Below are 44,506 nucleotides of genomic sequence, written 5' to 3'. Positions count from 1 at the left end.
CGGCCAGCCGCTGGCGGCCGGGCGCGGCCAGCGGCGCCAGCGCGCACGGACCATCCAGATGGTGTTCCAGGATCCCACCAGTTCACTCAACCCGCGCCGCAAGGTCGGTGATATCGTGGCGCAGGGCCCGCTGGAGCAAGGCGTGCCGCGCAGCCAGGTGCGGTCCCAGGTGCAGGCCTTGTTCGAACTGGTGGGGCTGGACCCGGATTCGCTGCATCGCTATGCGCACGAGTTTTCCGGTGGCCAGCGCCAGCGCATCGGACTGGCGCGCGCCCTGGCGCTGCAGCCGCAGATCCTGCTGGCCGACGAACCGGTGTCGGCGCTGGACGTGTCGGTCCAGGCGCAGGTGTTGCAATTGCTGGCGCGCCTGCGCGAGCAACTGGGCCTGTCGATCCTGTTCATCACCCATGACCTGCGGGTGGCCGCGCAGGTGTGCGACCGCATCGCGGTCATGAAAGACGGGCGCGTGGTCGAGCAGGCCAGCACCGGTGACCTGTTCGCGGGCCCGACCCATCCCTATACCCAGGCGCTGCTGTCGGCAGTGCCGGGGCGGCACTGGCAACATGTTGACAGCGAGCAGGCCGCCTGAACCGCTTTACCAAGGAGACAGACCATGACAGAACGCGTCGACCATGTGGTCATCCACGTCGAGGACCAGCTCGACCAGGCCGCAGAACAATACGCCAAGCTGGGCTTTACGCTCACCGCACGCGGTCACCATTCGAAAGGCACCAGCAACCACCTGGCCATCTTCGGCGACGATTACCTGGAACTGCTGGGCGTGGAGCCGCGTAACGCCGGCCTGCGCTGGGGCCACCCGGCCGGACTGGCCGGGCTGGTGTTCAAGACCCCGGACGCCGACCAGACCTGGCAACGGCTGCGCCAGCGCGACGTGCCGCTGGAAGGCGAAGCGCCGCAGGCCTTCCATCGTCCGGTGGAGGTCGACGGCGTGGCGCTGGGCGACGCCCGTTTTCGTACGCTGCGCATCGCCGCCGACCGCATTCCGAACGGCCGCGTGTTCTTCTGCGAACACGGCACGCCCGAACTGGTATGGCGCAGCCAATGGCAGAACCATCCCAACGGTGCGCGCGGGCTGGCCGAGTACGTCTACCTGGCGCTCGATCCTGACGCCGCCTGCGGCATCCTGGCGCAGGCCTTTGGCCGTGGCGACATCAGCCGCCATGCGCAAGGGGTGCGGTTCCAGGCCGGGCCGGTGGCGATCCGGTACCTGACCCGCGACGGCGTGGCGGCGCACTACGGTATCGACCCGGACCAGGTTCCGCAGGGTATCGAGCGCGCCGTCGGCCTGACCATCAAGGTCGAGTCGCTCGACCTGGCCGAGCAGGTGCTGGCGGCCAATGCGGTGACCGGCGCCCGGCGCCACGGCGACAAGCTGGTGGTCACGCCGGACCAGGCCAACGGGGTGATCCTGGCATTCACCTGAGGCAAGCTGGGAGCGCTGCGCCAGATGCGGTAGCATAGTCGACCACGGACCGGTGTTTCGCCGGTCCGATCTTTTTGACTAACGGAAAAATACCGACCATGGACAATGACGCGCGCAGCCGCAATAACCAGGACCGCCGTATCGCCTTGCTGATCGATGCCGACAATGTCTCGCACAGCAAGATCGCGGCCATGCTGGGCGAGCTCTCGCGCTACGGCAGCGCCAATATCCGCCGTGCCTATGGCGACTGGGGCAGCACCAGCCTCAAGGGCTGGAAGGACAAGCTGCACGAGTTCGCGATCCGCCCAGTGCAGCAATTCAGTTATTCCAGCGGCAAGAACGCCACCGACATCGCGCTGGTGATCGACGCCATGGAACTGCTCTACACCCAGAAGCCCGACGCCTTCTGCCTGGCCTCCAGCGATGCCGATTTCACGCCGCTGGTCATGCAGCTCAAGGCCAACGGTCACGACGTCTACGGCTTCGGCGAGCGCAAGACCCCCAAACCCTTCGTCAACGCCTGTACCACCTTCCTCTACCTGGACAACCTGGGCGACGTCCAGGCGCCCCTGGCCGAGGCCGTCGAGGTGGTCAAGCCCAAGGGCCGCGGCACGCGCGGTGCCAAGACCCGCGCGACAGAGGCGGTGGCCGACAAACCGGCCGACAAGGGTAGTGCCAAGGCCGCCGGCGGCAAGTCGCTGGCGCAGGACGCCACGCTGGTGACGCTGCTGCGCGGCGCCGTCGAGGCCGCCGCCCACGAGGACGGCTGGGCGCAGATGTCGGCCGCCGGCAGCGCCGCCAAGCGCCAGGCCCCCATCGATCCGCGCAACTATGGCGTCAAGAACTTCCCGGCGCTGTTTGCCGCCACCGGGCTGTTCGAGATCGTCAAGGGCGACAACGGCCATTCCTACGTGGCCGACAAGCGCAACAAGGACCGCGCCGCCAAGCCGATGCTGTGAGCGAGACGAAAAAGCACGAAAGAAAAGCATGGGAAGCAGGAACCAGGCCACCCTGATTGGCCTGTCGGCCGTATTGCTGTGGAGTTTCATCGTCGGCCTGATCCGCGCAGTGGCCGATCATTGGGGACCGGTGACGGGGGCGGCGATGATCTATACGCTGGCCTCGGTGCTATTGCTGGCCACGCTGGGCGTGCCACGCCCGCGGCAATTTCCGCGCGCCTACCTGGTGTGGGGCAGCCTGCTGTTCGTGCTCTACGAACTGTGCCTGTCGCTGTCCATCGGCTACGCCAGCAATGCCCGCCAGGCCATCGAGGTGGGGATGGTCAACTACCTGTGGCCGACCTTCACGCTGGTGGCAGCGATCGTGTTCAACCGGCAGCGGGCCAATGTGCTGGTGATCCCCGGATTCGTCCTGTCGATGCTGGGGATCTGCTGGGTACTGGGTGGCGAACAGGGCCTGGACCTGGCGGGCATGCTCGCCAACCTGCGCCAAAATCCGCTCAGCTACGCACTGGCCCTGGCCGGCGCCCTGGTCTGGGCCGCCTATTGCACCGTGACCGCCCGCATCGCCCAAGGCACCAATGGCGTCACGCTGTTCTTCCTGCTGGTGTCGCTGGCCCTGTGGGGCAAGGTGCTTGTGCAGGGCCAGGGGCTGGGCGCGGTGGACGTCACCTGGCCGGCGCTGGTCACGCTGTTGCTGGCCGCGGCTGCCATGGGCCTGGGCTACGCGGCCTGGAACGTCGGCATCCTGCGGGGCAATGTGGCGGTATTGGCCGGGGCGTCCTATTTCATCCCGGTGCTGTCGTCGGCGTTATCGGCATGGCTGCTGCATGCGCCGCTGACGCTGGCATTCTGGCAGGGCGCGGCCATGGTATGCGGCGGGGCGCTGCTGTGCCGGGCCGCCACCCGGTCGCGCACATAGAACTTGCCGCCCCTTTGCGAGTCGATAACGGTGGTCCATGACCATCTTTGCCACTCAAGACAGGGGAAACGGTGAAAGTACTCAGTGTATTCGGAACCCGGCCGGAAGCCATCAAGATGGCGCCCGTAGTACGGCAATTGAAGGCAGATCCCCGGATCGAGGCCAGCGTATGCGTCACCGGCCAGCAACGGCAGATGCTCGACCAGGTGTTGCAGGCCTTCGATATCGTGCCCGAGTTCGATCTCGATATCATGCAGCCCGGTCAAAGCCTGACCGACATCACCACCCGCATCATGCAGGCGATGGCGCCGGTGCTCGAACGGCACCGGCCCGACCTGGTGCTGGTGCATGGCGACACCTCCACCACCTTTGCCACCAGCCTGGCGGCGTATTACCAGCGCATCCCCGTGGGCCACGTCGAAGCCGGACTGCGCACCGGCAATATCTATTCGCCCTGGCCGGAAGAGATCAACCGCCGGCTGACCGGCGTGATCGCCACCCATCACTTCGCGCCGACCACGGCGGCGGCCGCCAACCTGCAGGCCGAAGGGGTGGCGGCCGATACCATCTTCGTGACCGGCAACACGGTGGTCGATGCACTGCTGCTGATGGTCGGCAAGATCGACGCCGACGCAGCGCTGGTACGGCGCCTGGACGATCAATTCTCGTTTCTCGATAGGCGGCGCAAGCTGGTCCTGGTGACCGGACACCGGCGCGAGAGCTTCGGCCAGGGCTTCGAAAACATCTGCCTGGCGTTGCGCGAGCTGGCCGGGCGCGACGACGTCGAGGTGGTCTATCCGGTACACCTCAATCCCAATGTGCAGCAACCGGTGCGGCGCATCCTGGGCGACTGCCCGCGGGTACACCTGATCGCGCCGCTGGACTACATTGCCTTCATCCACCTGATGCAGCGCTGCCACCTGATCCTGACCGATTCGGGCGGCATCCAGGAAGAAGCGCCGTCGCTGGGCAAGCCGGTGCTGCTGATGCGCGACACCACCGAACGCCCGGAAGGCATCGACGCCGGAGCCGTGCGACTGGTCGGCACCGACGTGGCCGGCATCGTCGCGGCCACCCGGCAGCTATTGGACGATCCGGCGCACTACCAGGCCATGGCGCAGGCCGGCAACCCCTACGGCGACGGCCAGGCCGCGCAGCGCATCGTGGAACGTATCCAGCGCGTGCTTGACTAGCTACCTACTAGAAGGTAGGATGGCGACATGACACCTGCAACCGGAACCGCCGACCTGATTCTTGCCTGCGCCCAGACGCTGATCGTGGCGGGTGGCTACAACGGTTTCAGTTATGCCGACATCGCGAAGGTGGTGGGCATTCGCAACGCCAGCATCCACCATCACTTTCCGGCCAAGGCCGATCTGGTGCGGGCGCTGGTAGCGCGCTATCGCATGGACGCCGCCGACGGCATTGCCGGGCTGGAGCGCCATGTGACCGGCCCGGTGGCCCAATTGCAGGCCTACACCGCGTACTGGAAAGCCTGCATCGCCGAAGTCCATTCGTCGATCTGCGTGTGTGCCTTGCTGGCCGCCGAGATCCCGGTGCTACCCGACGAAGTGGCATGGGAGGTGAAGGCGCATTTTCGTGAGTTGTCGGCCTGGCTGGCATCGGTACTGGAACGTGGCGAACGGGACGGCAGCCTGAAACTGGGCGCGCCGGCCAAGGTCGAGGCCGAGATCTTCCTGGCCACCGTCCACGGCGCCATGTTGTCGGCCCGGGCCTATCGCGACGGCAAGATCTTCGGCAGCATCGTCGATCCGATCGTGGCACGACTGGTGCGTTGAAAGAGGGCGCTTGCGAGCGCCCATTTATTTATCCCCCATACCTACATACTAGTAGGTAGGATCATTGAATGAGGACATGACATGTTCGGTATCTCCCCCCTGGGCTGGTTGCACACGCTGGGCAGCTTGCCTGCCATCCCGCTGGCGCTTTACATGCTGGTCCGCCACGGTCGGATCGTGCCCCGTTCCGGCGCCGGCGTGGCGTATTTCCTGTCGATGCTGGTCGGTGCGCTGACGGTATTCCTGGTGGCGCGCCAGCCGGTCAGTGTCGGCATCGGACTGGCGACACTGCTGTTGCTGCTGGCGGGCTATGCGCTGGCGTTGCTGCGTCGACGGCCACCCCTGGTCGACTATGTCGAGACGGTGCTGTTGAGCCTGACCGTATTCTTGTTGATGGTGCCCACCGTCAGCGAGACCTTGCGCCGGGTACCCGACGGCCATCCGCTGGTCACCGACCTGGGCTCGCCAGTGTTGCTGGGCGCGCAGGCCTTGTTGCTGCTGATGCTGCTTGCCGGGGTGGGGTGGCAGCTCACCCGGTTGCGCAGGCAAGCCAGGTCGGCCATCCGCTAGCGATAATCGAAGCACTTGTGGAGGAGCATCACATGGCACGCAATCCCGTGCGGCCGGTCGAGCCGGTCGATGCAGTCGGCGCCGTCAGGCGGGTCGACAGCGGGTCGACCTATTACCGGCACCTGGAACTGTGGCAGATCTATTCCGAGGTCTATGCAGCCCAGCGGCGCGCGCGCGAACGGCGCGCCCGGAAGGCCGCCGCGCTCGCGGCAGACCAGGGACCCGAGGACTAGGCGAGGTGGCCCCTATTTGAGGTAAGAGCGCAAGGTCTTCATCAGCGTATCGATCTCGGCATCGGGGTCGAGCGCCGCCGTCGGTGGCCGGCCTTCGATGGGAGCGCCGAACAGTTCGCGCAGGTGGCTCTCAAGCACCTCGGCCATCAAGCCATTGGCCGCGCCCCGCAGGGCCGCGATCTGCTGCAGCAAGGCCTTGCAATCGACGCCGTCGAGCACGGCGCGCTCGAGCGCCTCGGCCTGTCCCTTGATGCGACGCAAGCGGGTGACCGCGCTTTTCTTGTCTTCGGCGGAGTAGGGCATGGGGCGACGACCTCTGGGTAGGTGGCACCGTGGCGCCATGGCGCCACGGTCATGCCATCAGGCGAAATGCACCACGCTGCGAATCGACTTGCCCTCATGCATCAGGTCGAAGGCGTCGTTGATCTGCTCCAGGCCCATGGTGTGGGTGACGAACGGCGCCAGTTCGATCTTGCCGCTCATCGCATCCTCGACCATGCCGGGCAGCTGGCTGCGGCCCTTGACGCCGCCGAAGGCCGAGCCCTTCCAGACACGCCCGGTGACCAGCTGGAACGGACGGGTCGAGATTTCCTGGCCGGCGCCGGCCACGCCGATGACGATCGACTGGCCCCAGCCGCGATGGGCCGATTCCAGCGCCGCGCGCATGACATTGACATTGCCGATGCACTCGAAGGTGTGGTCGATGCCCCAGCCGGTCATCTCGATCAAGACCTGCTGGATCGGCTTGTCGTGATCCTTGGGGTTGATGCACTCGGTGGCGCCGAACGAACGCGCCAGGTCGAACTTGGCCGGGTTGGTGTCGATGGCGATGATGCGGCCGGCCTTGGCCTGGCGCGCGCCCTGGATCACGGCCAGGCCGATGCCGCCCAGGCCGAACACCGCCACCGAGTCGCCGGGCTGCACCTTGGCCGTGTTGTGCACCGCGCCGATGCCGGTGGTGACGCCACAGCCCAGCAGGCAGACGTGCTCGGGGTTGGCTTGCGGGTTGATCTTGGCCAGCGAGACCTCGGCCACCACAGTGTACTCGCTGAAGGTGGAACAGCCCATGTAGTGATAGATCGGCTGGCCGTTGTACGAGAACCGGGTGGTGCCGTCGGGCATGACGCCCTTGCCCTGGGTAGCGCGCACCGCGATGCACAGGTTGGTCTTGCCCGAGCGGCAGAAATCGCATTGGCCGCATTCGGCGGTGTAGAGCGGAATGACATGGTCGCCCGGCTTGACGCTGGTGACGCCTTCACCTACCTCGACCACGATGCCGGCGCCTTCGTGGCCCAGCACCACCGGGAACAGGCCTTCCGGATCTTCGCCCGACAGCGTGAAGGCATCGGTGTGGCAGACACCGGTGTTGGTGATCTTGATCAGCACTTCACCCTTCTGCGGCGGGGCGACGTCGATCTCGACGATCTGCAACGGTTGTCCGGCGGCGAAGGCGACTGCGGCGCGTGATTTCATGGTGGGATCCTTTAGGTGACGGGGTGACCGGGCGCTGCCACCGGAGCGGACGGCGCTTCGCCCGGGCGAAGCGGGTGCGACATTATGCGATACTGGGTGGGAGTATGCAAGCTGATCCTGCGGCGGCAGTCCTGACGCCGCACCGCGCTGCGAATTCCCGATCGATGGGAATGCGCCGCGCCAGTCATGAAGCATCCGGCCACGATCCGCATATCGACGTCGATCCGGCGGTGTCATTGTCGGGGAACGCAGGTATCCTGTCGCCGGTCCTTATCTCCACTTGCCAACTGACGACTACAGTCATGACTTCGAACAACCCATTGGCGGCGCACAGCCGCGCCGAGCTTGAACACGAAGTGGCCATGAGCGAGGTACGGCGACTGGCACTGTTGGAGGCGATCGACGACGGCTTCTGCATCATCGAGTTCATCGACGGTCCGCACGGGCCATTGAGCGACTATGTGCACATCGAAGCCAACTCGGGCTACGAGCGCCATACCGGAATCGCCAACATCATCGGCCAACGGCTGCGCCAGATCGAACCCCACGGCGCCGAGGCCTGGCTGGAGATCTACCGCAACGTCTTGCTGTCGGGCCAGCCGGTACGCTTCGAGCAGGAGTTCGTGGCCGCGGGCCGCCATATCGAAGTCTCGGCGCGACGCGTGGGGCCGGTCGAGATGCGCCAGGTGTCGGTGCTGTTTCGTGATATCACGGTGCGCAAGCAGACCGAAACGGCGCTGCGCGAAAACGTCGAGCGGGTGCAATTGGCGCTGGCCGCCGGTGCCATCATCGGTACCTGGTTCTGGGACATTCCTTCCGACCGCTTCAGCGTCGACGAAGGTTTTGCCGCCGCGTTCGGCTTCGACCCGGCCAAGGGCCGATCCGGCCTGAGCCTGGAGGAAGTGGTCGAGACCGTCCATCCGGACGACCGCCAGGCGCTCATCGACGCCATCCGCGCAGTGCTCGCCCGCGGCGGCAGCTATGCCCACCAATACCGGACCCGCCGCCTGGACGGCAATTACTACTGGCTGGAAGCCAACGGCCGGGTCGAGCTCGACGCCGATGGCATGGCCACCAAGTTTCCCGGGGTGCTGATCGACATCGAAGGCCGGCGTGCGGTGGAAGCCGAGCGCGATCGCGCCCTGGCGGCACTGCGCGGGCTCAACGATACCCTCGAGCAGCGGGTCGAGCAGCGCACCACTGCGTTGCTCAAGGCCGAGGAGGCCTTGCGCCAGGCGCAGAAGATGGAAGCGGTCGGCCAATTGACGGGTGGCCTGGCGCACGACTTCAATAACATCCTGGCGGGCATCGGCGGCAGCCTGGAACTGATGAAGATACGGCTGGCGCAGGGCCGCATCGGCGACATCGACCGCCATCTCAACGGTGCCCAGTCAGCCGTCAAGCGTGCCGCCGCGCTCACCCAGCGCCTGCTGGCGTTTTCCCGGCGCCAGACGCTGGACCCCAAGCCGTCCAACCTCAATCGCATCGTCGCCGGCATGCACGAATTGATCGGTCGCAGCGTGGGCCCGGCCATTGCCGTGGAAACGGTGGCCGCCGGCGGCCTGTGGAGCACCTTCGTCGACGTCGGCCAGCTCGAGAATGCATTGCTCAACCTGTGCATCAATGCGCGCGATGCGATGCCCGACGGCGGCAAGCTCACCATCGAGACCGCCAATCGCTGGATGGACGAGCGCGCCGCCGTGCAACGCGGCCTGCCGCCTGGCCAGTACGTGTCGCTATGCGTGAGCGACACCGGCACCGGCATGTCGCCCGACGTGGTGGCGCGCGCGTTCGATCCGTTCTTCACCACCAAGCCCACCGGGCAGGGCACCGGGCTGGGCCTGTCGATGGTCTATGGCTTTGCCGGCCAGTCCGAAGGCACGGTGCGCATCTATTCGGAGCTGGGTCACGGGGCCATGGTCTGCATCTACCTGCCGCGGTATGTGGGCGACGACATCGAGGAAGATCCCGGCCTGTCGGATGAACCGGTGCCGGCCGCGGCCGGGCGCAAGACCATCCTGGTGGTCGACGACGAACCCCTGGTGCGCATGGTGGCCGTGGAAGTGCTGGAAGACCTGGGTTATTTCGTGGTCGAGGCCGAGGACGCGCCGTCGGCCCTGAAGGTCTTGGCGGTGCACGCCGAGATCGACCTGCTGGTGACCGACGTGGGGCTGCCCAACGGCATGAACGGCAGGCAGCTGGCCGACGCCGTGCGGCAGTTGCGACCCGACGTACCGGTCCTGTTCGTCACCGGCTATGCCGAGAATGCGGTGCTCAACCACGGCCATCTCGAACGCGGCATGCAGGTGCTGACCAAGCCGTTCGCGGCCGACGCGCTGGCGCGCCGGGTCAACGAATTGACCGGCGGCGACTAGAGCACGGCGCGCCGCCGATGTTGCATCGGTGCGGCCGGGATCAGTCGAGCCAGTCCGAACGGCTCAGCTTGATACGCTCGCCCAGGCGTGGCGCGTTGACCAGGTGCCACACCGTGTATTGCTCGGCATAGGGCGTTTCCGACGCGATCAGGTCCACCGGCACCAGCACGTTGAAGCCGCGAAAGGCAGCACTGGCGGCGGTATGCAGCACCGCACCGTGGGCCGCGGCGCCGATGGCGATCACGGTCTTGATCCCCTTGTCGCGCAGTTGCTGTTCGAGATTGGTATTGACGAACTTGTCGGGGCCGGCCGTCACCAGCGGCTCGCCTGGCTGCATCGCTGCCTCGGGCCAGATATCGGCGGGCTTGCTGGCCGCGCCCAGCGTGTAGATCACCGGTACGCCCTTGCCGCGCGCAAAAGCGAGCAGCTTGGCCACGCCAGGCAACATGGCCACGCACCGTGGCCGGCTCTCGGCGTTGCAGGTCTGCTTGGCGATATCCAGGACCAGCACGGCAGTGGTGGCAGGATCGACGCTGGCCTTGACCAGGGCGGGTGGCGCCGGCGGCTGCACCTGGTTCCAGTCGTGATAGACACCTTGGGCACAGGCGCCGGCGCTGGCCAGGACCAGGGCAGCGGCAAGGAAACAGCGGGAGAGACGGGGCATGGAGAATTCCTTATTGTGAATGGCGGTTGAACCGACGTTATTTATTTGACGGCACGCCATCATTTCACAAATTCGGACAATGAGCAGGATGCGGCAGCGATGAGGTATCAGTGTCTTGCCCCGACCAGCGCATTGATCAAGGCGTGCGGCATGCGGCGGTGCGCGGCGGTGTGGGTAGCGACTTGGTGGCCTGGCCCCGCGGCGATGCGCTGACGCAGGCCGGGCGCGGGCCTGGCGCCCGCTGCAGGCTTATTTATCGATGATCGTGAAATAAACCTTGCCAATGCCACCGTCTGCCCGTATAGTTCGCCCCTCTCAGACGCGGGGTGGAGCAGTCTGGCAGCTCGTCGGGCTCATAACCCGAAGGTCGTAGGTTCAAATCCTGCCCCCGCAACCAGTTCTCGAAAAACCGTTACCAGCCTTGGCTGGTAACGGTTTTTTGCATTTCGGGCGGCATCTCGCCAAGCCCTGCGAGCCCGGCCAGGCCTTGCTTCATCGCTGCGCCGGGTCGTTCTTGAAATCTTCCGCGAACTTGCGCATCAGGCGCGCCAGGTCGATCACGTCTTGCGGGTTCCATTGCTCGAAGATGACCTGGCCCAGTTTCTTGCGGGCTTCGTCGATGCGGTCGGTCATCGCCTTTCCTGCCCTGGTGATGACGGCCACCCGCACGCGGCGATCGGCGGCACTTTCATTGCGCTCGACCAATCCCAGTGTTTCCATCTTGGCGACCTGGCGACTGACCGTGGTGTAGTCGCGGCCGACCCGGTCCGCCAGTTCGACCACGCCGACCGGGCCCATCCGCTCGACCAGCACCAGCAGCGGGAACAGCGCCCGATCAAGCGAGATTCCGGCGGCCCGGATCATCGATTCGTCCCGCTGCGGCCGATTCATCACGCCGACGATTTCTACCAGCGATCCATGCAGATCGCGCAACACATCAGCATTATGTGTATTTTGCACTTTATTTGTTGACACGCATTTCCCCTGCGTCCTAATATGTGCATCATACACATATGTGGGAATTCATATGGCTACCCGATTCACCACCGACGTACTCATCTGCGGTGCCGGCGCTGCTGGTCTGACCTTGGCCCTGGAGCTGGCACGCAGGGCCATATCGTTTCGGCTGATCGAGAAGATGGATGGGCCGTTCCGTGGTTCACGCGGCAAGGGACTGCAGCCTCGCACCCAGGAGATCTTCAGCGATCTCGGTATTCTTGATCGCCTCACGGCGGCCGGTGGCGATTATCCGAAAGAGCGGCGCTACCACGACGACGGATCCTATGAGGACGCCGACGTCATCGCAGCGGCCGCGCCGACCCCGGCCGAGCCGTTCCAGCGAGCGCTGATGGTACCCCAATTCATCACCGAAAGCGTCATGCGCGAACGGCTGGCCGAGCTTGGCCATGCGCCGTCGTATGCCACGGAACTGGTCGGACTGGCGCACGATGCGCAAGGAGTGAGCGCCCATGTGCAAGGCCCGCAAGGACAGCAGACATTGCGCGTGCGCTGGCTGATCGGCGCCGACGGCGGCCGCAGCTTCGTGCGCCATGCGTTGGGCGTGGATTTTCCTGGCAAGACGCTGGGCGTGCGCGCGATCGTGGCCGATGTGATGTTACGCGGACTCGACCGCCAGGCCTGGCATCGTTTCGGCGCAGACGATGTGGCAAGGCAGATCTACCTGTGTCCGCTGGCCGGCACCGACCTGTTCCAGATCCAGGGGCCGGTGGCCGGCGAGGGCGAAGTCGACTTGAGCGCCGACGGGCTCACGGCGCTGGTCGCGGCGCGCAGCGGGCGTGCCGATATCCGGGTCGACGCGGTGTCGTGGGCGTCGCTCTATACGATGAATGCGCGACTGGCCGATCGCTATCGGGTAGGCAACGTGCTGCTGGTCGGCGATGCGGCGCATATCCATCCGCCCACCGGCGGCCAGGGGCTCAATACCAGTGTGCAGGACGCCTACAACCTGGCCTGGAAACTAGCGGCCGTGCGCAACGGCGCGCCACCGGCGCTGCTGGACAGCTACGAACAGGAGCGACGTCCGGTCGCCGCCGAGGTGCTGGGCCTGTCGACCCGGCTGTTGCGGGCACAGGGGCAAGAAGGGGTGCGACGCGGGCGCGAGGTCAAGCAGCTCGACCTGGGTTACCGCGACCAGGCATTGGCGCTAGAGCGTCCGGCCCGCAAGGCCCGCCTGCGGGCCGGCGACCGTGCCCCGGATGCACCCATCCGTGGCGCCGCGGGCCAGCCGACGAGATTGTTCGACCTGTTCGCCGGCACGCACTGGACCCTGATCGGCTACGAGACCCGGCGCGATGCCGTGCGTCCCAGGCCTGGCTTGCACATCCACATCTTCGGGCCCGGTGGCGACATGCTCGACGATGGCGCCCATTTCGCGAGCGCCTACCAACCTGCCTCGGGCAGTTGGGTCCTGGTGCGCCCGGACGGCTACGTCGGTGCCATGGTCGGCGCTGACCACCTTGCGGCATTGGAGGACTACCTGTCTGCGGCAGGCGTGATGCCCTTGCCGCATCACTGATCCGGGGCGATCGGCCGTGCCGGCGGCGGAGGATTTCGGGGAAGAGGGCGAACAAAACCAATCCAAAACGCTCACATGGTCCTTGCAACCGTGGGAGAGCGCCGTGCGTAGCATCGATTTCGACTCCTGGCAGACGATCCTGACCAGCCTGGTCGGCCTTGCCATCGTGACCTTGACCGGCGTGGGCATCCGCGTGCTGATGATGCAGACCATCCAGCAGCGCCGCGAACGCATGAACCGGCAGATCAATGAACGACTGAAGACTTTGATTTCTGCCTATCGCACGCTGGGCGGGTCGTTCACCGGACAATTGACGGTAGACCCGACGCACCTGCGGGAGCTGCGCATGACCGAGCGCGGCGACGTCAAGCTGGACGACCAGGCGGCCGTGCCGCGCAGCAACTCGGAACGGGCGCGGCGCATACGCGATGCGGTAGAGGCGGCGCTGTCGGACATCATCCTGCTCGGCACCGAAGAACATGTGCGGCTGGCCAGCCGGGCCGCGCTGGAGCTGGCAGCGGGGCGACCGGTCGAAACGGCGGCGCTGGTGGTGTCGCTGCGCAATTTCATCCGCACCGCGCTCGACCTGGGGCCGGTGCCGGCCGATGTCACGGTGCCCCTGCAAGGCCCGGCCCGGGTTGCCGGCGGCGCAGCGCGGCCCAGGAACGAGGCGGCATCGGGCGCCGGTGGCGGGGCAAGGCAGGGCGGACAAGAAGGCGGCGCAGGCATGGGCCTGGGCATGGCCACCGGCCTGGGCGCGGTAAAAGACCGGCAGGACCGTCCCGATGATATCGAGCGCTGACGGCGTTGCCTGCGTGCCACCGTGGGGCGCATGGCTTAGTCGTCCATGCGGCACTGCAACCGCAACTGTTCCAGAAAGTCCTGCTGCACCTGGGTAGGCAGCCAGTCCGATCGCATCGTCACGCCGACGGTGCGATCGGCATTGGGCGCGACGACCTTGAGCGCCACCACATCGTTGCGGTAGTTGCCATACAGGATGTGGGAGCGCGACAGCAGCGAGATGCAGTCGTTTTCCTCCAGCATGGCCATCATCATCGCCAGCGAGCTGGTCTCCACCACCACCGGCGGGCGTTCGGGCAACGTGGCCAGCATGGTCTCGACCACTGCCCGACGCGGCATGTCCTGCTGCGGCACCACCCAGCCGTAGTCCACCAGGTCGGCTGGCGCCACCTTGCGCCGCGCGGCCAGCGCGTGGCCGCGTCGCGCCACGACCACGTAGGGGTCGATAAACAGCTCGATTTCGACCACCGAGCCTTGCAGCCGGGGTTCGCGCAGGGCGCCGACGATGATGTCGAGACGGCCGAAACGCAAGTCTTCCAGCAGGCGACTGTGCGCGCCTTCGCGGATGGTGACGGCGACATTGGGATGGTTTTCCCGCAGCCGGCCGATGGTACGTGCCAGCAGCCGTTGCGGCAGCAGCGGCAACACGCCCACCGCAATGCGCCCGCCTGCCAGCCCGCGCGCATGGACCAGGTCGGCACTGGCCTGCTCGATCTCGCCCTGGGCCACCACCAGGCGCCGCGCCAGTTCCAGGCCGACGCCATTGGCCGAGACGCTGTGTACCCGGCGTCGGTAGAGGGTCACGCCGAGATTGTCTTCCAGGCTGCGCGCGGCGCGATGCACCGCCGGCTGGGAGATGGCCAGCCGGCGTGCCGCCTCGGCGGCCGAGCCGAGTTCGGCGATGGCGATGTGGCAGCGGATCTGGGCATCGGTCAGGTGGCGGCACACGGTCTGGACATCGGTCGCGCGCGACCGGGTGCCGGACAATGCCTGCGACACCGCCGCCTCGATCTGTTGCCGCATGCGTTGCACGCGCCGGTGCAACAACTGCCCGTCACGGGTCAGGTCGCTACCGCCGAAACCGCGCTCGAACAGCACCGCGCCAAAGGCCTCTTCCAGTTTCTTGATGGCCAGGCTGACCGCCGGCTGGGTCAGTCCGACCGCTTCGGCCGCCTGGCTGATGCCACCCTCGTGGCACACCGCGTCGAACAGGAGCAGGCGCCGCAGGCGGGCGTTTTCATTGTTCATCGGTCCCTCCCGGAATAAATAATCGACATCAAGCTTAATATAAATTAATGGCAGATGTTGTCGTTGAAATTAGCTCAAAAGAGAAGGACTATCTACACTCTGCTCACTTTGATCGTATTACCAGGAGCAGGAGCTTAACCATGTATAACATCGTCGATACGCACACGCATGCCATATCGTCGGATCACCAGCGCTACCCCCTGGCGCCGGTAGGCGGCAAGCAGTCGGACTGGTCTGCCCATCGTCCCGCCGACTACCAGAACCTGCTGGCATCGATGGACGAGGCCGGCATCGCCCATGCGATGGTGGTGCAGGCCTCGACCGCCTACGGCAACGACAACCGCTATGTGCTCGACGCGGTCAATGCGCATCCGGACCGCTTCTGCGGCGTATTCTCGATCGATGTGCTGGCGCCCGACGCCATCGACAAGTTCAAGTTCTGGCTGGAGCAAGGCCTGAGCGGCCTGCGCCTGTTCCTGACCGGCACCACCATGCCCGGCCAGGCCAAGTGGCTCGACGACGAACGCTCGTTCCCGGTATGGCAATACGCGCAAGACCACGATATCTCGATCTGCCTGCAGATGACGGCCGCCGGCCTGCCGGCCCTGGAGCGCATGCTCGCGACGTTCCCGCGCAGCCGCGTGCTGCTGGACCACCTGGCGCGGCCGGACCTGGCCGATGGCCCGCCGTATGCGTCGGCGCAAGCGCTGTTCGACCTGGCGCAGCACCCGGGCGTGTACCTCAAGCTGACCAATCGCACCATCGCCGAAGCCTCGCGCGGGGTCTCCACCCCAGAGGCGTTCTTCCCCCGGGTGTTGCAAGCATATGGGGCACGGCGCATTGCCTGGGGCTCGAACTTCCCGTCCGCCGAGGGCTCGCTGGCGTCGTTGCTGGCACAGGCCAAGGCCGGGCTGGCGATCCTGTCGGCCGAAGACCAGGCGTGGATCTTCGGCGATACGGCGCGCACCATCTATCCCGAACTGACCCGCATGGGAGGCCCGGCATGAAGGCCGTCGGCGACCTGCTGCAACTGGATGCGGCAATCAAGAAATATGCGCATACCGAGAAGATCATCAGCGGCGACATCGCGCTGCCCGGCCTGCGCCTGCATTGCCTGGATATCGAACCGATCCATCGGGCCTTCGCGCCGATGGCGCGCAACCAGGCCTATGACGTGAGCGAGCTGGCCATCGCCACCTACCTGCAGGCCAAGGCCTACGGCAAGCCGCTGATCCTGCTGCCCACCGTGTTGGCAGCGCGCCTGCAGCAAGGCTGTATCGTGTACAACAAAAGACATCGCGCCGGCCTGCGCGTGGAGGACCTGGCGGGCGCCCGCGTCGGGGTACGGGCCTATACCCAGACCACCGGCATGTGGGTGCGCGCCATCCTCGACGACACCTACGGCGTGGCCACCGACAGCATCGACTGGATTACATTCGAAAACGGGCATCTGGAGCAGTACCAGGACCCGGCGTTCGTCAGCAGGGCCCCGGCCGGCAAGGAGATGCTGCAGATGCTGATGGACGGCGAACTGGACGCCGCCATCTTCGGCAACGATCTGCCCAGGCATGAGGATATTGCGCCGGTCATCGCCAATCACGCAGAAGCGGACAAGATGTGGCAAGCTGCGCACGGTTTCGTGCCGGTCAACCACATCGCGGTCATGCACCGCGCCGTGGCAGAGGCCCATCCCGATAGCGTGCGCGGGGTATACCAGTTGTTCCGACAGGCCAAGGCGGCGGTCGACCCCTCCGGCGCGCTGGGGCGCAAACTACCCGATGGCATCGAGGCATTGCGCAAGCCGCTCGCGGCCACACTCGCATTTTGCGACAAGCAGCTGTTGCTGCCGCGCCGCCTGGAGGTCGACGAGATCTTCGCCGATTGCCTGGAGTTCCTGGGCGACGACGCCCGCTAAGCGCGGCAATATCGGCCGTGCCTCGCCACGGCCCATGCGCATCACCGGGGACCGCAGCCTGCCTGCGGCCCCGATCAACATCGCCATCAAGAGCAATGCCAAGAAAAAAAGACCATCTTATAGAGGAGAGCACCCGTGGACATGAAAGACCTGCCTGTCCCACGACAGAAAACCAGGAAGCCGTTCTACCGCGATGTTTCGTTCCAGGTGTTTGCCGGGATCGTCATCGGGGTGGTCGTCGGCCATTACTGGCCGGACATCGGCCGCGCATCGCAGCCCCTGGGCGACGCCTTCATCAAGCTGATCCAGATGGTGGTCGGGCCGATCATCTTCTGTTCCGTCGTCAGCGGCATCGCCAATGCCGGCGACATGAAGAAAGTAGGGCGGGTGGCCGTCAAGGCGCTGATCTATTTCGAGGTCATCACGTCGATCGCGCTGGTCATCGGGCTGGTCACCATCAACCTGCTGCAGCCCGGCGTGGGCATGAACATCGACGTCAATGCCCTCGATGCGGGCGCGGCCAGCAACTACATCCAGCAGGCCAACCATTTCGTCTCGACCAGTGCGTTCCTGCTCAACCTGATCCCGCGCACCATGGTATCGGGCTTCGCCAATGGCGACATCCTGCAGATCCTGTTCGTGTCGGTGCTGTTCGGATTCGGCCTGGCTGCCGCCGGCGAACGCGCCAAGCCCATGCTCACCGTGCTGGAAAGCTTCGCCCAGGGCGTGTACTGGATCATCGGCCTGGCCATGAAGGTGTCGCCCATCGCAGCCTTTGGTGCGATCGCCTTTACCGTCAGCCGTTTCGGCGTCGGCTCGCTGGTGGCGCTGGGCAAGCTGGTGGGTGAGTTCTACCTGACCTGCCTGCTGTTCTTCGTGCTGGTACTGTGGCCGGTGGCGCATTTCTCGGGCTTCAGCCTGCTCAAGCTGATGCGCTATATCCGCTCCGAGCTGTTGCTGGTGATCGGCACCAGTTCATCCGAGAGCGTATTCCCGCAGTTGCTCAAGAAGCTCGAGCAGATCGGCTGCGAACGCTCGGTGGTCGGCCTGGTGCTGCCCGGCGGCTACTCGTTCAACCACGACGGCACCTGCCTGTATTTTGCCGCCGTGGCGGTGTTCCTGGCCCAGGCCACCAATACCTCGCTGGGTTGGGAGCACCAGCTGGGCTTGCTGCTGGTGCTGCTGATCACGTCCAAGGGCGGGGCAGGGGTGGCGGGTTCCGCCATCGCCGTGCTGGCGGCCACGCTGGCGGCAACCAACACCATCCCGGTGGCGTCCATCGCGGTGATCCTGGGCGTGCATCGACTGCTGTCGTCGGCCTTCGTGTTCGTCAACATCACCGGCAATGCAGTGGCCACGGTAGTGGTGGCGAGCTGGGAGAAGGCGCTGGACCGCGACAAGATGAAGGCCGAGCTCGACGCTGGCTATGTCGAGCCGGAGGTGGCGATTTCCGCCAAGGTCGCCGTCACGCACTGATTCGCCGCCGAATCCGACGCCCGCCACCGGCGGGCATCGACAACATCCTTTCAACACAACGACATACCCGGTGGAAATCGCCATACGGGGGGAGACAACTGATGAAAAAAATCGCTCGCACTTGCGCCTTGTTCGCCTTGACCACACCGTTGATGCACGCGGCCAATGCCCAATCCAGCGTCACCATCTTCGGCACCGTCGACGGCGGCGTGCGTTATCTCAGCAACGCCGCAGCCAATGGCGGCAGCAAGCTCTACATGGGATCGAACGGCTGGAACAGTTCCAACAAGATCGACATCGCCGGCAAGGAAGAACTGGGTGCCGGACTGGAAGCGCACTTCCTGCTGGAAAACGGTTTCAACCTGGCCACCGGCGCATTCGACAACACCACCAATACGCTATTCCAGCGGCAGTCCTTCGTCGGCCTCAAGGGCAATTGGGGCGCGCTCGACATGGGCCGCCAGTACACCATCTCGCATGACTTCATTTCCGACTACGACCCGTTCCATTTCAACTACACCTCGCTGATTCCGCTGACCCAGGCGTCGAGCGGCACGCGCTTTAGCAATGACGTGAAATACACCGGCGAATTCGGTGCCTTCAAGTTCGAACTCGAGAACGCCTTCGGCGAAGTGGCCGGCAGTACCAACGACGGCGCGGCGCGCGGCGTCGGCCTGCAATACTACGGCGGCGACCTCACGCTCGGCGCGTCCTACAACCGGCGCAGCGTGCTGGTGGGATCGACCTATCGCAACGAGGACTACTACCTGGCCGGCGCCGCCTACAAGCTCGGCAAGCTGGCCGTGTCGGGCGGCTACATGATCGACACCCTGGACCTGGCGTCCACCGCGCCCAATACCGTGGCGCGCAATATCTTCGGCGGCGCCAGCTATGCCTTCACCCATCAATGGAAGCTCACTGGCGGCTTCTACCGCACCACCTCTTCCACCGACCGCGCGCGCGGCAAGGACATGACCATCGTCGGCCTGGACTACATGCTGTCCAAGCGCACCAAGCTGTACACCGAAGTGGACTACACCAAGTACCACAATGCCGTGGTCTCGACCTTGAACACGGCGGGGGCGGCACGCCAGGTCGGCATGACGCTGGGCATCAACCACCGTTTCTAGCAGTGTTTCCTGCCGTGCCGCTTCGCTGGTGCGGCAGGTTTTTTTACAGGAGAAGTTCGCATGATCATCGATTGCCACGGCCATTACACCACCGCACCCAAGGCGCTGGAAGAGTGGCGCAACCGGCAGATCGCCAACCTGAACACGCCCGAACTCGGCCCCAAGCCATCGGAGCTGAAGATCAGCGACGACGAACTGCGCGAATCGATCCAGGCCAACCAGCTGCGCCTGATGCAAGAGCGCGGCGCCGACCTGACCATCTTCTCGCCACGCGCCAGCTTCATGGCGCACCACATCGGCGACCTCCATACCAGCCAGACCTGGGCGGCGATCTGCAACGAGCTGTGCTACCGGGTGTCCGAACTGTTTCCCGATCACTTCATCGGCGCGGCCATGTTGCCGCAGTCGCCAGGTGCAGATATCCGCACCTCGATCGCCGAGCTGGAACGCTGCGTCAAGGACTATGGCTTCGTCGGCATCAACCTCAACCCCGATCCTTCCGGCGGCCACTGGACCTCCGCGCCCTTGTACGACCGTTCCTGGTACCCGCTCTACGAGAAGATGGTCGAGTACGACATCCCGGCCATGATCCATGTCAGCACCAGCTGCAACGCCTGTTTCCACACCACCGGTGCGCACTACCTGAACGCCGACACCACCGCCTTCATGCAGTGCCTGAGCTCGGACCTGTTCAGCGATTTTCCGACGTTGAAGTTCCTGATCCCGCATGGCGGCGGCGCGGTGCCGTATCACTGGGGGCGTTTCCGCGGCCTGGCGCAAGAGCTCAAGAAGCCGCTGCTGCAGCAACATCTGCTCAACAACATCTTCTTCGATACCTGCGTCTACCACCAGCCTGGCATCGACCTGCTGACCAAGGTGATCCCGGTCGACAATGTGCTGTTCGCCTCCGAGATGATCGGCGCCGTACGCGGCATCGATCCCGAGACCGGTCATTACTATGACGACACCAAACGCTACATCGAGGCCGCCGCCCTGACCGACGACCAACGCCACAAGATCTTCGAAGGCAACGCCCGTCGCGTCTATCCACGGCTCGACCAGGCACTCAAGAACAAAGGACTGTGACCATGACCACCCCATTGATCAACCAGCTCGGCGTGGTCAAGCGCCATATCGACCGCGCCGACCAGCTCGCCGTGGAGCGCCTGGGCGAGCTTGGCGCGGCCACCGTGCATGAAGCGCAGGGGCGCACCGGCTTGCTCAAGCCGTACATGCGCCCGATCTACCCGGGCTCGGCAGCCTGCGGTACGGCCGTCACCGTCTTGCTGCATCCGGGCGACAACTGGATGCTGCACGTCGCCGCCGAGCAGATCCGCCCGGGCGACATCGTGGTGGCGGCGCTCACCGCCGAATGCACCGATGGCTATTTCGGTGACCTGCTGGCCACCAGTTTCATGGCGCGCGGCGCACGGGCGCTGGTGATCGACGCCGGGGTACGCGATGTGAAGGTACTCAAGGAAATGGGCTTTCCGGTATGGAGCCGCGCCGTCAGCGCCAAGGGCACCATCAAGGCGACCCTGGGTTCGGTCAACATCCCGGTGATCTGCGCCGGCGCGCTGGTCAACCCGGGCGACGTGATCGTAGCCGACGACGACGGCGTGACCGTGGTGCCCGCGCAGGACGCCATGCGGGTGGCGGAAGTGGCGCAACGGCGCGAAGACCTGGAAGGCGAGAAACGCGCCAAGCTGGCTTCCGGCGTACTGGGCCTGGACATGTACCAGATGCGCGAGCCGCTGGCTGCGGCCGGCTTGAAGTACATCGACTGAGCGCTGCGCGCGCAACGATGCGATGCCGTCCGGTGAATGCTGGATGGCATTTTTATTGGTGGCCGATCCGGCGCCTGCCGTGCCGTTGGATGCCGCTGGCGATTGGCCATTACAATAAGCGCCATCTTATGAATGGAGTTCATGAATGGCGCGTGAAAACTACAACGACCTGCTGGCCTTCGTGGCGGTGGCCAGGGAAGGCAGTTTCACGCGGGCGGCGGCCCAGCTCGGGGTGTCGCAATCGGCCTTGAGCCACACCATACGCGCACTCGAGACGCGGCTGGGCCTGCGCCTGCTGACCCGCACCACCCGCAGCGTGTCGGCCACCGAAGCGGGCGAGCGGCTGATGTCGAGTATCGCGCCCCGTTTTGAAGAGATCGAGGCCGAGCTCGCCGCGTTGAGCTCGCTCAAGGACAAGCCCAGCGGCACCATCCGCCTGAGCGCGGCCGAGCATGCGGCCAACACGGTGCTGTGGCCGGGCTTGCTCAAGCTGGCCGAGGATTACCCCGAGATCAATATCGAGATCTGCGTCGACTACGGCCTGACCGACATCGTCGCCGGCCGCTATGATGCCGGCGTGCGGCTGGGCGACCAGGTCGAGAAGGACATGATCGCCGTGCGCATCGCCCCCGACCTGCGCATGGCGGTGGTCGGCAGTCCCGGCTACCTGGCCGGCCGACGCCGTCCGCAGGAACCGGCCGACCTGGCCGCGCACGAATGCATCAACCTGCGGCTGCCGACCCACGGCGGCCTGATGAGCTGGGAGTTCGAACGGGACGGCCACAAGGTCAAGGCGCGGGTCGAAGGGCAATGGACCTTCAACAGCAGCGAGCCGATGCTGCGGGCGGCGCTGCAAGGCTTCGGCCTGGCCTACCTGCCGCACGACATGGTGCAAGCCCATGTCGCCTCGGGCGCCCTCAAGCACGTGATGAAGAGTTGGAGCCCGACCTTTCCCGGCTATCACCTCTATTACGCCAGCCGACGCCAGGCGTCGCCGGCATTCGGCCTGCTGGTCGAGGCGCTGCGCTACAAGGGACCGCATCCATGCTGAGCAGCATGAGCATGGGCACGGCAGGCGGCGGTGACGTAGCGCTGCTCAGTCGGTCACCACCGGGCCTGCCAGGTATTGCTCGTCGGTGACGTGCTCCATCCACTCGACGTTCTTGCCATCCAGCATCTCGGTGATGGCCACATGCGACATGGACGTCCTGTCGGTGGCCCCATGCCAGTGCCGGCGCTGGCATGGGCACCAGACCACATCGCCGGCCCGGATCTCGGTGCGCGGCCCGCCTTCGCACTGGGTCCAGCCGACGCCGTTGGTGACGATCAGCGTCTGGCCCAATGGATGGGTATGCCAGGCCGTGCGGGCACCGGGCTCGAAGGTGACGATAGCGCCACCGCTGCGGGCCGGGGCCTCGGCATTGAAGGCGCTGTCGATGCGCACCGCACCGGTAAAGTAGTCGGCCGGCCCCTTGGCCGAGGGTTGCGTGCCGTTGCGGCTGATTTTCATCATGCTCGATTCCTTGATGTGAATGGACTTGCCCGGGATAGGCGCGTCGATTGGGCGGCAGCGTGCGCTGGCCTGGGTCATGTCGCTCGCTGGCCTCCAGGTCGAATGCAGCAGATGCTACGCGCAGCGGATTGCGTTGATTAGTCCCATGAAACGGCATGCACCTATGAACGGCAGTCATTAATCGCGAATCGATCGCGAGCGCGAGGGTCGTGCTGGTGCGCCTGTGAGGCGCCGCGCATGGCCAGCCGGCGCAATATCGCAGGCGAAAAAAAGGCACAGCCTTGCAACAGGCTGTGCCTTGGGGTTCGCAGGCGCACCGGCAGCGGCACGCCGGGCGTCGTCAGGCCAGTCGCTTGACCCAGCCGAAGGTGTCTTCGGCGGCACCGCGCTGGATATCGAGCAGCGCATTCTTCAACTGCAGCGTGATCTTTCCGGCCTTGGCATCGCCGATCGAGAACTCGGAGGTGGCGCGCTTGACATGGCGGATCGGCGTGATCACGGCGGCGGTGCCGCAGGCGAACGCCTCGACCAGCTTGCCGCTGCGGGCATCGGCTTCCCATTGCTGGATGGAGTATTGTTCCTCGCGCGCTTCGATGCCCAGGCTGGCGGCCAGCTTGAGCAGCGAATCGCGGGTGACGCCGGGCAGGATGGTGCCGCCCAGGGGAGGGGTCTGGATGGTGCCATCCTTGAACACGAAGAAGATGTTCATGCCGCCCAGTTCCTCGACCCAGGTCTTGTCCCGGCTATCGAGGAACACCACCTGGTCGCAGCCCTGGCGTTGCGCTTCGGCCTGGGCCGCCAGGCTGGCGGCATAGTTGCCACCGCACTTGGCTTCGCCGGTGCCGCCGATGCCCGCACGCGAGAAGTTCTCGGACACCCACAGCGAAATACCGGAGTTGCTGTCCTTGAAATAGTCGCCCACCGGGCAGGCCAGCACGAAATACGAATATTCGGACGCCGGCTTCACGCCCAGCACCGCCTGGGTCGCGAACATGACCGGGCGCAGATAGAGCGACGAGCCACGCTCCTTGGGAATCCAGTCCTTGTCGATCAGCGCCAGTTGCTGCACCGATTCGAGGAACACCTCGACCGGCAGCGGCGGCATGGCCAGGCGTTCTGCCGACTTGGCAAAGCGGCTGGCATTGGCCTCGGGGCGGAACAGCGAAATGCCGCCGTCTTCCAGGCTATAGACCTTCAAGCCCTCGAAGATCTCCTGGGCGTAGTGGAACACCAATGCGCTGGGCGGGATGGTCAGCGGCGCGTACGGGGCGATCTGCCCGCCATGCCAGCCGTCGGCCACGGTATAGCGCGCGCTGGCCATGTTGGCCGAGAAAACGCTGCCAAAACCGGGGTTCTGCATGGCGGCCGCACGCACGTCGGCAGGAGTTTGGACAGCTTGCTGGGTGGAAAAGAAATTTTGGGTAGTCATTGCCAATAACATCATCGAGAGAGGAATCGGGGAGCGAAGCGCATCGCCCAGATGGCAAGGATACCGGTTTACCTGCCGGCAGGTAAATTTCGGATTGTCGGCAGGCGGGAATACCCCGGTTTTCAGCGCAGGACGGGGCCACCGGGCGAGGCAGGGGAGGCCGGAGCGGGGCCAGTCGGCATCGGCAGGGAAGGGGCTCGGCCCAACAGAGCCGCGCGGCACGAACGCGCCACGATGTTATTCGTCGACCGCAACCCTGCGGATTGCCCGCGCCATCATCGAATTGCTGACGTGATCGTTGTATTGCGTGCCGGTACAGAAGAACTGGTTCCAGGCATAGAGCGAATCGATCGAGAATTTCTCGCCGGACCAGTAACATCCCTCCTGAAAGCATTCCCGCCGGTTGGCCAAGAGCAGGGCCAGCTCGCGCCGGGTGGGCAGATCGCCGCCGCGTTCGAGCGACCATTGATGAGCCGCTTGCCAGCTGACCCGGCTGGCCTCGCCGGGAAGCAGGATAACGTGATGCGACCGATGCTCGCCGGTGCCGAGGATCAACCCCGCGTAGCGCTCGCCGTGGCCGATGGCCACCGGCATCTTATCCAATAGGATCATGACCTGCTCCGTCCAAATGACTCGTTCTCATGGCGATGAGTGACGACACTCGAAACGAAGTTCCCGCATGCCGACCGGCCGGTCGTCGCCGGCCATCCGGCCATCCGGCCATCCGGGCGCGCGGCGCCCGACATGGTCCACGACGATCATCCGTTGCAGCGGCAAACGCTCCAGGCTACTGCGTTGTTAGTACTCTGCACTGGGACGGCGACGAAACCTGTCGTACCAGGCGTCGAGCCGCGCGTGCTGATGTCCGAACGGCAGGTCGAACCTCTCGCGTGCGGTCTGGAAGATCGTGAACGTGGTGCAATCCGCGATGGTAGGCAAGCTACCTGCAAGAAAATCGTTTTCGCCAATTTCACTTTCCAGCACATCGAGCAGTTCGGTCACATACCGGCTCAAGCGGTCGGTCGCCTCCGGGGAAGGAGAGGCCTCCTTCGCGGGAAACGCTCCGGTACGGTTCCATAACCACAGCTGGCCGCGCGCGACCAGGTCGTTGCCAAGCCGCTCAAGCGAACGTACGCGCGCACGTGTGGCAGGGTCGGTGCCGATCATAGGCCGCTCGGGATGAAGCTCTTCCAGGTATTCGACGATGGCGGCCGACTCGGTGATGGCTATTCCCGAATCGGTGACCAGGCTCGGCGCACGGCCTGCCGGATTGAGGGCGAGATAACGGGGAGAACGGTGTTCACCGTTCTCATAGTCGAGTTCGTAGCGCGGGATATCGATGCCCTTTTCAGCCAGGTAAATGATGACGCGGCGGGGATTTGTGCCCTTGCGGAATTGATACAACAGCATTTTTCGCTCTCCGTAGGTTTGTTGGTTACGAATGTATACTGTCGTCTGGGCACCCGCAAGACGGCACATTTTGGTGCCTTGGGCACACGGAGGATACCAATGGCTGACACATTGCATGGTCGCGACTATGAGCAGACCCCGAAGGGGCCACGACTCAAGCCGTGCGCGCCGCACGATGTACTGGCGCGGCTAGGTGACAAGTGGACCATTCTCACCCTCTTGCTGCTGTCGATCGTTCCTGGTCACAGGCTGCGGTTCTCGGAAATCAAGAACGGCATCGAAGGAATTACCCAGCGCATGTTGACCGTGACGCTGCGAAACCTGGAGCGCGACGGCTTCCTCATCCGGCACTGCTACGCCGAGGTGCCGCCGCGCGTGGAGTATGAACTGACCAGCATGGGCCAGGATTTATTGCCCGCGCTGCATGGATTCACCGACTGGATCAGGCAACACTGGCCACTGATCGTCGATGCACGGCGCGATTTCGATAAGTCGCATCCCGCGGTGGACAACAAATCGCGGGACGATCGATAGCCCACCTTCGTTACGTGACCGACGTACCTGGCGTGCGGCTGGCTAGTCGGCCGGGAAGCAGGCCAACGGGATACGCTGCGCCAGCCCCTCGTATTGACCACGCTGCACGACTTCGTTAGGATGTGTATCATCAAAAGATATGTCGTAACGTCTGATGATACAACAAATACTAACTACGCCAATCAAGACAACCATGATGAAAATACTGATGACAGCAGCGTCTCGTGACCTCCGTCGGGTCGCCACTGCGAAGTTGACGGCCGTATTAGCGGTCACGTTCGGTTTGATGACGCCACCGATGATGTCCTTGGCGCAGGCTGCGACGCCCAATATCTTCACGGCGCCTCCAACCGAATCGAAGCCCCCGGCGGCAATCACGATCCGGGTGGGTGAGATGATCGATGGCGCTGGCGGCGTGCGCAAGAATGTCATCGTGAGCGTCAAGGGATCGACCATCGATGACATCGAAGACGACGACGGGCGGCGCCAGGTTACCTATAGCTTTCCCCGTTTGGCGCTGCTGCCGGGCCTGATCGATACCCACGTGCATATCGACTCCCACTTCGGCAAGGATGGCCGCGTCGCCAATCCACTGGAGGCGCCGGCAACGCGCATCATGTACGCCTATGAAAACGTCTATAAGGACTTCATGGGCGGCTTCACGACCTTGCAAGGCTTGACCTCGCCATCGATCGGATCGCCGTCCGACATCGACCTGCGCGACGCCATTGCGCGGGGCGAACTGCCGGGGCCGCGCATCGTGGCCTCGGTCGATCTCATCAATGAGCGCTCGGGCACGCCCGACGACATCCGCAAGAAGGTAAGGGAATCGGTCGCCAAGGGGGCCGACCTGATCAAGTTGTTTGCGGCAAAGAGCATCCGCGAGCGTGGCGAGAAGACGATGAGCGACGAACAGATCGCCGCGGCCTGCCAGGAAGCGCGCGCCCTCGGTAAACGCACCTGGGTGCACGCGCAGAGTGCCGATTCGGTCCGGGCGGCGGTGCTGGGTGGCTGCAATGCGATTGCGCACGGCAGCTTCGCCACCGATGCCGAGTTCCGCCTGATGGCCGAGCGCGGCGTGTACTTCGAGCCCGATATCGGCCTGGCAGGGCATAACTACCTGCAGAACAAGGAGCGCTTCCTCGGTACGTCCAATTACACGCCCGAGGCATTCAAGCTGCAGGAAGAATCCATTGCGCTCAAGCTCGCCATGTTCAAGAACGCCATCAAGCACAAGGATCTCAAGATCGCGTTCGGAACCGACGCCACTGCCGGTTGCCACGGACGCCTGGGCGAAGAGATTGTCTACCGCGTGCAGACAGCAGGGCAGCCGGCCATGGATGCGCTGGTACAGGCCACTTCGGTCCCGGCCGAAGCGATCGGGCTGGGTGAGCGTATCGGCCGTATCCGTAAAGGCATGGAGGCCGACCTGATCGTGGTGGACGGCGATCCGTTGAAGGACATTACCGCCATCACCCGAGTGCTGTTCGTCATGAAGGGCGGCAAGATATACAAGGACCTCGCCGCCGATACGGCTCAGGTGACGCAGTTTGCCTTCAAGCCGGCGAACCGGTAACTGCCAAGTCGCCAGTTTGCCGGCACCGGCCAGGAGGGGCAGGGTGGGGCAACCTTGTGGCGAACTGAGCCCATCGATGATGCGATGACTAGATGACGCACGCCCGGTCTGCCATTGGCAGGCTGGGCTGTTGCATCCCGGCATGTCATGAGGAGCAGGGCGATGCTGGACCGGATGCCGATTCCTGCGTGCTGACGGAACCCTTCAAGATGAATTTTCCTGCCGGGCGGGGTGTCACGGGCAGGCTGGAAGTAGCGCCTGCGCGAACTTTGGCTTGTTAGAATGACGCCACGCCGCCGCTGTCCGACCAGCATTGACCCGGCGAGCGACGAGGGAGAATAACAAGATGAAGATTCCCACGACGTACCTCTGCGCGGTGTTGATGCTGCTGGCGGTGACATCTGCGGCGGAAGGGGCCGACCAGGTCTATTCGGACCTGTCGTCCCAGCCCACCGGCCTGGTGCGTTTCCATAGCGCCGACCCCAAGAGCAAGTGGGACCTGGTGCATCGGCGCTATGGGACCGGCCGTACTGCCATCTGGGGCACCTTGTCGATGCCGGCCAGCCTGCCGGGCAAGGTGCCTGCGATGGTGATTTCGCACGGCTCCAACGGTGTCGACAAGAGGCTGTTCGAGCGCTGGGCGAAGGTATTCAATGCCATGGGAATCGCTGCCTTCGTGGTGGATTCCTTCGCGCCACGGGGCGTGAACGGCACGATGGAAGACCAGACCTCGCTGAGTCCGGCGGTCAACGACGTGGACGCGCTGTTCGCGCTGAAGCTGCTGGCCACCGACCCGCGCATCGATGCGCAGCGGATCGGCATGATCGGTTTTTCACGGGGTGGCACGGTAGCGCTGGACATGGCCATGGAATCGTTTCGCAAGGGTGTCATCGACGATGACCTCCGGTTTGCGGCACTGGTCGCCTTTTACCCGGGATGCTCCCAGGTCTGGTGGGAGGTTCCGGCGCCGGCCTTGACCGGCGCGCCGTTGATGCTGGCGCTGGGCGAGAAGGACAACTACACGCCGGCGCAGCTATGCCTCGATTTCGTGCCGCACATGCAGCAGGCCGGGCAGTCGGTGGAAGTCCACGTGTATCCGGATGCGTATCACGACTTCGACAATACGGAAGCCTATTTCAAGTACCACGCCGGTGCCACGTCGGCCAACAAATGCCCGCAGGTCTTGTTCGACAGCCGGCATGGAAGCTATTACAGATTGGCCAGTGGCGAAAAGTATGCCTCGTTGAAGGCAGTCCAGGACGAACTCAAGACCTGCATGATCCGCGGTGTTTCCAGTGGCGCCAACCTGCAACAGGGGGCGCGCTCGGTAGAGGATGTCAGGGCTTTCCTGCAGAAGGCGTTTCATCTTCAGTAGTGCCGCACGGGGGCGGGTGGCGGGCGGCTATCGATTTACAACAAGCATGCGAATCTTAAAGGGGAGAGGAATATGGGATTGATGGTTAAGCCGGTTTTAACCGGAATCGTATTCGTCGCGGGGCTATTGGGAAGCAGTTCCTGCTTTGCCGACGCACAGTGGATATGCGCTAAAGGAAAGTCCGATATTCCACCAGGCCATTATGTTCAAGAGATAGCGAAGGACCTTAAGACATGCCCTATACCTAGCCAGCACATGATGATCCAGAAGATAACGGCGAGCAGCTTCTGGATGTGTAGCGTCGGAGATGTTGGGGCTCCTCCCGGATATGTCATCAATCAAGTGAGCAAGGTGTCAAGCTGCGGGTGCAGGGAACCTATGTCTCGTCCCAACGGCGAGCCGTTCTGTGCGAGTGAAGTAAATGGAAAGCTACCGGGTTGGCCGCTAATTAGTGTTAATAAGCTGCCATAACTATTCAGCCCGCGATGAGAGATCCACTTCGATTCTCGGTGCTTCACGATTTAAGTCGTCAATCACATTGAATATTGAGTACTGCGATTACTTTTTGGGCGTGCTAGGCGGACATTGAGCTGCTTTACATCCAGCCTGGCCAGCCACTGCAGAATGCTAATGTGGGTTATATAAAGTAGCGTCAAGAAACAAGCCAGCTTAGAAATATTTTCATTTTTTCCCCTTTATTTATTCTTGATGAGCTGAGCATAGCATGATGATTTGATAATGCACCAGGGTTGACAGAATGGTATTTTTTGCGATTACCTCGGTGATATGCTGTATGCATGAACAGTATTATTCCTGATGAACTGGATCCTTCGATTTCGTCACCGAGCGGATTTGCTGCACACGGCACTACCTACGGCGCCAGTGTCAGCTGGCACGGTCGACGCAGAATACCTGTGGCCGTCAAGCGGCTAAAGGAGCGTGGAGTCCGTCTATCGAGGCACGAGCGTGATCGGCAAGACCCGCTCATTGGTGAACTGGTGGTGTTACGCATGTATGAGCGGAACATGGAGCAGCATTCGATGGCGAGGCTTTTGGAGCGAGACGGCAAAGGTTTTTTGACCATCAAAGCCCAACTCGGGAATCCAACGATCTTCGCTGCTGATGAGCGTGGGCTGATCCTCTATGGTCATGAGCTGCGGCAATTACCAGGCCAGGATTTTTCAGCCCCTTATCTGCAAGCCTGGCTGTGTCAATTTCGTTAGCGTAACAATCTTGGCGATTGCGTCGTACCGTCGGATAGCTGAGCCGGCAGCGCCTCCGAATAGGTCGATCAATTTGCCCATCCGACACGAAATAGTACGTTTCGTCACTGCGAAATGTGGTGTTTTGAGGTGACGAAACAATACATTTCGTTTGCCGAACTCATAAAAACTGTTAAACACATGTTATATTTTTGTCGTACCGTTTAAACGGTAAAAGAAAACGGCTCCGAATCGCGCTAACGAATCGGAGCCGGTAAAGCCCTAGCTTATAGAAGTGTCAAAAGCGTGGTTGCCAATACGACCGCCATGCCATGATCAATCGCTACATCTAGTTTAACGCCGCTCAGCGTGACAGTGATTTGAATCATTTTGATGCCCTCACTTTCTAGGGCAGCTTTGCAAAAGCGGCCCCTTCATCGAAGGGGCCGCTTTTGTTTTGTGCCCCGGGTACTAATGTAACTGCATTTATATCCAGTTGCCTAATTGCGGGCATTTGGTGTCATCTGAATTAACCTACTTGGTTATTTATTCAGAGGTAAGGGCCTAAGAATCGTTGTAATGTGACTACAGTCGCATTTGTACAAATGTCTAAGATGAAAAAGCCCGCTTTAAGCGGGCTTTTTTTATATTGGCAGAGGGAGTGATTGAATCCTCGACAACCACAAATTCAACGACCATTTTTTGACACGTCATTTTACATAATACAAATTATGCGAAATCACAGAAAATCAAACGACATTGCAAAATTACCTTCGGGAAACAATTTCGCGCCTCCCGACACTCATCCGTGTTACCGCAAAATGGAGACCTAGCCACCGAAAAACGTCCTGCCTACAACATCCCCCGCAGCTCAATATCGACAAGACGCCAAACGGCTGACCAAAGCCGCCTAGGCTGCCATCCCTGCATCACGCCACCTGCCGGACGGGCACCGCCGCCGTCGACAAGCCGGCAGCGTCAATCAGGGCTCGTGTGTAAGGGTTCTTCGGTGCCTCCAGGATTGCCTGGGCACGCCCATATTCGACGATATTCCCGTTCCTCATCACGATGACCTCGTGCGCCATGGCCTGAATCACTTCCATGTCATGCGTGATCAGGAAGTAACTGAGCCCATGCGTCTTCTGCAGTTTCTGCAGCAAGGTCAGCACCTGTTTCTGGATGGTGACGTCCAATGCGCTGGTGGGTTCGTCCAACACCAATACCTCGGGCCGGGTGATCAGCGCCCGTGCGATGGCGATCCGCTGGCGCTGGCCGCCTGAAAACTCGTGCGGATGCCTCTCCAGCAGCCCCGGAAACTGCTCGTGCGACAATCCGACCGCAGCCAGCATCTCCAGTACCCGCAAGCGGCGCTGGCCGGCATCGAGATCCGGCTCGTGAAACGCCAGCGCTTCGCCGACGATGTCCTGCACGTTGCGGCGCGGACTCAGCGATGCGTAAGGATCCTGGAAGACAACCTGGATACGGCGGCGCAAGGCCTTTTTACCTTCGAAACCCGCCGCCTTCGCGGCTTCCCAGCTGGAGCCGCAGATGCTGATCTCTCCCTGCGCCCGCAGCAATCCCAGCACAGCCTGCGCCAGCGTAGATTTTCCGGAACCGGATTCGCCGATGATGCCCAGCGTCCTCCCTGGAGCAAGCTCGAAAGACGCGTCCTGCACTGCATTGAAATAGCGCTGCCTGAACAGCTCGCGGAAGGAGGCAGCCGGCAGACGGTAGTCCACCCGCACATGTTCGGCGCGCAGCACACGCCTGTCGTCGTGCGTTTGCTCTTCGACCAGATCGCGTACCGGCCGGCTATCCAGCAACTTGCGGGTATAGGGATGCTGTGGACGATGCAGCACCGCCGCGACCGCGCCCTGCTCCACCAACCGTCCGTTCTGCAGCACCACCACGCGGTCGGCGAAGCGATGAACCAGGTTCAAGTCATGGGTGATCATGAGCACTGCCATGCCGCGCGAGCGCTGCAGCTGCTCCAGCAAATCGAGGATCTGCAGGCGCAGGCTGACGTCCAGCGCAGTCGTGGGTTCGTCCGCAATCAATAGCCGCGGCTCGCTGGCCAGCGCCATGGCGATCATCGCACGCTGCCGCTGGCCTCCGGAGAGCTGGTGCGGATAGGCCCGCGCGCGGCGCTGCGGCTCCGGGATTTCGGTCTCGGCCAGGCGTTCCACCGCCTTTGCCCAAGCCTCGCGTGACCCCAGTCGGTGCTTGACCCGGTACACCTCGGCAATCTGTTCGCCCACGGTATAAAGCGGATTGAGCGCGGTCATCGGCTCCTGGAAAATGACCGCCACGTCACGCCCGCGTACGGCCGTCAGGTCGCGCTCGGGCAAGCTCGTCAGGTCGGTTCCGTCAAAATCGATCCGGCCGGACAGCCTGGCACCGGGAACCAGCCTGAGCGTGCTGAGCGCGATGACGCTCTTGCCGGAGCCCGATTCGCCGACCAACGCCAGCTTCTCGCCGGGCTTGATGTCGAAGGACACCCCGTGCACCACCTGCCGGGCGCCGAAATGAACGTTCAGGTTGTCGATCTTGAGCAGGCTATCGGAAGCGTTGGACATAGGCGTCTTTCAAATGCGGGCGGCAGCACTGCCGCAGGGAATGCACTAGATGCGCGCGCAGGATTGCCGCAGCACCAATTCGGTAGGCACTTCGATGCTGCTGAAATGCCAATCTTCGCGCCGCTGCAGGCGCTGCAACAACAGCAGCGCCGCCTCGCGGCCCAGTTCATAGGCGCAATAGCGGATCACGGTCACGGCCGGCTGCACCAGCTCGGCCAGCTCGCTGTCGTTGGTCGTGATCAGGGACAGGTCTTGCGGTATGCGCACACCGCGTGTGCGGCAAGCCGAGAGCACACCACGCAGCAAGTGGCGTCCCAACGCGAGAATCGCCGTCGGCGGTTGCGGCAGCGAGAGCAGTATCTGGGTCTGGCGCAAGCCGAAGGCATCTTCGGCGATGCGGTCGTCGATGCGCAGCAGCGCTGGCACCGGCGCCACTCCCCGCTCCTTATGGGCGTCGTCAAAGCCGCGCAGGCGATCTCGCCCGACCCGGTTATGGCGGCCGCCGGACACCAGCGCGATGCGGCGATGGCCCAGGTCGAGCAGATGGCGGGTCGCCGCCAGCGTACCGCCGTAATGGTTTGCCGTGACCGCGCCGGCGGTCGGCACGTCGACGTCCCGCTCCAGCATGACAACCGGAAAACGGGCACGCGTGAGGCTGTCCAGCACTTGCGCATGGCGCTCGTCGGTGATGGTAAAGATCAGCCCGTCCGCCTGGCGCTGGCCGAACAACTCGATCAGGCTGCACTCCTGTTGCGGACGGTCGTTGCTGCTGCCGACGATCAACAGGTAGCCGGCCTCGGTCAACACGTCCTCGGCGCCCTTGATCATGGAGGCATAAAGGGGATTCTCCAAGTCGGAGAAAATGAAACCGACCATGCGCGTGGCCTGGCCACGCATGTTCTTGGCCACCATGCTGGGACGCCAGCCCAGCGTGCCGATCGCCTCCCTCACCCTGGCCCGTACCGCCGGGCTGACATTGGGTATCTCATTGACCACGCGCGAGACCGTACCGATCGACACGCCGGCAAGCTGCGCGACGTCGCGTACGGTAGGGCGGCCACGGTCCTCTGACACGGGGCGCGGCGGCAAAAGGGAGTTGTCCGAAGAGGCCATGTAGGTGGTGATGAAGGTACGCAGCCAGATAGGCCAGGCGCAATGGAATCGAGGTGCTTCATGAAACGTTTCATATCCTGCCATAGGCCCGGACGCGAACACAAAGGACCTTTTCTACTTAGTTAATTACATTAATCATCAGTACCACCATCATCGGCCCGCATTTGCTTATACGGGGATCGAATTAGCCTGGATTGCACGCCGCCCGCGGCATCGCGGCTAAGCGTGGCAATCGCATAAGCAAGCATGGAAACATTAGTTTTTGGTCGCTTGATGAATCGTTATCATCCGCCCATCACGTCCACCACGATGGACTCTCATGGAGCAAAAGATGACGATTCACGTCCCCAGCCGCCGCGTTCTTCTCGCCGGCCTGGCCGCATTTGCACTGGTGTGCAGCTTGCTGCTGCCGTCCTTGTCGCAGGCGCAGGCGCCACTGCAACCGAAGCGCGGCGGCACCCTGCAAGCCATCGTGCAGCCCGAGCCACCGGTGCTGACCAACGCATTCAATACCAGCTTCCCCATCGGCGTGGTCGCCACCAATGTGTTCGATGGCCTCATCACCTTCGACGAGCAGCAGCGCCCGCAGCCCAGCCTTGCGACCAGCTGGACCATTTCGGAAGACGGCAAGACCGTCACCTTCAAATTGCGCCAGGGCGTCAAATGGCATGACGGGCAGGAGTTCACCTCGGCCGATGTCCAGTTCAGCGCACTGGAAATCTGGAAGAAGATCCATCCCCGCGGACGCAATACCTTCGCCGCGATCCAGGCCGTGGATACCCCGGACAAGTACACCGTGGTGTTCCGCCTGGCGCACCCGTCACTGGTGATCTTCAGCTCGCTCAACGCCAACGAGGGCCAGATCCTGCCGCGCCATTTGTACCAGGGCACCGACATCCTGAAAAATCCCTACAACCTCAAGCCGGTCGGCACCGGGCCATTCCGCTTCAAGCAATGGCAGAAGGGGCAGTACATCGTGCTCGAACGCAATCCCGACTACTGGGACGCCGGCAAGCCCTATCTCGACCGCCTGGTCTTCCGGGTGATTCCTGACGCCAGTTCGCGCGCGGCGGCCCTGGAGACGGGCGATGCGCAATACGCCCCGTTCGACCAAGTGCCGCTGTCCGACGTCAAGCGCATCGCCGCCCTGCCCGGCCTGGCGGTCAGCCTGGACGGCTATGCCTGGCAGTCTGCCTACGTGTTCCTGGAATTCAACCTGCGCAATCCGGTCCTGCAGAACCTCAAGGTGCGCCAAGCCATCGCGCACGCGATCGACAAGCAGGCGTTGATCGATACCGTCTGGTATGGACTGGGCAAACCGGCGACCGGCCCCATTCCGTCCAGCCTGAAGGCGTTCTACACCGCCGACGGCGTGCCGCAGTACCACTTCGACGTCGCTAGGGCCGAGAAGCTGCTCGATGAGGCCGGCTATCCGCGCAAGGCCAATGGCGTGCGCTTCAAGCTGAACCAGGAATACCAGAACTTCCATGAAGCCTTCAAGAACAACGCCGAATTCATCCGCCAGGCCCTCAAGCGCGTGGGCATCGACGTCGAGATCCGCAACCGCGATATCGCCGGCCATCTCAAGGCGGTCTATACCGACCACGACTTCGACATCAATACCGGACGCTGGGTACCCACGCTGGATCCGGAAGTGGGCAGCTTCCGCCACTATTGGAGCAAGTCCATCGCACCCGGCGTGGCATGGACCAATGCCTCCAATTACTCCAATCCCAGGTTCGACCAGCTGATCGAGGCCATTCGCGTGGAACCCGATGTGAAGAAGCGCACCGGGCTCTTCCATCAGTTCCAGCGCCTGGCGGAAACGGACCTGCCGGTGATCCCGCTGATCGAACAGGCCAACTTCACGGTTTACAGCAAGGCGGTGCACGGCTTGAGCAAGGCGCCCGACGGCGCGCTGTCTTCGCTCAAGAACGTCTGGCTGGACCGCTGACCCCAACTTGCAGGAAGGACATCGAATCATGGCGAAAGAACTCGAAGGCCGCGTGGCACTGGTCACGGGCGGCAGCAAGGGAATCGGCCTGGCGGTCGCGCGTCGCTTGACCCAGGAAGGCGCCCGTGTGGGAATCGTCTCGCGGTCGCAGCAAAACGTGGATGCGGCGTGCCGCAGCCTGGCAGCCGAAGGGCTGCAAGTCCATGGCCTGGCGGCCGACCTGCTCGACGCCGGCGCGGCAGCCGCGGCGGTGGAAACCCTGGAAAGCGCGCTCGGGCCGGTCGACATCCTGGTCAACAGCGCCGGCGCCGCCCAACGGTACGCGCCGGAAAAACTGACGCCGACGCTGTGGCAGCAGACCTTCGACGCCAAGTTCTACCCCAGCCTGCATGTGCAGCACTTCATCCTGGAGCGCCTGGCCGAACGCGCCACGCGGCGCACCGGCAATGAAGAAGTGGGTGCCATCGTCAACATCATCGGCACCGGTGGCAAGCAGCCCACTAGCACCCACCTGGCCGGTGGCGCGGCCAATGCGGCGCTGATGCTGGCCACCGTGGGCCTGGCTTCGCACTACGCGGCGCTGGGCATCCGCATCAACGGCATCAATCCCGGCTTCACCCTGACCGGTCGCATCGAACAGGCGCTGCGGCTCGAATCGGAGCGCCGCGGCATCACCCGCGAGCAAGCGCTGGCAGAGGGCCAGGCGGCGATCCCGCTGGGCCGCTACGGCCGCCCCGAAGAGGTCGCCGAAGTGGCACTGTTCCTGGCCAGCCCGCGCGCAAGCTACGTGGTAGGCGCGCTCGTGCCGGTACACGGCGGCGCCGGCCCTGTGATCTGAACCGCATCCTCCCAAGAGGCCCTTGATGTCTTCTTCGATTCTTCACTATATCGGCCGGCGCCTGCTGCAACTGATCCCCATCGTGTTGCTGATCGTGCTGGCAACCTACATCCTGATGCGCCTGGCGCCGGGCGACATGGCCGACGTCATGGCCGGTGAATCGGGCGCGGCCACGCCGGAATACATGGCGCAGCTGCGCAGCCAGTTCAGCCTGGACCTGCCGGCCAGCACGGTCTTTGTCAACTACCTGCGCAACCTGCTGCACCTCGACCTGGGCTATTCCTTCCGCAACGGCATGCCGGTGGCCGAGCTGATCGCCGATCGCGTCGGCCCGACCCTGGTGCTCATGCTCAGCAGCATCACCATTGCAGCCGTCGGCGGCATCGCGCTAGGCGTACTGTCCGCGCGCTACCGGGGCAGCTGGCTGGACGAGGCGATCTCGGCTTTCTCCACGATCGGCTTTGCTACCCCGGTCTTCTGGGCCGGCCTGCTGCTGATCGTGGTGTTCTCGGTAAACCTGCGCTGGCTGCCCTCGGCCGGGATGAGCAGCATCGGCGGCCCGCCGGCCACCAGCCTGGAGGGCCTGCTGGAACGATTGAGGCACCTGGTGCTGCCGGCCTGCACGCTGGCCTTCTTCTATCTCTCGATCTACGTGCGCATCACGCGCTCGGCGATGCTCGAGGTGTATGGGCTGGATTTCGTACGCACCGCGCGCGCCAAGGGCCTGTCGGAGATGCGTATCGCGTTGCGCCACGTGCTGCGCAACGCCCTGCTGCCGGTGGTGACGCTGACCGGGCTGCAACTGGCGTCGCTGCTGGGCGGCTCGATCGTGATCGAAACCATCTTTTCCTGGCCGGGGCTGGGCCGGCTGGCATTCGATGCAGTCTTCCAGCGCGACGTCAACCTGCTGCTGGGGGTTTTCCTGTTCAGCTCGCTCCTGGTGGTGCTGATGAACCTGCTGGTCGACATCCTCTACGCTTTCCTCGATCCCCGCATTGCCACAGGCCGCTCATGAACTCTCCCATCCTCTCCCCGCTGGTCCGCCTGCAGCGCCTGGTGCGCCCGCTGGGCGGCTCCCGCCCCTTGCTGGTAGGGGGCCTGATCCTGGCGTTCGTCCTGGCGGCGGCCTTGCTGGCCAACTGGCTGTACCCGCGCGATCCGCTGGACATCGTCGCCGCGGCCAACCTGTGGCCGGGCGCGCCGGGCCACTTCCTGGGTACCGACATGATGGGGCGCGACATGGCCTCGGGCCTGGTGCACTCGGCCGGCGTCTCGCTCGCGGTGGGCTTCTTCGCCGCGCTGCTGTCGGTGACCATCGGCATCGCCGTCGGCCTGGTGGCAGGCTATTGCGGCGGTTGGGCCGACGAGGCGTTGATGCGCGGCACCGAGATGTTCCAGACGCTGCCCAGCTTCCTGTTCGCCATCGTGCTGGTGGTGATCCTTACGCCATCCATCGCCAGCATCATCTTCGCCATCGGCATCACGGCGTGGCCGCAGATCGCGCGCCTGGTGCGGGCCGAGGCGATGCGGGTGCGCAATGCCGACTACGTCACGGCGGCGCGCACCATCGGCCTGCCCGGTGGCCGCATCCTGCTGCGCCATGTCCTGCCCAACAGCCTGGCGCCGGTGGTGGTGGCGACCTCGGTGCTGATGGCCAACGCCATCCTGACGGAAGCCTCGCTGTCCTTCCTTGGCCTGGGAGACCCCGGCGTCATTTCATGGGGCAGCATGATCGGCATGGGACGTTCGACGCTGCGCACCGCCTGGTACATGACCGCCCTGCCCGGCGCGGCGATCTTCGTCACGGTGATCAGCTTCATGCTGCTGGGCAATGGCCTCAATGATTATTTCAACCCGCGCCTGAAGCAAGGCAACGACTGATCCCGATGACGACTCCAGACACAGTACCTCCGCCGCAAGCGCAATCGGTGCGGGAAGACCTGGCGGCTGCACACCGGCTGGCGGTGTGGCACGACCTGACCGAGGGCATCTATAACCACCTCAGCGCCGCCGTTCCCGGCCACGACGACCGCTTCTACGTGCCGCCCTTCGGCCTGCACTGGAGCGAGGTGCGCGCCAGCGAGTTGCTCACGGTCGGCTTCGACGGCCGGATCCTGGACGGGGAAGGCATCCTCCAGCGTTCTGCCTATTGCATCCATGCGCCCATCCACGCGTCCCACCCCAGGCACGCCGTGATACTGCACACCCATATGGCCTATACCAGCGCGCTGGTGCGCCTGCAAGACCAGCACCTGCATGCGCTGGGCCAGACCGAGGCACTGCTGATCGACCAGATCGCCTACGACGAGCACTACGATGGACTGGCACGGGAACCCGCCGAAGGCGAACGGCTGGCCCGGATACTCGGTGACAAGACCATCCTCTTCATGGCCAATCACGGCGTACTGGTGACCGGACGCACCGTGGCCGAAGCCTACGACCGGCTGTATTCGCTGGAGCGCTATGCCCGCGTGCACATCCACGCCCTGTGGACCGGCCGCCCCACCCGTTCGCTGACGCCGGCCCAGGTGGCCAAGGTGCAGGAGCAGATCCGCCATACCGCCCTGCACAGCGGCACCGCCGGCAAGCCGGCCCATCAACTGCATTTCGAGGCTTTGCGCCGCTTGCTTGACAAGCGGGAACCGGACTACCTCTCATGAGCAACCAGGAACGCGCCAGGGAGCTGGTGTCGGCGGCCCACCGGCTGGCCGGCGAATTCGCACAAGGCGCCGCGCGCCGGGACGCACGGCGCGAGCTGCCGCAGGCCGAGATAGAGACATTGGCCCGTCATGGGATCCTGGCGGCACGGGTGCCGCGGGAGTTTGGCGGGATCGACCTCTGCCTGGCGGAACTGAGCGATATCTTCGTCGTGCTCGGAAAGGCCGATCCCAACATCGCCCAGGCCATCCAGCCGCATGCCTGCGGCGTCGAAAAGATCCGTCTCTACGGTACGCCGGAACAGAAACGTCGCTATTTTGCGCTGCTGCTCGAGGGCGCGATGATCACCAATGCCTCCGCAGAAAAAGGCGGGGCGACGGTGGGCGAGATCCGCGTGATGCTCTCGCGCCAGGCTGCTGCCGGCGGCTGGCGGCTTGACGGCGACAAGCACTACTGCACGGGCAGCCTGTTCGCCAGCCACTTCTATTCGCTGGTGCGGCGCGACGACGGCGGCCGCAGCATCGCCCTGTTGCCCCGCCAACGGCAGGGAGTAAGCGTGATCGACGACTGGGACGGCATGGGGCAGCGCACCACCGCCAGCGGCACCGTGCGCTTCGAGGGGGTGCACATCGCCGACGACGAGCACATGCCGCTGCCGCCATCCGGAACGCTGCGCACCCACGAAGGCGCGTTCGCCCAGGTGCTGCACGCCGCCATCGACGTCGGCATCGCGCTGGCCGCCTTCGAGGACGCCGCGCGCTATGGTAGCCAACGCGCGCGCCCGGTGCCGGAGGCCGGCGTCGCCCGCGCCGGCGACGATCCCTACGTACAGCAGGCCGTGGGTGAAATGGCGATGTTGGCACATGGCGCCCAGGCACTGCTGGAGCGCGCCGCGCGCTCGCTGGACGCCATCCTGCCCGCGGCGCTGGCCGGCAGCGCGACCGAGCAAGAACTTGGCGGCGTATCGATCGCCGTGGCCGAGGCCAAGATGGCCGCCAACGATGCCGCCCTGCGCGTGAGCGAGATGCTCTATCGGGTCGGCGGTGCCAGCGCGACCTCGCGCAGCCTGAACCTGGACCGCCACTGGCGCAATGCGCGCACCCACACCACCCACGACCCGGTGGCCTACAAGGCCAAGGCGGTGGGTGACTACTACCTCAACGGCAACCTGCCGCCCATCACTTCAAAGATCTAGACGTCAAATCCACCATGACCGATACGACACGTCCGCCGTCGTCGCTGCCCGCCACCAGCCCGTTGGGGCAGGCGCTGACGCAACCCCTGCTACTGGGACTGTTTCTGCCCATCCACAATGGCGGCTGGACCATGTCCACCCTGCCGCGCGCGACCCACTGGAGCTTCGATTACAACGCCGCGCTGACCCGCCAGGCCGAGCAGCTCGGTTTCGAGCTCGCCTTCGGACCGGCCCACTGGCTCGGCAAGGGCGGCTTCGGCGGCGAAACCAGCTACCGCGAGACCTCGCTGGACGCCTTCATCGCCACCAGCGCGCTGGCCGCGATCACCAGCCGCATCTTGCTGATCTCGACCATCCATATCCTCTACGGCCCCTGGCATCCCCTGCACCTGGCCAAGTTCGGCGCGACGCTGGATCACATCGCCAAGGGCCGCTGGGGCCTCAACATCGTGACCGGCTTTCGCAAGGATGAATGGGCGATGTTCGGTCAGCAACAGATCGCGCACGACGACCGCTACCAGATTGCGAACGAATTCGTGGACGTACTCAGTAGGCTATGGTCCGCCACCGAGAACCTGGATTACGAAGGCAGCCGTTGGCAACTCAAGCACGCATTCGTCACGCCAAAGCCCCAGTATGGCCGCCCGATCCTGGTCAGCGCCACCAGTTCGGCCGCCGGCATCGCCAGCGCGGTACGCCATTCCGACCTGATCTTCATCACCAGCCCGGTGGGGGCGCGTTTCGAGAAAGCCATCGAAGCGCTGCCGGAGCTCAATGCCCGCGTCAAGCGCGAAGCCGCCGCCGTGGGCCGCGACGTACGCACGCTGATCAATCCCATGATCATCTGCCGCGACACCGAGCGCGAGGCGCGCGAGGTCTACCAGGCCATTTTGGCGCGGGCCGACCATGGCGCAGTGGAAGGCTTCTTCCACTCCCATGCCACCGGCGACAGCCAGTCCTGGCGGGGCCATGAACGCGATGAGCGCACCGTGGGCGGCAATATCCAGCTCATCGGCACGCCAGAGCAGATCGTCGACCAGCTCAAGCAGCTCAAGGCGGCCGGCTGCGACGGCATCCAGATCTGCTTCTTCGACTATGAACCCGAACTGGCCTACTTCGGCCAGCGCGTCATGCCCCTGCTGGAGCAAGCCGGCCTGCGCCATCCCGTGGCACAGATACCGGCCTCTTCGCATGTCAACCCTCTCGCCGCCCTCGCCACCTGACGCCATGACCCAGATTCCAACTCCTTCCGCCCTTCCCGTTCCCGCCTCCACGCTGGCCGCCTGGCTGCGCGACGGCGACGAGATCGCGCTGGTCGACGTCGGCGAAGCCGGCCAATTCGGCGAGGGCCACCTGCTCCTGGCCGTCAACCTGCCATACAGCCGCTTCGAGCTGGACCTGCCGCAACGGGTGCCGCGCCTCGATACGCGGCTGGTCCTGGTATCCGAAGACGGGGAACTGGCGCAGGCTGCCGCCTCTGCTGCGCTGTCGCTGGGCTACCGCGCCGTGCATTGGCTCGAAGGCGGCACCACGGCCTGGCGCGGGCAAGGCCTGAAGACCTTCCAGGGCGTCAACGTACCCAGCAAGGCGTTTTCCGAATTCGTCGAGAAGCTCTACCACACCCCGGACATCGAACCCCGCGAGCTAGCCATGCGCCAGCAGGCCGGCGAGGACCTGGTGCTGCTGGATTCACGCACGCTGGAAGAACACCGACGCTTCCACGTGCCGGGCGCCATCAGTTGCCCCGGCAGCGAGATCGTCACGCGCTTCGCCGACCTGGTATCGTCGCCCGACACGCTGGTGGTGGTCACCTGCGCCGGCCGCACGCGCGGCATCATGGGCGCCCAGAGCCTGATCGATGCGGGCGTGCCCAACCGGGTGCTGGCGCTGGCCGGCGGCACCCAGGGCTGGCGCCTGGCGGGATTGGAACTGGAACGCCAGCCGGCGCAGGAAAGCAGGCTCGCATCGCCCCAGGCCAACGAGGTGGCGCGCAAACGCGCCGCCGCACTTGAAGAAAAGGATGGCCTGGCCCGTATCGAACTGGACACGCTGCGCCAATGGCAGGCCGATGAGAAACGTACTACCTTCGTCTTCGACATCCGCACCCGCAGCGAGTACGACCAGGGGCATTGGCCAGGGGCGGCCTGGGTGCAAGGCGTGCAACTGGTTCAATGCCTGGATGAATGGGTCGCGGTGCGTCATGCCCACGTGGTGCTGGTCGATACCGACGGCAGCCGGGCCGCCATTACCGCGCACTGGCTGCAGCGGCTGGGGGTGGAGGTCGCCTTGTTCGCGCCGCCCACCGAAGTCGCACAAGCGCTTCCCACGGTTTCGGCAGTGGCGACGCCCACGCGCCGCTGGGAACAGGTCGCCGCGCTGAGCCCGGAGACGGCCCGCCAATGGGTACAGGGCGGCGCGCTGGTGCTGGACGCCGGCAGCAGCGAGCGTCATGGGCAGGCCCATCCGCAAAACGCACGCTGGGTCAACCGCTCGGCGCTCTCCCCCGAGCTGCTGTCGGCCGCCGTGGCGGCCGGGAAAGTGGTGGTCCTGGCCGATCAGGACGGCGTCGCGCAGCTGCTGGCGCTGTCGCTGTCGCAGCTGCTGGTCCCGGACCATGCTGGCCTGCAGATCGCGATCCTGCCCGGTGGGCTGGAAGGCTGGCAGGCGGCCGGATTGCCGCTGGCTGAACATCCGGAACTGCCGCCACGCGCTCGGCGCATCGATTACCTGTTCTGGCTGCACGACCGGCATGCCGGCAACGCCGAGGCCAGCGCCGCGTACCTGCAATGGGAAGCCGACCTGCCTGAGCTGGTAGGCAATGCAGCGCAAGCCGGATATCGCTTCTAGGCACGAAATTGCCACCTGGCCATCCCTATCGTCCATCACCAGGTCGATGATCGACCTCCAAGACCATGACAATCCTTTCCGATGCCCTGCTGCAGCGCATTACCGAAGGCGCCGCCCAACGCGACGCCCAGCGCGAGCAACCGTTCGACCTGATCAATGAAATCAAGGCCACCGGTTTCGGCGCCCGCCGCCTGGCCAGCCATCACGGGGGCGGCGGCGCCAGCCTGGTGCAAACCTTCGACGCGGCCATCGCCCTGGCCGAGGCCGATCCCAATATCGCGCACATCTGGCGCAACCATCACGTGGCCATCGAACGTATCCTCAACACACCGTCACAGCATCCCGCGGTGGTCCGATTGCGCGCGCGCGTGCTGGCCGGCGAAATGATCGGCGCAGCCAATACCGAACTTGGCCAGGCGCAGATCGGTGGCGGTGGCCCGTTTGCCAGTCGGCTGGTGCGCAAGGACGGGGGTTATGTACTCAATGGCAAGAAGTTCTACTCCACCGGTTCATTGTTCTCGGACTGGCTGTATATCCCGGTCTCGCTGGAAGACGGCACCCGCGTGATTGCCATCGCCCCCAAGGACCGCCCCGGCCTGGAAACGGTCGACGATTGGTTCGGCATGGGCCAGCGCCTGACGGCAAGCGGTACTACACTGCTGAACAATGTGGACATCGCCGATGATGAAGTTCTGTTGCCGGGGGACATACCGGCCAAGCAGGCTGTGTTCGGCTCGACCATCGCGCAATTGTTCCTGACCGCCGTCATTGCCGGTGTCGTGGCGGCAATTGCGAGAGACGGCGCCACGCTTCTCGGCAAGCGCAAGCGCAATTACTACTACGCCCCCACTTCCGCGGCGTCGGACGATCCGATCCTGCTGTCGGCCTTGGGGGAGCGCGAAGCCGATGCCTTTGCCACACGCGCCATCGTGCTGGCTGCCGCGGCGGTAGCCG

Annotated in this window: 43 protein-coding genes and 1 tRNA gene; 32 read left to right on the top strand and 12 right to left on the bottom strand. The window is 64.2% G+C overall.

Going from position 1 to position 44,506, the window contains the following annotated elements; genetic code table 11:
* From PMI40_RS01765 to PMI40_RS01730, 8 genes are all read left to right on the top strand, one after another.
* A partial coding sequence (locus tag PMI40_RS01765) for an ATP-binding cassette domain-containing protein (protein WP_008111490.1) occupies positions 1 to 589 on the top strand: 589 nt, incomplete at its 5' end.
* 24 nt (positions 590 to 613) lie between these two features.
* On the top strand, positions 614 to 1,444 hold the full coding sequence (locus PMI40_RS01760; protein WP_008111488.1) for a VOC family protein: 831 nt from the start codon (positions 614 to 616) through the stop codon (positions 1,442 to 1,444).
* Between the two features lie 98 nt (positions 1,445 to 1,542).
* On the top strand, positions 1,543 to 2,403 hold the full coding sequence (locus PMI40_RS01755) for an NYN domain-containing protein (RefSeq protein ID WP_008111486.1): 861 nt from the start codon (positions 1,543 to 1,545) through the stop codon (positions 2,401 to 2,403).
* 28 nt (positions 2,404 to 2,431) lie between these two features.
* A complete protein-coding gene (gene yddG / locus PMI40_RS01750) occupies positions 2,432 to 3,325 on the top strand; it encodes an aromatic amino acid DMT transporter YddG (protein WP_008111483.1) in 894 nt (297 codons plus the stop codon).
* A gap of 71 nt (positions 3,326 to 3,396) precedes the next feature.
* A complete protein-coding gene (gene wecB, locus PMI40_RS01745) occupies positions 3,397 to 4,518 on the top strand; it encodes a non-hydrolyzing UDP-N-acetylglucosamine 2-epimerase (RefSeq protein WP_081496383.1) in 1,122 nt (373 codons plus the stop codon).
* Positions 4,519 to 4,545: 27 nt separating this feature from the next.
* Positions 4,546 to 5,124, top strand: coding sequence for a TetR/AcrR family transcriptional regulator (locus PMI40_RS01740; protein WP_008111479.1), 579 nt, complete (start codon positions 4,546 to 4,548; stop codon positions 5,122 to 5,124).
* An 81-nt stretch (positions 5,125 to 5,205) separates the two neighbouring features.
* Positions 5,206 to 5,694: a hypothetical protein gene (locus PMI40_RS01735; RefSeq protein WP_008111478.1), complete on the top strand. Its 489-nt coding sequence runs from the start codon at positions 5,206 to 5,208 to the stop codon at positions 5,692 to 5,694.
* 32 nt (positions 5,695 to 5,726) lie between these two features.
* Entirely contained in the window at positions 5,727 to 5,927 is a 201-nt protein-coding gene (locus PMI40_RS01730) for a hypothetical protein (RefSeq protein ID WP_008111477.1), read from the top strand.
* A gap of 12 nt (positions 5,928 to 5,939) precedes the next feature.
* Here PMI40_RS01730 and PMI40_RS01725 read toward each other — a convergent pair whose 3' ends face one another.
* Complete coding sequence (locus tag PMI40_RS01725) at positions 5,940 to 6,230, bottom strand: metal/formaldehyde-sensitive transcriptional repressor (RefSeq protein WP_008111476.1); 291 nt, start codon at positions 6,228 to 6,230, stop codon at positions 5,940 to 5,942.
* A gap of 57 nt (positions 6,231 to 6,287) precedes the next feature.
* A complete protein-coding gene (locus PMI40_RS01720) occupies positions 6,288 to 7,400 on the bottom strand; it encodes an S-(hydroxymethyl)glutathione dehydrogenase/class III alcohol dehydrogenase (RefSeq protein ID WP_008111475.1) in 1,113 nt (370 codons plus the stop codon).
* A 362-nt stretch (positions 7,401 to 7,762) separates the two neighbouring features.
* Here PMI40_RS01720 and PMI40_RS01715 point away from each other — a divergent pair, with 362 nt between their 5' ends.
* Positions 7,763 to 9,775, top strand: coding sequence for a response regulator (locus tag PMI40_RS01715; RefSeq protein ID WP_040501545.1), 2,013 nt, complete (start codon positions 7,763 to 7,765; stop codon positions 9,773 to 9,775).
* 40 nt (positions 9,776 to 9,815) lie between these two features.
* Here the strand turns inward: PMI40_RS01715 and PMI40_RS01710 are convergent, their stop codons facing one another.
* Positions 9,816 to 10,439, bottom strand: coding sequence for a cysteine hydrolase family protein (locus tag PMI40_RS01710; RefSeq protein ID WP_008111472.1), 624 nt, complete (start codon positions 10,437 to 10,439; stop codon positions 9,816 to 9,818).
* Between the two features lie 320 nt (positions 10,440 to 10,759).
* Here PMI40_RS01710 and PMI40_RS01705 point away from each other — a divergent pair.
* A tRNA-Met gene (locus tag PMI40_RS01705) sits at positions 10,760 to 10,836 on the top strand.
* 95 nt (positions 10,837 to 10,931) lie between these two features.
* Here the strand turns inward: PMI40_RS01705 and PMI40_RS01700 are convergent.
* Positions 10,932 to 11,414, bottom strand: a complete 483-nt coding sequence (locus PMI40_RS01700; protein WP_008111471.1) for a MarR family winged helix-turn-helix transcriptional regulator — start codon at positions 11,412 to 11,414, stop codon at positions 10,932 to 10,934.
* A 52-nt stretch (positions 11,415 to 11,466) separates the two neighbouring features.
* Between PMI40_RS01700 and PMI40_RS01695 the strand changes: the two genes are divergently transcribed.
* Together PMI40_RS01695 and PMI40_RS01690 are read left to right on the top strand one after the other, a co-directional pair.
* Positions 11,467 to 12,975: an FAD-dependent oxidoreductase gene (locus PMI40_RS01695; RefSeq protein ID WP_008111469.1), complete on the top strand. Its 1,509-nt coding sequence runs from the start codon at positions 11,467 to 11,469 to the stop codon at positions 12,973 to 12,975.
* Positions 12,976 to 13,078: 103 nt separating this feature from the next.
* Positions 13,079 to 13,777, top strand: coding sequence for a hypothetical protein (locus tag PMI40_RS01690; RefSeq protein WP_040501543.1), 699 nt, complete (start codon positions 13,079 to 13,081; stop codon positions 13,775 to 13,777).
* A gap of 35 nt (positions 13,778 to 13,812) precedes the next feature.
* Here the strand turns inward: PMI40_RS01690 and PMI40_RS01685 are convergent, their stop codons facing one another.
* Positions 13,813 to 15,024: a LysR family transcriptional regulator gene (locus PMI40_RS01685; protein ID WP_008111465.1), complete on the bottom strand. Its 1,212-nt coding sequence runs from the start codon at positions 15,022 to 15,024 to the stop codon at positions 13,813 to 13,815.
* Positions 15,025 to 15,164: 140 nt separating this feature from the next.
* On the opposite strand from PMI40_RS01685, the gene PMI40_RS01680 reads away from it, so the two are divergent.
* From PMI40_RS01680 to PMI40_RS01650, 7 genes are all read left to right on the top strand, one after another.
* Positions 15,165 to 16,031, top strand: coding sequence for an amidohydrolase (locus PMI40_RS01680; RefSeq protein ID WP_008111464.1), 867 nt, complete (start codon positions 15,165 to 15,167; stop codon positions 16,029 to 16,031).
* Positions 16,028 to 16,939 carry a hypothetical protein gene (locus PMI40_RS01675; protein WP_008111461.1) on the top strand — a complete coding sequence of 304 codons (912 nt, stop codon included), beginning with the start codon at positions 16,028 to 16,030 and terminating at the stop codon, positions 16,937 to 16,939. Before PMI40_RS01680 ends, PMI40_RS01675 begins: the two co-directional genes overlap by 4 nt.
* A gap of 135 nt (positions 16,940 to 17,074) precedes the next feature.
* Positions 17,075 to 18,415 (top strand): C4-dicarboxylate transporter DctA, encoded by a 1,341-nt coding sequence (gene dctA / locus PMI40_RS01670; RefSeq protein WP_008111459.1) that lies wholly within the window; start codon positions 17,075 to 17,077, stop codon positions 18,413 to 18,415.
* Between the two features lie 101 nt (positions 18,416 to 18,516).
* Positions 18,517 to 19,545, top strand: coding sequence for a porin (locus tag PMI40_RS01665; RefSeq protein ID WP_008111457.1), 1,029 nt, complete (start codon positions 18,517 to 18,519; stop codon positions 19,543 to 19,545).
* Between the two features lie 60 nt (positions 19,546 to 19,605).
* Positions 19,606 to 20,631, top strand: coding sequence for an amidohydrolase family protein (locus tag PMI40_RS01660; protein ID WP_008111454.1), 1,026 nt, complete (start codon positions 19,606 to 19,608; stop codon positions 20,629 to 20,631).
* A gap of 17 nt (positions 20,632 to 20,648) precedes the next feature.
* Positions 20,649 to 21,332 (top strand): 4-carboxy-4-hydroxy-2-oxoadipate aldolase/oxaloacetate decarboxylase, encoded by a 684-nt coding sequence (gene ligK, locus PMI40_RS01655; protein ID WP_040501541.1) that lies wholly within the window; start codon positions 20,649 to 20,651, stop codon positions 21,330 to 21,332.
* Between the two features lie 145 nt (positions 21,333 to 21,477).
* Positions 21,478 to 22,383 carry a LysR family transcriptional regulator gene (locus PMI40_RS01650; protein ID WP_008111450.1) on the top strand — a complete coding sequence of 302 codons (906 nt, stop codon included), beginning with the start codon at positions 21,478 to 21,480 and terminating at the stop codon, positions 22,381 to 22,383.
* A 45-nt stretch (positions 22,384 to 22,428) separates the two neighbouring features.
* Here the strand turns inward: PMI40_RS01650 and PMI40_RS01645 are convergent, their stop codons facing one another.
* From PMI40_RS01645 to PMI40_RS01630, 4 genes are all read right to left on the bottom strand, one after another.
* Positions 22,429 to 22,842, bottom strand: a complete 414-nt coding sequence (locus PMI40_RS01645; RefSeq protein ID WP_193365664.1) for a cupin domain-containing protein — start codon at positions 22,840 to 22,842, stop codon at positions 22,429 to 22,431.
* Positions 22,843 to 23,185: 343 nt separating this feature from the next.
* Positions 23,186 to 24,274: a branched-chain amino acid aminotransferase gene (locus tag PMI40_RS01640; RefSeq protein ID WP_008111447.1), complete on the bottom strand. Its 1,089-nt coding sequence runs from the start codon at positions 24,272 to 24,274 to the stop codon at positions 23,186 to 23,188.
* Between the two features lie 237 nt (positions 24,275 to 24,511).
* Complete coding sequence (locus PMI40_RS01635) at positions 24,512 to 24,868, bottom strand: DUF1566 domain-containing protein (RefSeq protein WP_238540874.1); 357 nt, start codon at positions 24,866 to 24,868, stop codon at positions 24,512 to 24,514.
* Between the two features lie 204 nt (positions 24,869 to 25,072).
* Positions 25,073 to 25,684 carry a glutathione S-transferase family protein gene (locus tag PMI40_RS01630; RefSeq protein ID WP_008111445.1) on the bottom strand — a complete coding sequence of 204 codons (612 nt, stop codon included), beginning with the start codon at positions 25,682 to 25,684 and terminating at the stop codon, positions 25,073 to 25,075.
* Positions 25,685 to 25,783: 99 nt separating this feature from the next.
* Between PMI40_RS01630 and PMI40_RS01625 the strand changes: the two genes are divergently transcribed.
* A complete protein-coding gene (locus tag PMI40_RS01625; protein WP_008111444.1) occupies positions 25,784 to 26,218 on the top strand; it encodes a helix-turn-helix domain-containing protein in 435 nt (144 codons plus the stop codon).
* 42 nt (positions 26,219 to 26,260) lie between these two features.
* Here PMI40_RS01625 and PMI40_RS23640 read toward each other — a convergent pair whose 3' ends face one another.
* Positions 26,261 to 26,557, bottom strand: a complete 297-nt coding sequence (locus tag PMI40_RS23640; protein WP_157221423.1) for a hypothetical protein — start codon at positions 26,555 to 26,557, stop codon at positions 26,261 to 26,263.
* A 55-nt stretch (positions 26,558 to 26,612) separates the two neighbouring features.
* Here PMI40_RS23640 and PMI40_RS01615 point away from each other — a divergent pair, with 55 nt between their 5' ends.
* The 3 genes from PMI40_RS01615 (at position 26,613) to PMI40_RS23635 (ending at position 30,392) form a co-directional block, all read left to right on the top strand.
* Complete coding sequence (locus tag PMI40_RS01615; protein WP_040501529.1) at positions 26,613 to 27,794, top strand: amidohydrolase family protein; 1,182 nt, start codon at positions 26,613 to 26,615, stop codon at positions 27,792 to 27,794.
* A gap of 346 nt (positions 27,795 to 28,140) precedes the next feature.
* Complete coding sequence (locus tag PMI40_RS01610; RefSeq protein WP_008111442.1) at positions 28,141 to 29,169, top strand: dienelactone hydrolase family protein; 1,029 nt, start codon at positions 28,141 to 28,143, stop codon at positions 29,167 to 29,169.
* A 797-nt stretch (positions 29,170 to 29,966) separates the two neighbouring features.
* The gene (locus PMI40_RS23635) at positions 29,967 to 30,392 is read left to right on the top strand and encodes a hypothetical protein (RefSeq protein WP_157221422.1); all 426 of its coding nucleotides are present in this window, start codon (positions 29,967 to 29,969) and stop codon (positions 30,390 to 30,392) included.
* Positions 30,393 to 31,300: 908 nt separating this feature from the next.
* Here PMI40_RS23635 and PMI40_RS01600 read toward each other — a convergent pair.
* Complete coding sequence (locus PMI40_RS01600; RefSeq protein WP_008111441.1) at positions 31,301 to 32,947, bottom strand: ABC transporter ATP-binding protein; 1,647 nt, start codon at positions 32,945 to 32,947, stop codon at positions 31,301 to 31,303.
* Positions 32,948 to 32,992: 45 nt separating this feature from the next.
* Positions 32,993 to 34,021 carry a LacI family DNA-binding transcriptional regulator gene (locus PMI40_RS01595; RefSeq protein WP_040501537.1) on the bottom strand — a complete coding sequence of 343 codons (1,029 nt, stop codon included), beginning with the start codon at positions 34,019 to 34,021 and terminating at the stop codon, positions 32,993 to 32,995.
* A gap of 370 nt (positions 34,022 to 34,391) precedes the next feature.
* On the opposite strand from PMI40_RS01595, the gene PMI40_RS01590 reads away from it, so the two are divergent.
* From PMI40_RS01590 to PMI40_RS01550, 9 genes are all read left to right on the top strand, one after another.
* Entirely contained in the window at positions 34,392 to 36,014 is a 1,623-nt protein-coding gene (locus PMI40_RS01590; protein WP_008111439.1) for an ABC transporter substrate-binding protein, read from the top strand.
* A 28-nt stretch (positions 36,015 to 36,042) separates the two neighbouring features.
* Positions 36,043 to 36,852: an SDR family oxidoreductase gene (locus PMI40_RS01585; RefSeq protein ID WP_008111437.1), complete on the top strand. Its 810-nt coding sequence runs from the start codon at positions 36,043 to 36,045 to the stop codon at positions 36,850 to 36,852.
* A gap of 25 nt (positions 36,853 to 36,877) precedes the next feature.
* Complete coding sequence (locus PMI40_RS01580; protein WP_008111435.1) at positions 36,878 to 37,867, top strand: ABC transporter permease; 990 nt, start codon at positions 36,878 to 36,880, stop codon at positions 37,865 to 37,867.
* Complete coding sequence (locus PMI40_RS01575; RefSeq protein WP_008111433.1) at positions 37,864 to 38,733, top strand: ABC transporter permease; 870 nt, start codon at positions 37,864 to 37,866, stop codon at positions 38,731 to 38,733. Before PMI40_RS01580 ends, PMI40_RS01575 begins: the two co-directional genes overlap by 4 nt.
* A gap of 5 nt (positions 38,734 to 38,738) precedes the next feature.
* Complete coding sequence (locus PMI40_RS01570; protein WP_008111432.1) at positions 38,739 to 39,512, top strand: class II aldolase/adducin family protein; 774 nt, start codon at positions 38,739 to 38,741, stop codon at positions 39,510 to 39,512.
* The gene (locus PMI40_RS01565; RefSeq protein ID WP_008111431.1) at positions 39,509 to 40,705 is read left to right on the top strand and encodes an acyl-CoA dehydrogenase family protein; all 1,197 of its coding nucleotides are present in this window, start codon (positions 39,509 to 39,511) and stop codon (positions 40,703 to 40,705) included. Before PMI40_RS01570 ends, PMI40_RS01565 begins: the two co-directional genes overlap by 4 nt.
* Positions 40,706 to 40,719: 14 nt before the next feature.
* Entirely contained in the window at positions 40,720 to 41,928 is a 1,209-nt protein-coding gene (locus tag PMI40_RS01560; RefSeq protein ID WP_008111430.1) for an LLM class flavin-dependent oxidoreductase, read from the top strand.
* 4 nt (positions 41,929 to 41,932) lie between these two features.
* Positions 41,933 to 43,552 carry a rhodanese-like domain-containing protein gene (locus tag PMI40_RS01555; protein ID WP_008111429.1) on the top strand — a complete coding sequence of 540 codons (1,620 nt, stop codon included), beginning with the start codon at positions 41,933 to 41,935 and terminating at the stop codon, positions 43,550 to 43,552.
* A 65-nt stretch (positions 43,553 to 43,617) separates the two neighbouring features.
* Positions 43,618 to 44,506, top strand: an 889-nt coding sequence (locus PMI40_RS01550; RefSeq protein ID WP_008111428.1) for a hypothetical protein, incomplete at its 3' end; no start/stop codon positions are given.

The organism is Herbaspirillum sp. YR522 (assembly GCF_000282575.1).
Lineage (GTDB): Bacteria > Pseudomonadota > Gammaproteobacteria > Burkholderiales > Burkholderiaceae_D > Herbaspirillum.
Note: the sequence above shows the minus strand (reverse complement) of the source record. Positions and strands in the feature narration are given on the sequence as shown.

Coding starts and splice junctions, on each gene's coding strand:
- PMI40_RS01760 (WP_008111488.1), top strand. CDS start 614: ATGACAGAACGCGTCGACCATGTGGTCATCCACGTCGAGGACCAGCTC.
- PMI40_RS01755 (WP_008111486.1), top strand. CDS start 1,543: ATGGACAATGACGCGCGCAGCCGCAATAACCAGGACCGCCGTATCGCC.
- yddG (WP_008111483.1), top strand. CDS start 2,432: ATGGGAAGCAGGAACCAGGCCACCCTGATTGGCCTGTCGGCCGTATTG.
- PMI40_RS01740 (WP_008111479.1), top strand. CDS start 4,546: ATGACACCTGCAACCGGAACCGCCGACCTGATTCTTGCCTGCGCCCAG.
- PMI40_RS01735 (WP_008111478.1), top strand. CDS start 5,206: ATGTTCGGTATCTCCCCCCTGGGCTGGTTGCACACGCTGGGCAGCTTG.
- PMI40_RS01730 (WP_008111477.1), top strand. CDS start 5,727: ATGGCACGCAATCCCGTGCGGCCGGTCGAGCCGGTCGATGCAGTCGGC.
- PMI40_RS01725 (WP_008111476.1), bottom strand. CDS start 6,230: ATGCCCTACTCCGCCGAAGACAAGAAAAGCGCGGTCACCCGCTTGCGT.
- PMI40_RS01720 (WP_008111475.1), bottom strand. CDS start 7,400: ATGAAATCACGCGCCGCAGTCGCCTTCGCCGCCGGACAACCGTTGCAG.
- PMI40_RS01715 (WP_040501545.1), top strand. CDS start 7,763: ATGAGCGAGGTACGGCGACTGGCACTGTTGGAGGCGATCGACGACGGC.
- PMI40_RS01710 (WP_008111472.1), bottom strand. CDS start 10,439: ATGCCCCGTCTCTCCCGCTGTTTCCTTGCCGCTGCCCTGGTCCTGGCC.
- PMI40_RS01695 (WP_008111469.1), top strand. CDS start 11,467: ATGGCTACCCGATTCACCACCGACGTACTCATCTGCGGTGCCGGCGCT.
- PMI40_RS01685 (WP_008111465.1), bottom strand. CDS start 15,024: ATGAACAATGAAAACGCCCGCCTGCGGCGCCTGCTCCTGTTCGACGCG.
- PMI40_RS01680 (WP_008111464.1), top strand. CDS start 15,165: ATGTATAACATCGTCGATACGCACACGCATGCCATATCGTCGGATCAC.
- PMI40_RS01675 (WP_008111461.1), top strand. CDS start 16,028: ATGAAGGCCGTCGGCGACCTGCTGCAACTGGATGCGGCAATCAAGAAA.
- PMI40_RS01665 (WP_008111457.1), top strand. CDS start 18,517: ATGAAAAAAATCGCTCGCACTTGCGCCTTGTTCGCCTTGACCACACCG.
- PMI40_RS01660 (WP_008111454.1), top strand. CDS start 19,606: ATGATCATCGATTGCCACGGCCATTACACCACCGCACCCAAGGCGCTG.
- PMI40_RS01650 (WP_008111450.1), top strand. CDS start 21,478: ATGGCGCGTGAAAACTACAACGACCTGCTGGCCTTCGTGGCGGTGGCC.
- PMI40_RS01645 (WP_193365664.1), bottom strand. CDS start 22,842: ATGAAAATCAGCCGCAACGGCACGCAACCCTCGGCCAAGGGGCCGGCC.
- PMI40_RS01640 (WP_008111447.1), bottom strand. CDS start 24,274: ATGACTACCCAAAATTTCTTTTCCACCCAGCAAGCTGTCCAAACTCCT.
- PMI40_RS01635 (WP_238540874.1), bottom strand. CDS start 24,868: ATGCCGGTGGCCATCGGCCACGGCGAGCGCTACGCGGGGTTGATCCTC.
- PMI40_RS01630 (WP_008111445.1), bottom strand. CDS start 25,684: ATGCTGTTGTATCAATTCCGCAAGGGCACAAATCCCCGCCGCGTCATC.
- PMI40_RS01625 (WP_008111444.1), top strand. CDS start 25,784: ATGGCTGACACATTGCATGGTCGCGACTATGAGCAGACCCCGAAGGGG.
- PMI40_RS01615 (WP_040501529.1), top strand. CDS start 26,613: ATGATCGATGGCGCTGGCGGCGTGCGCAAGAATGTCATCGTGAGCGTC.
- PMI40_RS01610 (WP_008111442.1), top strand. CDS start 28,141: ATGAAGATTCCCACGACGTACCTCTGCGCGGTGTTGATGCTGCTGGCG.
- PMI40_RS23635 (WP_157221422.1), top strand. CDS start 29,967: ATGAACAGTATTATTCCTGATGAACTGGATCCTTCGATTTCGTCACCG.
- PMI40_RS01600 (WP_008111441.1), bottom strand. CDS start 32,947: ATGTCCAACGCTTCCGATAGCCTGCTCAAGATCGACAACCTGAACGTT.
- PMI40_RS01590 (WP_008111439.1), top strand. CDS start 34,392: ATGACGATTCACGTCCCCAGCCGCCGCGTTCTTCTCGCCGGCCTGGCC.
- PMI40_RS01585 (WP_008111437.1), top strand. CDS start 36,043: ATGGCGAAAGAACTCGAAGGCCGCGTGGCACTGGTCACGGGCGGCAGC.
- PMI40_RS01580 (WP_008111435.1), top strand. CDS start 36,878: ATGTCTTCTTCGATTCTTCACTATATCGGCCGGCGCCTGCTGCAACTG.
- PMI40_RS01575 (WP_008111433.1), top strand. CDS start 37,864: ATGAACTCTCCCATCCTCTCCCCGCTGGTCCGCCTGCAGCGCCTGGTG.
- PMI40_RS01570 (WP_008111432.1), top strand. CDS start 38,739: ATGACGACTCCAGACACAGTACCTCCGCCGCAAGCGCAATCGGTGCGG.
- PMI40_RS01565 (WP_008111431.1), top strand. CDS start 39,509: ATGAGCAACCAGGAACGCGCCAGGGAGCTGGTGTCGGCGGCCCACCGG.
- PMI40_RS01560 (WP_008111430.1), top strand. CDS start 40,720: ATGACCGATACGACACGTCCGCCGTCGTCGCTGCCCGCCACCAGCCCG.
- PMI40_RS01555 (WP_008111429.1), top strand. CDS start 41,933: ATGACCCAGATTCCAACTCCTTCCGCCCTTCCCGTTCCCGCCTCCACG.